A 52,193-nucleotide genomic window follows, 5' to 3' on the forward strand; every position below is an offset into this window, starting at 1 on the left:
CTGCGCGGCCTCGCGCGAGGGATCGGACGGGGGAAGTTCGTGTTCGGCCTTGAGCTTGCCAACGGCCTGCGTGTGCTTGAACCGCTCGGCCAGCGTATAGACCAGGATCGCATCCAGCCGGTCGATACTTTCGCGGTGGTCTTTCAGCAAGGCCGCGGCCCGCGTCACGGGATTGTTCATTGGCCGGTCCTTTCGGTGGTCAGATCGGTCGTTGACGTGTCGAGTTTCGGATGCCGCCAGATCTGTGCGGACTTGCCCAGCACTTCGCCCTCACGCTCGTAGGTCGCGCCGAGACGCTGTGCCAGAGCGCGCGAACGGTCATTGGCGTGGGCGATGTAGCTGATGACGCCGTTCAGCCCCTGATGGCGCGCCGCATGGTCGCGGGCGGCCTGCGCGGCCTCGAAGCCCAGGCCCTTGCCCTCGGCCTGTTCCATCAGGGTCCAGCCCAGCTCGGGTTCGTCCCAGCCCGGCACATAGATCATGCCGGTCCAGCCCACGAAAGTACCGCTGGCCTTTTCGGTCAGGTGCCACAGGCCATAGCCACGCAGCGCCCAATGGCCCAGACGGTTCGCCAGTCCGTTCCAGCAGCCCGCCGCATCCCTGGGGCCGCCCACCATGTGGCTGCGCTCGGTCGCGTAGAAGGCTGTCATGGCCGGCAGGTCGTCCGGATGCGGTGCCCGAAGGATCAGGCGCTCGGTCTCTATGGTCGGGATGGCGAAGGTCGTCATGCGTAGGCCTCCATCCCGCCATCGCCGTCGCCGGGCAGGTGGCGATAGACCAGAACCGGCTCGTCGAACCCGGCCTCGGCCTGCAGGTCGCGCTGGGCGCCCAGGCGCTCGGCCACGCGAGCCGAGGCTGCGTTGTCGGGGTCCACATAGCTGACCAGCGACGGCAGGGCCTGCGGCCCCAGTGCAAAGTCGCGAGCGGCTTCGGCCGCTTCGGTTGCAATGCCACGCCCTTCGGCGGCTTCGGTCAGCAGATAGCCCAGTTCGTGTTCGCGGTCGCCGAATTCCATGCCGATTGACACGAAGCCCAGAACCTGACCGCCCGCGCGGTCTTCGATGGCCCACATTCCCGCCCCACGCAGCAGCCAGCCCGCGACGTATTGCGAGAAATCCAGCCAGGCCGCCTGCCGGTCAAACGGGCCGTCCATGTGTTTGGCGCGGTCCGACATCAGGATGTCGGCATAGGTGTCGAAATCCCCGATCCGCGGCGCGCGCAGCACCAGCCGCGCAGTCTCCAGCCGCGGCAAGTCCGCAGCCAGCCGCGCCGACAGAGCGGCAGCGGGGCCGGTGGCCGGAGCCTCCCAAGGATATGCGACGGGCGCGGTCACTTACTTCTTCTTTCCGAACCCGCTCAGGCCGGGGGGCAGGGCCATGCCGCCGCCCATGCCGGGCATGCCGCCGGGCATCTTGCCGCCCATCGCCTTGGCTGCGGCTTCCAGCGCCTTGGGGTCCATGCCCGCAGCCATGTCCTCGGGGCTGGGCCCGCCTTTGCCGAACATGCCTTTCATGGCCTGTTTCAGCATCTTGCCTTTGCCCATCTTGCCCATCTTCTTCATCATGTCCGACATCTGCCGGTGCATCTTGAGCAGCTTGTTGATGTCGCTGACTTCCATGCCCGAACCGGCCGCGATGCGTTTCTTGCGGCTGGCCTGCAGCAGCGCGGGGTTGGCGCGTTCCTTCTTGGTCATCGACTGGATCATGGCGATCTGCTGGCGCAGGATCCGGTCGTCCAGTCCGGCCTGATCCATCTGCTTGGCCATCTTGCCCATGCCCGGCATCATGCCCATCATGCCCTGCATGCCGCCCATCTGGATCATCTGCTCCAGCTGCATCTTCAGGTCGTTCATGTTGAACTGACCCTTCATCATGCGCTTCATCATGCGCTCGGTCTGCTCGAGCTCCATGGTCTCCTGGGCCTTTTCGACCAGGGCCACGATGTCGCCCATACCCAGGATTCGGCCCGCGATGCGGTCGGGCTCGAAGGTTTCCAGCGCATCCATCTTCTCGCCCAGACCCACGAAGCGGATGGGCTTGCCGGTGACCGCGCGCATCGACAGTGCCGCGCCGCCGCGCCCGTCGCCGTCCATCCGAGTCAGGACCACGCCCGAGATGCCGACCTTGGCGTCGAACTCCTCGGCCACCTCGACGGCGACCTGACCGGTCAGGCCGTCGACCACCAGCAGGGTCTCGCGCGGGTCGACCACGTTGCGGACCTGCTCGACTTCGTCCATCAGCACTTCGTCGATATGCAGACGGCCCGCGGTATCCAGCATGTAGACGTCATAGCCGCCCAGCGTGGCCTGCTGTTTGGCGCGCTTGGCGATGTCCACCGGTTTCTGGCCGGGAACGATCGGTAGGGTGTCCACCCCGATCTGGGTGCCCAGCACCGCCAACTGGTCCATTGCCGCCGGGCGGTAGACGTCCAGCGAGGCCATCAGGACCTTCTTGCCCTCTTTCTCTCTCAGACGTTTCGCCAACTTGCCGGTGGTCGTCGTCTTGCCCGAGCCCTGCAGGCCGACCATCAGGATCGGCGCGGGCGGGTTGTCGATCTTGAGCTTGCCGGGGTCTTCCTCGCCGCGCAGGGTATCGACCAGCGCGTCATGCACGATCTTGACGACCTGCTGGCCCGGCGTGATCGACTTGGTCACCGCCTGGCCGGTCGCCTGTTCCTGCACCTTCTTGACGAACGCACGCGCCACCGGCAGCGACACATCAGCCTCAAGCAGCGCCACGCGTACTTCGCGCAGGGCGGTCTTGACGTCTTCCTCGGACAGGGCGCCCTGTTTGGTCAGCCGGTCAAAGACGCCAGAGAGGCGTTCGGATAGATTTTCAAACATGCCTTCGGCCTCCTTCGCCGGTTGTCGGTTGGCGCCCCATAGATAGGGGCAGACGGGTCAATGCACAAACGCCCCCACGGGCGAAACTCGCTGGTGGGGGGCGATCCCTGAACGACTCAAGGGACCGGAAGAACAGACGCTTCCGGATGTTGCGTTGGCGTTTAGGCCCATTAGCCACCTGAGTCAACCATCCGCGCTTGCCGGGTTGCATCGTCTGGCCCCGTCGGCCATCACTGGCGCGATATTCGGGAGAAGACCATGGACGCCTCATCCGCCTTTCAGGACTCATTGCCGCTCAGTTCGGACGCATTGCTGGCGCAGTTGGACGATTGGGGGCTGCCCTATCGTCTGCACAGCCACGTCCCGCTGCGGACGGTCGAAGAGTCGAAGGCGGTCGAAGATCAGTTCATGGTGCCGGGCGAAAACGCGTTGCGGCTCAAGAACCTGTATCTGCGCGACAAGAAAAAGCGGAACTACCTGGTGACGCTGGAACAGAGCCGCGAGATCGACCTCAAGGCGCTGGGCGCCGAACTGGGTGTAGGCAACCTGTCCTTCGGGTCGGCGGATCGGCTGATGCAGAACCTTGGCATCCGTCCCGGCGCGGTCAGCCCGCTGGCGATGATCAACGGCGTGGGCAACGATGTGCGGTTCTTCATGGACGACGCGGCGCAGCGCGCGGAGGTGATCTACATGCATCCATTGGTCAACGACCGGACGGTGGCCATGGCGCGCGACGACCTGATGGCCTTCTTCGACCGGATCGGGTGCGAGGTCACCTGGCTGCCGTGATCAATCGCCCAGCGCCTCTTTCAAGGCGGCGGCGACATGGGCGGCCGAGGGATTGACGAACAGGTGCCCGTCGGCCTCGAAAACCGGGTCATCAAGATGTTGGGGAAAGGCCAGCGGCAATTCGGTGCAGGCCAGCAGGCTCGCGGTTCCGGGGGCGGCATGTCGGTTGCAGAACGCCAGCAGACGGTCGCGGGCATTGGCCGAGGCACCGCCATAGAATTCGGTGTCGATCATGGCCTGCATTTCCGCGATCTGGTCCTCTGGAAGCCGGTCATTGGCTGTGATGCCTTCAGCCGCCAGCCGTTCCGCATAGTGGCGCGCTTGCATCGTGACCGAGGTTCCCAGCACCAGCGCGCTTTTGGCGCCAGTCGTTTTGGTGGCCACGGCGGTTGCATCAAAGATACTCAGGATCGGCATGGTCACGCCCTGCCGGATCGCATGCAAACGGGCGTGGGGTGTGTTCGAGGCAATGATGCCAAAATCACATCCCGCCTGCTCAAGCGTCAGCAGTGCATCGCGGAAAACGGCATCGAACGCGGACCAGCTTGCTTCGTCGCCGGCGGTTCCACGCAGCGCGCGGGTTTTGGCCTGGGTGACGGATTCGATGGTCATCGGAGGAACAGGCAGCGGTGATCCGTGCCCGCGTTCTGCAAAATGGCGCCCCGCGCCCTCGGCGATGGCGCGGTAATAGTCTATTGTCGACGCCCAGCCGACCCCGCCCAGAATTCCGATCTTCTTCATGACAACCGTCCAATCTGCCGATCCCGCTCGGGGACAGATTGGACGGTTTGACCGGGGATGGCCAGTGGCCGGATCAGGCGGCCAGTTCGGCCACGGCTTTCTGGGCGTTGCTCAGAGTTGCTTCCGGGTCCAGCGCCATGCGATCGGCGGCGACCACATCTACGTCGTGGATGCCGATGAAGCCCAGAACATGGCGGGCGTATCCGGTTGCAAAGTCGATCTCGGACCCCACTGCGGTACCGCCCGAAGCGATGGCGAGGATGGCGCGTTTGCCCTCCAGCAGGCCCTTGGGGCCGTTCTCGGTATACGAGAACGTCAGGCCCGCACGGGCGACCAGGTCGATCCAGGCTTTGAAGGCGGCCGGGACCGAGAAATTGTAGATCGGCAGCCCGATCACCACCGTGTCGGCCTGCTGCAGTTCCTTGACCAACTCGTCCGACAGGGCCAGCAGGTCGCGCTGGGTGGCGTCGCGTTGATCGGCGGGGGTGAAGTTGGCGGTGATCCAGTCCTCGGTCAGCAGTGGCAGGGGGGTGGCCAGGTCGCGGCGGATGATGCGGCTGGCGCCCAGGTGCTGGACGATGCGGGCCGACAGGTCGCGGGTGGCCGAGCCGGTGCGGCGGGCCGAGGCGTCGATATGCAGGATGGTCTTTGTCATGGCGTGGCTCCTTCTCAGGGTTCGAATTCTGTGTCTGAGCCCAATATGAGTATTGCGTGAGCGAACGAAACAGGGATAAATCAACAGACATTGTTGGAAATTGCACAGAATTGGTTTTGTCATGGACAATTGGGACGAGGTCCGCACCGCCTATCAGGTTGCGCGCATGGGCACGGTCAGCGGCGCGGCCGAGGTTCTGGGGGTGCACCATGCCACGGTGATCCGTCATATCGACGCGATCGAGGCCCGGCTGAAGGTCAAGCTGTTCCAGCGCCACGCGCGCGGCTACACCCCGACCGAGGCGGGCGAGGATCTGCTGCGCGTGGCCCAAGCCACCGAGGATCAGTTCAACCAGCTGGTCGGGCGGCTGAAGGGGCGCGGAGACGATGTCTCGGGCGAGCTGGTGGTGACGTCGCTGGCCTCGCTGGCGCCACTGGTGGTGCCTACGCTGACCGCGTTCCAGCAGGACCATCCCGATCTGATCGTGCGCTATCTGACCGGCGACCGCCTGTTCCGCCTGGAATATGGCGAGGCGCATGTGGCCATCCGTGCCGGTGCGGCCCCCGATCAGCCGGACAACGTGGTGCAGCCCTTCATGACGCAAGAAGTGGGGCTTTATGCCAGTCAGGACTATATCGCGCGGCGCGGCCTGCCCGCGGGCGTCGAGAATTTCCCCAACCACGCCTTCGTCGGGGCAGATGACGAAAACAGCCGCGCGCCTTTTTCGCGCTGGCTGCGCGCCAATGTCCCGGCCGAGGCGATCACCTTCCGCTGCTCCAACAACTTCACCGTGGCCGAAGCGGTTCTGGCCGGGGCAGGGATCGGCTTCATGGCCCGGTGGGAAGCCGCCCGCCATCCGCAGTTGCAGGAGGTGATGGAGCCTCTGCCGGAATGGGCCGGCAACCTGTGGCTGGTGACCCATGTGGATCTGCACCGAACCAACAAGGTGCAGACCTTTCTGAAATTCCTCAAGGAGCAGGCCAAGGACTGGCTGCCATGAGCCCGCAGGCGCGTGGCCATCTGGCCATGCTGGTATTCTCGGCGCTGGTGGCGGGCAGTTTCTCGCTGGGTTCGATGATCGCCAACGAGATCGCACCGGCGGCGTTGAACGCCGCGCGGTTCGCGATTGCCGGCGTGGTGATCGGCATCGCGGCGCTGATGACGACCGGCCTGCCGCGCAGCGCGGCGCGCGCGCCGTGGCGCTATCTGGTGCTGGGCGGGCTGTTCTCGGCCTATTTCGTGTTGATGTTCTACGGGCTGAAGACCGCGCCGCCGGTCAGCGCGGCGGCGGTGTTTACCCTGACGCCGATCCTGTCGGCGGTGGCGGGTTGGGTCCTGCTGCGCCAGATCACCACCCCGCACATGGCCCTTGCATTGAGCGTGGGCGCGGTTGGCGCGCTTTGGGTGGTGTTCCGCGCCGATTGGCTGGCCTTTCGCGCCTTTGAGATCGGGCAGGGCGAGATCATCTATTTCTGGGGCTGCGTGGCCCATGCGATCTATACGCCCATGGTGCGCAAGCTGAACCGGGGCGAGCCGCCGGTCGTTTTCACCTTCGGCACGCTGGTGGCCGGGTGCGCAGTGCTGACGGTGTTCGGCTGGTCCGACATCCGCGCAACGGACTGGGCCAACCTGCCGGCGATCGTCTGGATCGGCCTGTTCTACGTCGCCATCTGCGCCAGCGCGGCCACCTTCGTTCTGTTGCAGTACGCCACGCTGCTGCTGCCGTCGGCCAAGGTCATGGCCTATACCTACCTGACGCCCAGCTGGGTGATCATCTGGCAGATCGCGCTGGGCCAGCCGGCGCCGGGCCTTCTGGTTCTAGTGGGGATCGGGCTGACGATCCTGGCCCTTGTGCTGCTGCTGAAAGGGGATGACCTGGGGGTGGCCCGGCAACAAACCGCGCCGGACTGACCTTTGCCAAAGCGCCCGTTCGTGGCAGGGTGGGGCAAACTCCGAAAGGACCGGAACATGCACAGACTGATTGCCTCGGCCACGCTAATGCTGGTTTTTGGATGTACGCAGGACACCGCCGACAATTCAAGCCTTCAAGCCAGCTGCGAGGCATTGGTGGCTGCTGAGGCAAACCGGAGCCCCGCGGATGTCCAGGCTCTGTCGACAACTGCCGAACCGGCGGGAACCGTCACGCAGGTCGCAGTGGCCGGCGCTCAGGCACCCTGGCTGTGCCGCGCCGATCCCAGCGGCGTGGTCACAGGGGTCGAGTACAGCCAGCAAGGCTGATCCTCTTGGGTTGAGCCACATCAAGGGCCGGTTGTGTCAAACCCGCTAAGCTGTCGGCGTGAAAGGAGGGACTGATGTTCAAACACATAATGTTTCCCGTCGATCTGCATCTGCCACCCGAAGTGCGCAAGGCGGCCGAGGTTGCGGCACAAGTCGCCCGGTGGCAGGGGGCGCGGATAACCATCGTCAGCGTGACAAGCAATCAGCCCGGCGACCCCACGCAAACCGAATCCGCGATCAAGGACCATCTGTCCGATCTGGCGGACGAGTTGTCCCAAGCCAGTGGAGCGCAAGTTGATTTCCGCAACATTCATTCGGTGGATGTGGCGGTCGAAGTGGATGGTGACCTGGCCCGCACCGCTGAAGAGATCGGTGCCGACCTGATCGTGGTGGGCACCCATGCGCCGCGGATTACCGACTTTATACTGTCCAGTCATGCCGGATATCTGGCCAAACATGCCAGCATGTCGGTCTTCGTAGTGCGCTAGACCTCGTCCCCCGCGGAAAGCTGGTTTTCCAGGAACCGCTCGAACGCGTCCAGATTCACGGGTTCGAACTGCCCGAACCCTTGCATCCAGACCGAGGCCGCGCGCAACGCGTCGGGTTCCAGCTTGCACCATTTCACCCGGCCGCGCTTTTCCTGGCTGATCAGCCCGGCCCGGGTCAGGATCGTCAAGTGTTTTGAGATCGCCGCCAGTGACATCTCGAACGGCTCGGCCACGTCGGTGACGGCCATGTCATCCTCGAGCAGCATCGCCAGAATGGCGCGCCGCGTGGGGTCGGCCAGGGCCGCAAAGACGGTATCGAGGTCATCGGACATGATCCCGCTGAACCACAGCCGGAAAGTTTGGTCAACCATTTGGTTGAATATGCGGAATCCGGTGCTTCCAGCGGAATGGATTGCCAGTGACCCGATCGGCAGACAACGTGCTCCCTTAATATACATTAGAAAACAAAGGTTTAAGCTGCGTCAATTGGAGCCATCAACAGCGTTGACTCTGCGCGCGAGGCCGCATAGCAACTGCGCCAAGACTGTGCGAGGGAAACGCCCGTGACCGATGACGACCCAAAGCAGCGCCTGACGCAGCTTGAGGCCAAGATCGACGCGGCAAAAAAGGCCAAAGCGCCGAAACCTCGTGCGGACGCTGACATATCCGGGGGCGAACTGGCCTGGCGGATGGTCATCGAGATGGTTTCCGGTCTGGGGATCGGATTTGGCATCGGGTACGGGCTGGACAGCCTGTTCGGGACGATCCCGATCTTCCTGGTGCTGTTCACATTGCTGGGCCTCGTCGCGGGCGTGAAGGTCATGCTCCGCAGCGCGCAAGAAGCTCAAGAGAAACAAGCGGCCTCGACACAGGCCGAGAAGGACGAGAGGGACTGAACGTGGCGACCGAGACCACCGCAGCAGAAGGCAGCAGCCTGGTTTTCCATCCGATGGACCAGTTCATCGTCAAGCCGCTTTTTGGCGGTGAGATGGCTTGGTACACGCCCACCAACGTGACCCTGTGGCTGTTCTTCGCGGTTCTGGCCATCATCGGCCTGCTGGTGCTCAGCACCTCGAAGCGCGCCATCGTTCCGACCCGTATGCAGTCGATCGCCGAGCTGGCCTACGGATTCATTTACAAGATGCTGGAAGACATCTGTGGCAAGGAGGGCGTCAAGTACTTCCCGTATGTCATGACCCTGTTCATGTTCATCGTCACCGCGAACTTCCTCGGCCTGATCCCGACCTCGTTTACCACGACATCGCATTTCGCGGTCACAATTCCGCTGGCGCTGGCCGTGTTCCTGACAGTGACCGTTCTGGGCTTTGTCAAGAACGGCGCCGGCTTCCTGAGCCTGTTCTGGGTGTCCAGCGCACCGCTGGCGCTGCGCCCGATCCTGGCGATCATCGAGCTGATCTCGTACTTCGTGCGCCCGGTCAGTCACTCCATTCGTCTTGCGGGTAACGTCATGGCCGGCCACGCCGTGATCAAGGTTTTCGCCGGCTTCGCCGCGGTCGCCGTGATCTCGCCCGTATCGGTTCTGGCGATCACCGCGATGTACGGCCTCGAGGTCCTGGTGGCCTTCATCCAGGCCTACGTATTCACCATTCTGACCTGTGTTTATCTGAAGGACGCTCTGCATCCGCATCACTGATCAGGGGCGACCCTGGCACAGGAACGATAACCCAAAATCGAAACTTCCAATTCGTAAGGAGATACATCATGGAAGGCGATCTCGCACACATCGGCGCAGGCCTGGCAGCAATCGGTTCCGGCGCGGCCGCAATCGGGGTGGGCAACGTGGCCGGCAACTTCCTGGCCGGCGCTCTGCGCAACCCTTCGGCGGCTGCTTCGCAGACCGCAACCCTGTTCATCGGTATCGCATTCGCAGAAGCCCTGGGGATCTTCGCATTCCTGGTCTCGCTGCTGCTGATGTTCGCCGTTTAATCTGCGGAACCTGATCCTTACGCGCAGGTGGGCCCAAGCCATAGCGGCCCACCTGTTGTAAAGACAACGTTCCGACGGAGGACATCATGGCGACAGAACCCATAGCTGCAGAAGCAGTCGGCAAATGCGTCGATTCCCATGGCTCGGCCATCGGGATGCCGCAGCTCTGCTTCGATTGGTTCCCCAACCAGATCTTCTGGCTGGTCATTACGCTGGTCGTCATCTTTCTGGTCCTGTCCCGCGTGGCCCTGCCGCGCATCGCGGCGATCCTGGCCGAGCGTCAGGGGACCATTACAAATGACCTGGCTGCGGCCGAAGATCTGAAGGCCAAGGCGGTCGAGGCCGAAGAGGCCTATAACAAGGCGCTGGCCGATGCCCGTGCCGAGGCTCAGCGGATCGCAGCCGAAGCGCGTGCCGAAATCCAGGCGGACCTGGATGACGCGATTGCCAAGGCAGACGCGGAAATCGCGGCCAAGGCGGCAGAATCGGAGAAGGCAATTGCCGAAATCCGTGCCGGAGCGCTGGAAAGCATTCAACTGGTTGCCAACGATACGGCGGCCGAACTGGTGACTGCGCTGGGCGGCGAGGCGGACGCCAAAGCCATCAGCAGTGCCATCAGCGCGCAGATGAAAGGATAAGTGACATGCGGAATACACTTGCTCTTATCCTGACCGCAGGCTTCGCCAGCCCGGCGCTGGCCGCAAGCGGTCCGTTCTTCTCGCTGGCGAACACCGATTTCGTCGTGACGCTGGGCTTCATCGTCTTTATCGCGGTCCTGTTCTATTTCAAGGTCCCCTCGATGATTGGCGGGGCGCTGGACAACCGCGCCGAAGGCATTAAGGCCGAGCTGGACGAGGCCCGTGCCCTGCATGAAGAAGCGCGCAGCCTGCTGGCCTCATACGAACGCAAGCAGCGCGAAGTGCAGACTCAGGCCGAAGCCATCGTGGCCGCGGCGAAGGAAGATTCGGTTCTGGCTGCCGAACAGGCAAAGGCGGACTTGGAGAAATCCATCGCGCGTCGTTTGGCTGCCGCACAGGATCAAATCGCATCGGCCGAGGCTTCGGCGGTGAAGGAAGTGCGCGACCAGGCTGTTACTGCGGCCGTTGCGGCTGCCAAGTCCGTGTTGGCCAAGCAGATGACTGCGGCGCAAGCCAACAAGCTGATTGACTCGGCGATCTCCGAGGTCGGTGACAAGCTGCACTGAGCTGTTCGGCACGAGCCAATCGCAATCTCCAAAACCCGAAAGCTGTCCGCTTTCGGGTTTTTTGCTTGTAGCCCGCGTCATTGTCTGTTGATTCAGAGCAGTCAGCTTGTGGCGTTTCGGTGAGGTACGATGACATCCGGACATACCAAGATTGTTGATCCCGCACCTGTGTGCGTGTTCGCGTTCAACCGACCCGAACATACGCGGCGGACGTTGGATGCCCTGGCGCAATCGCCCTTGGCCGCGTCGACATCCTTGACCGTATTCATCGACGGCCCTCGCAATGATGCCGAGAAGCCGATTGTCGACGCTGTTGCGCAGGTCGCCGAAACGCAGCAGGGGTTCGCCAGTATCGAGCTGCGCCGACGTGACCAGAATGCAGGGCTGGCCGTATCGATCGAGGAGGGTGTTTCGCAGATGATGGCCGAGCATGGCCGTGCGATCATTCTCGAAGATGATATCCTCACGTCGCCAGCCTTTCTGCATTATATGAACCTTGCCCTGGAGCGCTACAGGGATACTCCGGATGTCTGGCACATAGCCGGGTACAATGAGGACGTGCCTGCCTTTCGCCGAGCGCAGGGCGCATATCTGTGGCGTTTCATGAGCTGCTGGGGATGGGCAACCTGGGCGGACCGTTGGGCGCATTACAGCCGCGACCCTGACGCGTTGGTGGATGAGTTTTCAGACGCAGACATCGCCCGCTTCAACCTCGACGGGGCACAGGACTATTGGTCGCAGGTTCTGGCGAACCAGACCGGCGAGTTGAAGACATGGGCGGTTTTCTGGTACGCGACCATTTTCCGGAATCGCGGATTGTGCCTGTCCCCATATTTTTCCTATGTCGAGAACATCGGTTTTGATGGATCCGGCAGTCATGGTGTGGTGAACAAATCCTACACGCGCAGCCGCCTGAACTCCAACCTTTCGCCGGGCTTACCTGACCAGATCTCGGAAAATACCGATGCGGTGGAGCAGGTGAAACTGTATTACCTGACCAAACCCGGCAAACTGGAAAAGATCAGGCGCAAGCTCAACAGGTTTGTCGGCAGGCTCATGTCCAAGAGGGAAAGATGATAGAGCGCATAGGAAACTGGCTTCGCGAAAAGCGCTACAAGCGCCACAGGCTGCAAACGGTTCGGGCCAGGCACGGTTTGCGCCTGGTCACACTCGGCTCTGACTATGGTGGCTGGACTTTCCTCGAGGACGAGAGTCTGCAGGGCTGCACGATCGTCAGCGCTGGTCTTGGAGAGGACGCGTCTTTCGACGTCGAGTTTGCGAACCGCTACAGCGCTAGGGTCGTGATCATCGATCCGACACCTCGGGCCGTGGCCCATTTTGGCGCGATGAAAAAGCGTTTCGGCCAAGTGGGTGAAACGGGCTACGTTTCAGGTGGTTCACAGCCCGTTGAAGCCTACGACCTGAGCACCTGCAGTGAAGACAACCTGATAATGGTCGATCGCGCCCTTTGGTGCCGCAACGAGACACTGCGTTTTTTTCTTCCCAAGAACCCCGAGCATGTGTCGCACTCGATCGTGAATTTCCAGAACGATTATCGTCAGGATACCGATCACCTGATGGTTCAGGCCGATACATTGCAGGAAGTACTGGACGATCACGCAATTCCAATCGAGGAAGTCCAGCTGTTGAAGCTCGACATAGAAGGTGCGGAAGTCGAAGTTCTTGAGCAGATTCTGGCAGACGGGCTGCGGCCCCAGCAGATCTGCGTCGAATACGACGAACTCAACCGGCCCGGAAAGAAAGCCTTTCAGCGCGTTGATGCCGCAGACAAGGCACTCAGGGCGGCAGGGTATGTCTGCGTCTATGGAAATGGCACTACCGACTATTTGTACCTGCACGAGAAACAGGGCTGACGTGCCTCTTTCGCGTGCGTTATGTGCCAGAATACGGGCGGAACAAAGCCTCATGATTCCAGGGCACGCGACGAGATTTCAAGCCGGACATATGGAGTTGCGGTGCTCAAGGTAAACCACATCAGTTTCAGCAGCTCGGAGGGAGGAGCTGCGATCGCGGCCAGAAGACTGCATCTTGCATTGCGGGCCAGTGGTGCGAACTCGGCGATGACCGTTGCGGGCGGGCAGCCCGGTCCGGGCATCCAGATCTTTGAACGCAGGCGGACCCTTCGTCGGATCGTCGAGCGGGAATATGCGAGACACCTCAGGCGCAAGCATGAAGCGCAAGCTGCCGGGTTGCTGTCGCTCGCGATGGTGCAATCCGGGCTAGGACGCCATTTGAACGGCCAATCCAGACAGATTTTGAACCTGCATTGGGTAAATTCCGACTTCATGTCAATTCCCGAAATCGGCGGCCTTTCCCATCCTGTGGTCTGGACGATGCACGATATGTGGCCCTTCTGTGGTGCGGAGCACTATACTGAAGGACACGGATGGCAGGACGGATATCAAGCTGCCAAGCCCGGTACTATCGAAGCATTGAAGCTCCGCGTCTGGAAGAAAAAACGGAAGTTCTGGAAGCGGCCGTTCCATATTGTTGCCCCCAGCCAGTGGCTTGCGGACTGCGCGCGGGAAAGCGCGCTGATGCGGAATTGGCCCACTGCGGTGATACCGAACGCAATCGATACTGAAACCTGGCGCCCCGCGTCGCGAGCCGAAGCGCGTGCGCGTCTGGGGCTACCCGCGGATGTTGAGGTTGTCGGTTTTGGGGCAATGGGCGGCGGTGACGACCCGCGTAAAGGATTCAGGTACCTTCAGGAAGCATTGTCGATCCTTCGCGAAACACGGCCCGATGTTAGGGCGCTTGTTTTCGGCGCGGACGCGCATGATGCCGATCTGCCGTTTCCGGTTCACATCGCCGGAAAACTCGCAGACCCCGAAGACTTGCGAATGACCTACGCCTGCGCTGACGTGTTCGCGCTGCCGTCCCGTCAGGACAATCTGCCCAATACGGGGGTCGAAGCGCTGTCATGCGGCATACCCATCGCAGGGTTCCAGATCGGCGGATTGCCCGATCTGGTTCCGAATTCCCAATGTGGGCGTCTGGCCAAGCCGTTCAACGCCCAGGAACTGGCCCAGTGTATTGATGCCGTTTTGGAACATCAAGTTGCCCACCGGGATCAAAGAATCACGCCAATGGGCGCGGCAGCCCGCGAACATGCCGTGCGTTCGTATGCGTTCCCTGTAGTCGCACGGCAATATGCTGCGCTCTACGAGAAGATCAGTCAGGCACAGCCATAGCCCGGCTTTGCGCGTTCGTCAGGATACGCCCGTCTCATGTTCCAGGCGCTGCCGCGCGATCAGTTCGTTGCGCCGGGCCTTCTGCTGGTCTTCCATGCAGCGTTCGACAAAGCTAAGGTGCTGTTCCACCGCCTGCCGGGCGGCTTCGGGGTCGCGGGCCTGAAGCGCTTCGTTGATTGCCCTGTGCTGGTTCAGGATCGCGTCGCGCGTCGTGCGCTGGTGGAACATGATCTGGCGGTTGTAGAACACGCCCTGCCGCAACAGATCGAACATCGACCGCATCATATGCAGCATCACCACGTTGTGGCTGGCCTCGATGATGGCCATGTGGAACTGCGCGTCCAGATGGGCCTCGTCATCGGCCGCGTTGCGGGCATGGGCGGCCTCCATCTTGTCGAAGATCGCCTGGATCACCTTCAGGTCGCTGTCCGAGCCCAGCCGCGCGGCGCGTTCGGCCGCCAGCCCTTCCATGTCGCGCCGGAACGACAGGTAATCGAACACGGCCTCGTCATGGCTGCTAAACAGACGGATCAGTGCCGGCGAAAAGGCCGACCCCAGAACCTCGGCCACATAGATGCCTGACCCGGCCTTGGCGGTCAGCAGGCCCTGCTCCTGCAGTTGCGAGATCGCCTCGCGCAGCGACGGGCGCGACACGCCCAGCCGATCGGCCAACTCGCGCTCGGACGGTAGGCGCTCACCGGGGCGCAGGATCCCGCGCAGGATCAGCAACTCGATCTGTTTGACGACGGCCAGGGACAGTTTCTCGGTCTGGACTTTATGAAAGGGCATCGGATCATCGCTGAAAATTGGTCAAATCATATGACCACACATGCCCGGCCCGCGCAAGAACGGGCCGCGATCACATTGGCTGAAACACTAGGTCAGCATTATTGACTTTAAGCGCAGAGGTCATAGCGTCAGTCCGACCCAGCGGAGGAGGCTCGGCCCATGCACCAGTTATTTGCAACGCGCGCCGCGCGAATGAAGGCATCCGAAATCCGAGAGCTGCTGAAGCTGCTGGATCAACCCGGCATCATTTCCTTTGCCGGCGGCATCCCCGACCCGGCGCTGTTTCCGGCCGAGGCGTTTGCCCACGCATTCCAACAGGCGCTTGGCGCCGACAGCCGGGCGCAGGCGCTGCAGTATTCTGTGTCCGAAGGGTACCTGCCGCTGCGGGAATGGATCGCCGGCCACATGTGCCGGATCGGCATCGACTGCGGCGCCGACGACGTTCTGATCACTTCAGGCTCGCAGCAGGCGCTCGACTATCTGGGCAAGCTGTTTCTGTCACCGGGCGACACGGCGCTGGTCGGATGGCCGACCTATCTGGGTGCCTTGGCGGCCTTCAACGCCTATGAACCACGCTTTGACCAGTTGCGCGCAGGCGGCAACGCGGGCGCGGCGCAATACCGGGCCGCTGCGGGGCCGGGGGCGGTCAAATACGCCTATCTGTCCCCCGACTTTGCCAACCCGACCGGCGAGACCGTCGATCGGCAAGGGCGCGAGGCCCTTCTGGATCTGGCCGAGGAGTTGGACTGCGCCCTGATCGAGGACGGCGCCTATCAGGCCCTGCGCTATGACGGGCAGGCGATACCGCCGATCCTTGCGCTGGAACTGGCGCAAAAGGGCGATCTGCAAGCGTGCAGGACGATCTATTGCGGCAGTTTTTCTAAGACCCTGTCGCCCGGGTTGCGGATGGGTTGGGTCGTGGCGGCGCGGCCCGTCATCGCGCAGCTTGTGCTGATGAAACAGGCTGCCGACCTGCATTCGGCCACCATCAACCAGATGGCCGTGAACCAGGTGGCCCAAAACTGTTTCGACGCCCACATCCCGAAGGTGCGCGCAACCTACCGTGCGCGCCGCGACGCGATGCTGGCGGCGTTGGATCGGCACATGCCCGAAGGTGCGCAATGGACCCGGCCCGAGGGTGGCATGTTCATCTGGCTGACCCTGCCGCCCGGTTCGGATGGCGCGCAACTGCTGGCCCGCGCGCTTGAGACGGTCAAGGTCGCCTTTGTGCCCGGCCAGGCCTTTCACCCCGACGGCAGCGGTGGAAACACGATCCGGCTGAGTTTCTCCAACTCGGACGAGGCTACGATTGCCGAGGGTATTGCTCGGTTGGGCGCGGTCCTGGGCGGCTGAGCGCGGGAAAGTTTTCGTTAACCATTTTGCCGCAAAGCTGCGGCATGATCCGGTTCCTCGCCTTGCTGGTGCTGGCCGGCTGCTCGGCCGGTACCACCCATTTTTGTGACCTGCCAGCGACCCGCGTGGCCGTGAACGGCAGCGTGTTCGACGTGCGCCTGCGCGGTGACCTGGCCGAGGCGGTCCGCGTCAACAGCCAATATGCCCCGCGCCTGGGGCCGATCCGGGATCGGGCCGCATTGGCCATGGCGCAGGTCTCGGGTTGTCCGGTCGCCGACGTGTTGGGCGATGCGGCGGTGACCGTGGGCATCCTCGCTTGCGACCGCAGGGCGTCGGACCGGCTGTTGCTGGCTGCGGTCACGCCGACCAACTATGAATGCATTGACTTCGGAACCTATGACAGCGGGTCGGACAACGGGCACCAGGTGTTCGAGTGTTTGCCTTATTGACTCTGCGCAATTCCGCCCAAATCAGCAAGATATTGTGGATAACTCGGCCCAATATCCCATATCCTGCGCAACTTCGTTGACTCGCGGGCATTCCCTTGTCCAGACTTTCAGGGAACGGGAATCATGGAAATCGGCCTTTGCGCTTTACCAAACTCAAACTCACCGGCTTCAAAAGCTTCGTCGATCCGACCGATCTGATCATCGCGGACGGGTTGACCGGTGTGGTGGGGCCCAACGGCTGCGGCAAGTCCAACCTGCTCGAGGCGCTGCGTTGGGTGATGGGCGAGAACCGCCCCAAATCGATGCGCGGCGGTGCGATGGAGGACGTGATCTTTGCCGGTGCCGCCACCCGTCCGGCGCGCAACTTCGCCGAGGTGGTCCTGACCATGGACAACTCGGAACGTCTGGCCCCGGCCGGGTTCAATGACAGCGATCAGATCGAGATCGTGCGCCGCATCACCCGCGACGTGGGCAGCGCCTACAAGGCCAACGGCAAGGACGTGCGCGCCCGCGACGTGCAGATGCTGTTCGCCGATGCCTCGACCGGCGCGCATTCACCCGCTCTGGTGGGGCAGAACCGGATCGCCGAGCTGATCAACGCCAAACCCCGCGCCCGCCGCCGCATTCTGGAAGAGGCCGCCGGTATCTCGGGCCTGTACCAGCGGCGGCACGAGGCCGAACTGAAGCTCAAGGGCACCGAGGCCAACCTGACCCGCGTGGATGACGTGCTGGAACAGTTGGGCACCCAGTTGGCGCAGCTGGCGCGGCAGGCCCGTCAGGCCGCGCGGTATCGCGAAATCGGCGAGCAATTGCGCCAGGCCGAGGGTATGTTGCTGTATCGCCGCTGGAAAGAGGCCGACATGGCCCGCCAGCAGGCCGAAGAGCGTCTGCGCGACCGCACCACCGAAGCCGCGCGCGCCGAGGCCGAGGCCCGCGCCGCCAGCGCGAAACGCGCCGAGATCGAAGAGACCCTGCCGCCGCTGCGCGAGGAGGAGGCCATTGCCGCCGCCGTGCTGCAGCGCCAGCAGGTGCAGCGCGATCAGCTGTCCGATCAGGAAACCCGCGCGCGCCAGACCATCGAAACCCTGACCGCCCGCATCCAGCAGCTGGGCCGCGACATCGAGCGGGAAACCGGTTTGAACCGCGACGCCGGCGAGATGATCGAACGGCTGGAATGGGAGGCCCGCGAACTGGCCAAGGCCGCCGAGGGCCATGACGACAAGCTGGCCGAAGCCGCCGAAATTGCCCGAGAGGCCGCCGCGGTTCTGCAGGAGCGTGAGGATTTGCTGGCGCAGGAGACCGAGGACACCGCCCGCCTGGTCGCGCGTCACCAATCGGCGCAGCGCCTGGTCGAGGACAGCCGCAAGACGCTGGCACGCTCCGAGGCCGAAGAGGAAAAAGCACGCGCGGCCGTTGCCGAGGCCCGCGCCGCGCTGACCCGCGCCGACGAAGCGTTCGAGGCCGCGCAAGCCGCCGAGGAAGAGGCGCGCGAGGCCGCCGAAGCGGCCGAGGAAGCACTGGCCGCCGCCGACGAACTGCGCGGTGAAACGCAGGCGCGCGAGGCCGAGGCCCGCGCTCAACGCTCCGAGGCCGAGGGCGAGTTAGGCGCGATCCGGGCCGAGACCACCGCGCTGGCCAAGCTGGTCGAGCGCGACACCGCCGAGGGCGGGCAGGTGCTGGACCTGCTGCGGGTCGAGCCAGGCTTTGAAAAGGCGCTGGGTGCCGCGCTGGCGGATGATCTCCGCGCCCCGCTTGTCGAAGGCGATGGGCCGTCGGGTTGGGTGCAGGTGCCGGGCTATGACGCCGATCAGCCTTTGCCGGACGGGGCCGAGCCGCTTGCGCTACACGTCTCGGGTCCGGACCGTCTCAGCCGCCGTATCGCGCAGATCGGCCTGATTGACGCCGATCAGGGCGCGCGGCTGCAACCCTTGCTGAAACCCGGCCAACGGTTGGTGTCGCGCTCTGGCGATCTGTGGCGCTGGGACGGGTTCCGCGCCTGGGCCGAGGATGCCCCCAGCGCCGCGGCGCTGCGGCTCGAGCAGCTCAACAAGCTTGAGGCGCTGAAACAGCAACTGGCGCAGGTCGAAGCACAGGCCGACGGCGCCCGCGCCGCGCACGAGGCCCTGTCGCGGCAACTGGCCGAGGTGACCGAGGCCGACCGTCGCGCCCGCGAGGCCCGCCGCGCCGCCGATCAGCGCATGGCCGAAGCGGCCCGCGCGCTCAGCCGGGCCGAGGCCGACCGCAACCTGGCGCAGGGCAAGCTGGAGAACCTGACGCTTGCGGTCGACCGCCACAAGCAGGATGCGATGGCGGCCCGTGCCCAGCTGCGCGAGGCCGAGGCCGCGCTGGCCGAGCTGGGCGATCTGGACACCGCCCGTGCCCGGGTCGAGGACATCAAGCAGACGGTCGAGGCCGCGCGGATCACCATGCTGACGCACCGCTCGACCCATGACGAGTTGCGCCGCGAGGGCGAGGCCCGCACTCGACGCGCGCAGGAGGTGGCCAAGGACCTGAGCGGCTGGAAACACCGTCTGGAAACCGCCGAGAAGCGCATCGCCGAGTTGGCCGAGCGCAAAGCCAGTTCCGAGGAAGAGCTGACCGAGGCGATGGCCGCGCCCGCCGAGATCGCCGAGGCGCGCGAAGAGCTGAACGAGATGATCGAGGCCGCCGAGGCCCGCCGCGCCGAGGCCGCCGACAAGCTGGCCCAGGCCGAAGCGTTGCAACGCGAGGCCGTGCTGGCCGAACGCGAGGCCGAGCGCAAGGCCTCGGAGGCGCGCGAAGCCCGCGCCGCGGCCGAGGCGCGGTTCGAGGCGGCCAAGGAAAGTGTCGCCGCCGCTGCCGAGCGCATCGCCGAGGATCAGCAACTGACCCCGAACCAGCTGTTGAACCAGCTGGACGTGAACCCCGACGGCATGCCCGCCGCCGATGCCCTTGAGGCTGAGGTGAACCGCCACAAGCGTCAGCGCGACGCGATGGGTGCGGTGAACCTGCGCGCCGAGGAGGACGCCAAGGAGGTTCAGGAGGAGTTCGACACGCTCAACAGCGAGAAATCCGACCTGGAAGAGGCGATCAAGGCACTGCGCAGCGGCATCGCCAGCCTCAACCGCGAGGGCCGCGAGCGTCTGCTGACTGCCTTCGAACAGGTCAACGCGAACTTCGCCATGCTGTTCAAGCATCTGTTCGGCGGTGGCGAGGCCAATCTGGTGATGGTCGAGAGCGACGACCCGCTGGATGCGGGGCTCGAGATCATGTGCCAGCCGCCGGGCAAGAAGCTGTCGACCCTCAGCCTGTTGTCGGGCGGGGAACAGACGCTGACGGCCACCGCGCTGATCTTCGGCGTGTTCCTGGCCAACCCGGCGCCGATCTGCGTTCTGGACGAGGTCGACGCACCGCTGGACGACGCCAACGTGACCCGGTTCTGCGATCTGCTGGACGAGATGTGCCGGCAGACCGACACGCGGTTCCTGATCATCACCCACCACGCGGTGACCATGGCGCGGATGGACCGTCTGTTCGGCGTGACCATGCAGGAACAGGGCGTCAGCCAGCTGGTCTCGGTCGATCTGAAGAAGGCCGAGCAGATGGTCGCCTGACCGCTCACCGCAACGTTATTCCGCGATCGGGCCGGGCCGGGCTAGGCTGGCCGCATGAAACACCTGATGTTGATCGCCGCGGCCTGCGCCGCATCGCCGCTCTGGGCTGCCGAATGGGCTGTACGCCCCGGTGATATCCCCCTGAGCCCCGCTGAACTGAACGCGTTGGCCGGGCGAACGCTGACTTTCTATGACGACGGGCAGTCGAAATACTCGGCCGGTGGGGCCTATTCCTATACCTATTCGGCGGTCAATGGCGGCGGAACGGCCTTCGGAACCTACAGAATCGCCGCTGATGGCAGCATCTGTGTGCAGTACCGCAACGGGTTCGACCGCTGCGATCTGTACGTGCGCAACAATGGCCGGTTGATCCTGATCACCGAAAAAGGTGAACGTTACCCGGTGCGACCCGAGTGATCGGGGCCTCTCCTTCACCCGCCGTGCCCAACCAGGAATCGACCGATGACCCGACCCGCTCCGACCCTGCACATGCTTTGCGGCAAGATCGCCGCGGGAAAATCGACGCTTGCCGCCCAGCTCGCGAGGCAGCCCGGCACGGTTCTGATTTCCGAGGACGCCTGGCTGAAGCCGCTTTTTGCCGATCAGATGGTGACAGGTGCCGACTATCTGCGCTGTTCCACGCGTCTGCGGGCGGCGATGGGTCCGCATGTCACGACTCTGCTTGAGGCGGGCATGTCGGTTGTTCTGGATTTCCCGGCCAACACGGTCGAAACCCGCGCCTGGATGCGCGAAATTCTGGATCAGACCGATACAGCGCATCAGATGCACGTGCTGACCACGCCCGACGCCGTTTGTCTGGCCCGACTGCAAGCACGAAACGCAGCGGGCGACCACGCCTTTGCCGCGACCGAAGAACAGTTCCGCCGGTTTTCCAGGCATTACGCCGAACCGACGCCTGAGGAGGGATTCACGCTGGTGTTCCACGACCCAACGGATTGAGCGGCTAGAGCCGGTTCAGCAAGTCAACCGTCGGCCATGCGTCCGCAGGCAGTCCCAGCCGGGCCTGTTCAGCCTGTACTGCAGCGCGCGTTCCGGCCCCCAAGATGCCGTCGATCTTGCCCACGTCGTGGCCGCGCGCCTGCAGTTTCGCCTGCAGCTGTTTCATCTGGGCACCGGTCAGGCCTGGATCGGGGTTGCCCGCAGAATAGACTTGTGCGCCTTCGAGACGCGTTCCGAAATAGGCAGCGGTCAGGACATAGACAAAGCTTTGGTTCCACTCGAAATAGACATCGAAATTCGGATAGGCCAGAAAGGCTGGCCCCTTGCGCCCCTGCGGCAGGATCAGCGAAGCCGGCAGGTTGGCCAATGTCCCGCTGCGCGCCTGCACGCCCATCGCCTGCCAGTCTGACACCGGGCGCGGTTTGCCCGGCCCGCTCAGCGACCAGTCCATCTGCGCGGGCACGGTGACCTCCTGCAGCCAGGGCTGACCCGGCTGCCAGCCCAGATGCGACAGCATCTTGCCGCCCGACATCAGCGCATCGGGGGCCGAGGTTTTCAGCCGCACATGCCCGTCGCCATCACCGTCCACGCCATTTTCCAGAATGTCACGGGGCAGCATCTGCACCATGCCGATCTCGCCCGCCCATGCGCCGGTGGTGCGGTTCGGGTCGAAATCGCCGTTCCGGAACAGCTCGATCGCGGCGAAGATCTGCGGTCGGAACAGTTCGGGGCGGCGGCAATCATGGGCCAGCGTCACCAGCGCATTGCGGGTGTTGAAATCGCCCTGGAACGCGCCGTAATCCGTCTCGAACGCCCAGAAGGCCAGCAGCACCCCGCGCGACACACCGTATTCGGCCTCGATCCGGTCGAACACGGCGTCGTATTTCTGCGCCATCGCCTGGCCGCGCCTGATCCGGTCCTGCGAGATCAGGCGGCGCGAGAATTCGATGAACGGTTTCTGGAACACGCCCTGTGCCCGGTCGGCCTTCAGCACCTTGGGGTCCTGTTGCACACCGTTGAAGAACGCATCGACCGTGGCCGTATCGAACCCCTGCTGTGCCGCTTCGGCCTTCAGCCCGCGAACGAAGGCGCTGAAGCCGCCGCCGCATTGTGCAAGGGCCGGGGCAGCGAACAGGCAAGCGGCCACAAGGCCCGAGACAAAGCGCATGACAAAAACCATCCTCAGAAAACCGTGTTCAGAACAACCCACACCGTCAGCCCCGCCAACGCAAGCCCCCAAACCTGCCAAAGCATTCCGCATGCGCGGAAAACCTCCGTCGCGCCAATTGTGCGCCGGGCTTCGCCGTTGACCCAGGCCAGATCGCGCATCTGCCCGTCATAGCTGCGCGGCCCGGCTAGTGCCACGTCCAGCGCGCGGGCCATGGCGGCCTCGGGCCAGCCGGCATTGGGCGAGATGTGGCGCCGCGCGTCCGCCACGATGGCCCGCCATTGGCGCCACTGCCCCGACAGGGCCACGATCATCAGGCAAGTCAGCCGCGCCGGGATCAGGTTCAGCAGATCGTCCAGCCGGGCGGCGGCCCAGCCGAAGTCTCGGTACGTGTCGTTGCGGTAGCCGATCATGCTGTCGGCGGTGTTCACCGCCTTGTAGACCAGCAGCCCCGGCAAGCCGCCCAGCAGGAACCAGAAGGCCGGGGCGATCACCCCGTCGCTTAGGTTCTCGGCGGCGCTCTCGATGGCCGAGCGCGCCACCTGTGCCTCGGTCATCTGCGAGGTGTCGCGCGACACGATCATTGCCACCGCCGCGCGCCCCTCGGGCAGGGATTGCCGCAGCGCGACGCCCACGGCGCGGACATGCGCCACCAGAGAATTCTGTGCCAACAGGATCGCGCAGACCACGACCTCGACCACCCAGCCAAGCCACGTCAGCGCCGCACCGACCACCCAGCCGCCCAAGACCAGTAGAAGGGCGACGAGCACGCCCTTGGCCCGTCGATGCGTGCCGTGATTCAGGCGGCGGTCCAACCAGCCGATGGCGTTGCCCATCAGCACCGCCGGGTGCCGCAGGCGCGACCACAGCCAATCGGGCTCGCCCAATGCGGCGTCCAGCAGCATCGCCAGGGCCAGCGTCAGCGCGGTGCTCACAGCGCCGCCTCGAGCCGCGACCAGCCATGCTCGGGCGGCAGGCCCAGCCGCAGGAACCGATCAGAATAGGGGAAGATGCGGCTCCAGATGCGGGCCTGTGCCAGCCGGTCCTGCCAGGCGGCGGCATCGTCCACGTCATACAGGCGGAACAGCGTGGTTCCGCCGACCAAATGCGCGCCCTTGCCGGTCATCAGCGTATCCAGCCGTTCCGTATCACGGGCCAGTCGGGCGCGTGTGGCCTCGGCCCAGGCCGTGTCATTCAAGGCCTGCGTGCCGATGCGCAGGGCCGGGCCGGACACCGCCCATGGGCCGGTCAGATCGTTCAGTCGCGCGATCAGGTCGGGATGCCCGATGGCAAAGCCCAGCCGCAGGCCCGCAAGACCCCAGAACTTGCCAAAGCTTTTCAGGACGATCACGCCGGGGCGCTCGGACAGACGGATCAGAGATGCTTGGGGCGTCACGTCGCAAAAGCTTTCGTCGATCACGGTCAGCGGCGCATCGGCGTCCTCGGCCTGCCAGATCCGGCCGTCGGGATTGTTGGGATGCACGAACACCCGCGCCTGCGTCGGGCCGCCGGGCTGCACCGTCCAGCCCTGCGCGGCAAAGGCGGCGGCATGTTCGTTGTAGGTTGGCATGGTGATCTGGACTGCACCAACGGGGGCCAGCGCCGGGATCCGCGCGATCAGGGCCGAAGCGCCCGGCGCGGGAAGAATCGCCGCGCCGTCCGGCACACCCCAGAACCGGCGGGCCGCATCGCTCAGCCGGGCAAAGGCCCCGTGGTCGGGCAGGGCGGTCCAGTCTTCGGACGTGAGGTCCGCCACCGGGTAGGGGTGCGGGTTGATCCCGGTCGACAGGTCGATCCATTCCGCTCGCGCGCCGCCGTGGCGAGCAATGGCGTCGTCCAACCCACCGCCGTGGTCACGCTTGCCGCGTGGGTTCAAGTCGTCAGTGCGGTCAGTCATGCCGGAATCGTCCAAAACGCCGAATTTACCCCGCTTCAAGCGGATTTACGCCGTTTTTACAAGCAAATCCGGTTCATAGAGGAGGGCTGGAGCGGCCGTTAACCCTTTGTTAACGAAATAACGTGATCACAGCTTATGGGGGTCGGCACCACTCACCTTATCAAGTGCCGAGGTTGTTGCAAATGAAAGTTCTGATTGTTGAGAGTAACCCCGATCTGGGTCGGGTCTGGCAGCGGCACCTGGAACGGCAGGGGGCCGAGGTTACTCTGGTCGAAAGCCAGGAGGCAGCGATCCTTGCACTTTATGGCACGCCCTTCGACATCATAATCCTGGACCTGGTTCTGGATTCAGGCAGCGCGTTGGCGGTCGCAGATTTCGCCAGCTACCGCCGCCCGGATGCACGGGTGATTTTCGTCACCAACACCACGTTCTTTTCCGACGGGTCGATCTTTGCGCACAGCCCCAACGCCTGCGCCTATGTCCAGAGCGGAACGCCGCCCGAGGATCTGGCGGCGATGGTCGAACACTACGCCGCGGGGCGTTGATCGCGTCCGTGCGGCTCCCAATAGTCCAGGACAGGGTTGATCGGGATGGTCCGGTGCGGATTGATGCTGTCGTGACTGTAATGATAGTGCCGCACGATATGGTGCAGGTTCACCGTGCCTGCTACGCCCGGCCATTGATACAGTTCGCGCGTGTAGGCCCATAGGTTGGGATAGTCGATCAGCCGCCTGCGGTTGCATTTGAAATGCAGGTGATAGACCGGGTCGAACCGGATCAGGGTCGTGAACAGGCGCCAGTCGGCCTCGGTCAGGCGATCCCCCATCAGGTATCGGTTCGTGGACAGCCGATCCTCCAGCCAGTCCAGCGTATCGAACAGGGGGTGCACGGCCGCGTCATAGGCCTCCTGCGTGGTGGCAAAGCCGGATTTGTAGACGCCGTTGTTCACGTTTGAATAGACCCGCGCATTGACCTCTTCGATCGCGTCGCGCATCTCGGCGGGCCAGTAGTCGTCGGTGTTGCCGGTGATTTCGTTGAAGGCCGAATTGAACATGCGGATGATTTCCGAGCTTTCGTTCGACACGATGGTCTCTTGTACCTTGTCCCACAGGATGGGCACCGTCACCCGGCCCGAGTAGTTCGGGTCGGCGCGTGTGTAGACCTGATAGGCATAGTCCAGCCCATACAAAGCATCGCCGGTGGCGCCGTGATCGTCGGTCTGGAAAGTCCAACCGTGGTCCAGCATGTCCGGATGAACCACCGAGACGGTGATCAGGTCCTGAAGTTCCTTGATCTGGCGGAAGATCAACGTCCGGTGTGCCCAAGGGCAGGCCAGGCTGACATACAGGTGATATCGCCCGGCTTCGGCCTTGAAACCGTCCTTGCCCGAGGGACCTGCATTGCCATCGGCCGTTATCCAGTTTCGAAACTGGGCAGCCGAACGTTTGAACGCTCCGCCGGTGGATTTCGTGTCATACCAGGTGTCGTGCCAGGTGCCGTCGACCAACAGGCCCATCTTGGATCCTCCGTTTCCGTCTCCGGACAAAGCTTAGTGCGACAGCGCCGCAGTTCACATCGCCGAAGGCGCGCAGCATCTCTGCGCAGTCGCACAGTGCCACCCGGGATGTCTGTGCAACAAATCGCCCACAGATCCGCGTCAACGGTCGGGCTTCACTGGATTTTTACGAAGATACCCCCACAATAGATGGCATAGCTTGGGGGGAATTTTGATGAGTACTTATGTTTCCAAGGAAATTAGCGCCGAATTGGATGCGGCCCGAATCGCATCGCTCAAGAAGTCCAGCCGCCTGCGGGTGGAAATGGGCGACAATACCTACAGAATCCTCAAATTGTGGAAGGATGGTTTCGCAGTCGAGGCCGAGACAACACCGCGTCTGCGTGGACTGGTCGATATTTTTGATGGCGCCAACCACCTGTATCAATGCCTGATCGTCGCTGACGAGGAAGACGGCGGCCAGATGCGATATGAGTTCAAGCGCAGCACCGTCGCGGCGGACAAGGCGCCACTGGATTTCTATCGCGCGCCGGATGCCCCAATCGCCCTTCTCGGCAAAGACGACTAGGGCAGATCGTTCACGCGGCCTTATTGAAGGTCGGAAAAAGCAAGTTTCAAACGGGCGCACGCGTCCTCGACCCGCGCCCGCTGAGTAGCGAGATTGAACCGTTCGAAGGTCTCGCCTCCCGTTCCAAAACCTGGGCCGGATGACGTTGCGATCCGCGCATCATCGCGCAGACGGCGCACGAATTCGGCGTGATCCATGCCGGTGCCCGAGAAATCGACCCAGGCCAGGTAGGTTGCCTGCAAGGGCATCGACCACAGACCGGGGATTTCGGAGATCGCTGCATCGAATATCGCGCGGTTGCCCCTCAGGTGGTCGATCTGGGCATCCACCCATTGCGCACCTTCGGGCGTGTAGGCCGCGGTGATCATCGCCACGCCAAGTGCGCTGGGGTCATAGTCCAACGTGTTCAGCCGGTGACGCATCTGCGCCCGCAGCGTGTCGTCGGGAATGATCATGTTCCCGGTGCGCTGGCCTGCGATATTGAAGGTCTTGGACGCCGCTGTCAGCGTCACCGTCCAGGGCCGTGCATCCGGCGCGGCCACGTCCATTGGCACGAATTTGTGCTCGGGATAGACCAGATCGTGATGGATCTCGTCCGAGATCAGGATCAGCCCGTTGCGTTCGGCAAAGGCCGCCACCGCACGCAGCTCGTCCGATGTCCAAACCCGCCCCGACGGGTTTTGCGGCGAGCACCACAGCAACAGCTTTTCCGACCCGTCCAGCCGCGACTGCGCGTCGTCCAAGTCTATCTCATAGGTATCGCCGGCCCGCACCAGCGGGCATTCTACCACCCGGCGGCCGGTCTTGTTCACCTTGTGCGCAAACTCGTGGTAGACCGGCGTGAAGATCACAACCCCGTCCCCCGGTTCGCTCCACACGTCGAGGCTCAGCGCGATGGCGTTGCCCAGACCTTGCGAGGTCAGGATCCAATCGGTGTCGATCGCCCAGTCGTGACGGTTCTGCATCCACCACTGCACCGCCTGCAGATAGGCCGGGTGCTGCCAGGAATAGCCGAACACCCCGTGATCGGCCGCACGGCGCACCGCCTCAATCACGCAAGGCGCGGTAGCATAGTCGGAATCGGCGGTCCACATCGCCAGCCCGTCCTCGGGCGAGACACCATAGATTTTCTCCATCTTGTCCCATTTCGAGCTGAAGGTGCCCCGGCGGTCGATCAGGTCGTTGAAAGTCATGTCTGCTCCATTCGTTGGCCCGAAAGCTATCGGGAAATTCGCCCGGCGCAAGGGGGGCGTTGCGGCCACGCGCGCGATGACCTAAATCAGCCCCATGAAACGCAACATCCTGATCCATCCCGATCCCCGCCTGAAAAAGGTCTGTGCGCCCTTGGACGACCTGTCGGACGAGCTGCGCGCGCTGGCCGACGACATGCTGGAAACCATGTATGACGCGCCGGGCATCGGGCTGGCCGCGCCCCAGATCGGCGTGCTGGAACGTCTGATCGTACTGGATTGCGTCAAAGAGGAAGGCGCCACCCCTCGCCCGCTGGTGATGTTCAACCCCGAGATCATCTCGGCCTCGGACGAAACCAGCGTCTACGAGGAAGGCTGCCTGTCGATCCCCGATCAGTTCGCCGAGGTCACCCGCCCGGCCGAGGTCGAGGTCGCCTGGATGGACCAGAACGGCAAGGCGCAGCGCGAAACCTTCGACGGACTCTGGGCCACCTGCGTGCAGCACGAGATCGACCACCTGAACGGCAAGCTGTTCATCGACTATCTCAAGCCGCTGAAACGGCAGATGATCACGCGCAAGATGGTCAAGCTCAAGCGTGAGCTGGCCCGCGCATGACCGTCCGTCCCTGCCTGCCGTGGCCCGACAAGCGCCTGCGCACCAAGGCCGAGCCGGTGACCGAGATCACCGACGAAATCCGCGCCATCTGGGACGACATGATCGACACCATGGAGGCGATGCCCGGCGTCGGCCTGGCGGCGCCCCAGATCGGCGTGATGCTGCGGCTGGCGGTCGTGGACGGCTCGGCTGAGCGCGGCCGCGCGGTGCGCCTGGCCAACCCCGAAATCCTGCACAGCTCGATCGAGCTGCGCGACCATGACGAGGCCAGCCCGAACCTGCCGGGCGTGTCGGCCAAGATCAAACGTCCGCGTGCGGTGACGGTCAGATTCCTCAATGAAAAAGGCGAGATCGACCGACGCGATTTCGTCGGCATCGAAGCCACCAGCGTGCAGCACCAGATCGATCATCTGAACGGCAGGATGTATTTTGACCGTCTCAGCAAGGTCAAACGCGACATGCTGCTGCGCAAGGCGAAAAAGGCGGGGTAGGGCGGCATGCGCGTCATCTTCATGGGAACGCCCGAGTTTTCGGTGCCGGTGCTGGAGGCGCTGGTGCAGGCCGGGCACGAGATCGCCGCCGTCTATTGCCAGCCCCCGCGCCCGGCCGGTCGCGGCAAGAAGGATCGGCCAACGCCGGTGCATGCCCGCGCCGAGGCGTTGGGCCTGCCGGTGCGCCATCCCACCTCGCTGAAATCGCCCGAGGAACAGGCCGCCTTTGCCGCGCTGAAGGCCGATGTGGCCGTGGTCGTTGCCTATGGGCTCATCCTGCCGCAGCCGATTCTGGACGCGCCCCGACATGGCTGCCTGAACATCCACGGCAGCCTGCTGCCGCGCTGGCGCGGGGCCGCGCCGATCCACCGGGCGATCATGGCGGGCGATGCCGAGACCGGCGTCTGTATCATGCAGATGGAGGCCGGTCTGGACACCGGCCCCGTCCTGCTGCGTCAGGCCACCCCGATCGGACCCGAGGAAACCACCGCCCAGCTGCATGACCGCCTGTCGGCGATGGGCGCCGATCTGATCGTGCAGGCACTGGACCGCCTGCCCGAGCTGACCCCCGAACCGCAGCCCGAGGTCGGCGTGACCTATGCCGCCAAGATCAACAAGGCCGAGGCCCGCGTGGACTGGTCGCGCCCCGCCTTCGAGGTCGATCGCCAGATCCGGGGCCTGTCGCCCTTTCCCGGTGCCTGGACTCAGATCGAGGGCGAGCGCGTCAAGCTGCTCGCCTCGCGTCTGTCGGACGGGCAGGGCGTGCCGGGCGAGGTGCTGGACGACGCGCTGCGCGTGGCCTGCGGCACCGGCGCGGTCGAACTGCTGCGCTTGCAACGGGCAGGCAAGGCGGCGCAGGATAGGGAAACCTTCCTGCGGGGCTGGCCGATCCCGGCCGGGACCCGCCTCGGCTCGGAGACGTCCTGATGTTCATGGTGATGATGGGCACCGTCGTGATTGCCGGCATCGTCGGCTATCTGTCCGAGGTGACGGGCTTTACCCACAACGGTTATCTGCAATCCATCATTATCTGCGTGGGTGGGGCGTTCCTGTTCTATTTCATCCGCATCATGTTCGGCATCAGCTTTGGACCGCCGGGGCTGGATGCGGTGATCTCGTCAGTGGGGGCCTTGATCATCGTGCCCACGCACTGGAGGAAATGAGATGCCCGTCCTTGCCTTGATCGTCATCGGCGCCGCGGCCGGATTTCTGGCCACCCGCCTGATGCGGATCGAGGCGGACATCCCCACCACCCTGCTGATCGGTATCGCCGGGGCCGTGGTGGGCGGGCTGATCATGCGCGCCTTGCTGACGGTCATGGGCTGGATGCCCGGATTCGTCGGCGCGGTGCTGGGCGCGCTGCTGCTGATCTGGATCTGGAAGACCTATTTCCGGCGTTGATGCGGCAGGCCGCAGGCCACGCTAGACAGTGCCTTGGCAATCAACTAGGCATCGGCAATGAAAAACTATTTCTTGCCACAAGCTTATAACAACGCATGGGCCAACCACCGAATTCTGGAGGCTTGCGCGCAATTGCCCCCCGAGGAACTGGCGAAGCACCGTACTGGTTTCTTCCCGTCCATCATCGAGACTCTCAATCACATTTATACGGTTGATCTTTTCTACGTCACCGCTCTGGAAGGCCGGCCAATGGGATTGGACGCCTTCGACCCGGAAACCCCCTATCCCGACTTGCCCGAGCTTTCGGCGCACCAACGCGCCATCGACCAACGTTTCGTGGATGTTTGCCGCGATGAGAAGGTTTTGGATGAAACTGCACGCGTCAGGATTCCACGTGGGGACGTAGTGCAAGTCGAGCGGTACGACCGCACGATCCTGCACTTGCTGCAGCACCAGATTCACCATCGGGGACAAGTGCATTCGATGCTTTCGGACACGATGATCGCTCCGCCGCAACTGGATGAATTCTTCATGGAGTGGGAGGCTGACAGATCATTGCGGGCCGAAGATTTTACATCTCTGAACCTGACCGAGGAAGAGGTCTGGCGCGGCCTCTAGCTTCGTGGCGGGCGTGCCTTGTAGACCGGCAACTGCCAGCCGAACAGCAGCGATCCGGCCCGCAGTGCCCAGCAGGACAGCGCGCACAGGCCCAGTGCCAGCAGCGTCTCCAGCCCCAGACGAGTGGCCACCACGGCCACAAGCGCCCCGGTGAAGGCGCACGAGACGTAAAGCTCGCCCTGCTTGAGCACCAACGGTACCTCGTTGCAGACCACGTCGCGCATCAGCCCGCCCAGGCAGCCGGTGGTCACACCCATCAACACCACGATCACGCCCGACTGACCCAGCGCCAGCGCCGCGCCCGTTCCCGCGGCCGCGGCGACCGACAGCGCGAAACTGTCCAGCCAGACCAACCAGTTGTAGCGGCTTTCGACCAGATGCGCGGTGAAGAACACGACCACCGCCGCTGCCACCGCGATCAGGATATAGTCAGGTTGGCCCACCCAGAACACGGGGTGCCGGTCCAGCAGCAGATCACGCACCGTGCCACCGCCCACCGCCGTCAGACAGGCGATGAAGGCAAATCCCACAAGATCCAGCTGCGCCCGGCTGGCCACCAGCGCTCCGGTCAGCGCAAAGACCAGAACCGAGGCATAGTCCAGCAGAGCCAGACCGCTCATGTGCGGGCCTTTTTCGGCTTGAACGGGGCCATGCCCGCGCGTGCCAACTCATCTGCGCGTTCGTTTTCGGGGTGGCCGGCATGGCCCTTGACCCATTCCCAGGTCACGTCATGGCGCTGTTGGGCTTCGTCCAGCCGCTGCCACAGGTCCACGTTTTTGACGGGCTTTTTGCTGGCGGTCTTCCAGCCGTTGCGCTTCCACCCGTGGATCCAGCCCGTCACCCCGTTTTTCACATAGGCGCTGTCGGTCACAATGGTGATCTTCGAGGGCCGCTCCAGTGTTTCGAGCGCGCTGATCGCGGCCAGAAGCTCCATCCGGTTGTTGGTGGTCTCGGCTTCTCCGCCGTTCAACTCGCGCTCTTTCAGGACGGTTTCTCCATCCACCGCCCGTAGTAGCACGCCCCAGCCCCCCGGGCCGGGATTGCCGGAACAGGCACCATCGGTATAGGCAAACAGATCAGGCATGGGCCAGCACCAGAATGAAACCGTCATAAGAACCGGCCAACCCCTTTCCCATACCGGTGGTGACACGGTCAATGACGAACCCGGCCTCAACCAACGCGGTCTCGATCTCGGGGCGCGTGAAATAGGTGTAATAGCGGCCCAGTTCGTCGCGATGCTCTCCGGTGCCCAGTTTGAGGCCCAGAAAGAACACGCCGGCCGGCTTCAGGGCCCGGTGGATGGCGGCCAGGTGTCGCGGGAAGTCGGCGCGCGGGGCGTGCAGCAGGGAAAAGCTGGCATAGACCCCATCGTATTCGGCCGTTTCGGTCACGTCGTCGAACGTGCCCGAATGCGCGTCCACGCCATTTGCGCGGGCGTGTTCGACAAAGGCCGGTGTGGCGTCCAGCGCCCGAACCCGCAGCCCCTGGCGCAGAAAGAAACCGCTGTCCGAACCCGGACCCGACCCCAGATCCAGCACCAGCCCGTCGCCGACCGCCTGCGCAAAGGCTGCGCGCGATTCGATCTGTTCGGGTGGCAGCGGCACTTTCAGATAGTCGTCCACACGGGTTGTGTAGGCGTCGATGGTTCGTTTGTCGCTCACAGGAATACTCCGACGGCCAGGCAGGCCAGCACGACGGCGCTCAGCAGCAACCGCAGTTTCATCCACCAGCGCGGGGTCAGACCCCAGGACCAGAACAGCGCGTCCAGCACCAGCAGCCCGGCAAAGCCGATCATCAGGTTGGTACCCGCGTCGACCGGCCCGCCGCCGGTGGTGAAGAACGCCCACAGCGCCGGCAGGACCGACAGCCCATAGCACAGCGCCGCCCGGCTGCCGGCGGTCTTGGTGGCAAAACCCCACAGAACGCCGGACATGAAGCTGAGGATTACCGCGCCATAGAACAGCTGCACATAGGGCCCCACGAACCGCGGGCCCAGCGCGCGGCTGCCCCAATCATTCAGGTCTCCGCTCAGGTAGGTCAGCGCGCCCCAGACAAAGGGGATCAGACCAGCCAGGCCCAGAACCAACGGTGCGCGGGGGATGCCGCTCATGCGGGCACGCGCAGAATGCGGGGCACCTTGAACTCGACATTCTCGGTGGCGGTTTCGACGGTTTCGACGGTCACGTCAAAGCGGTCGCGGAAGGCGTCGATCACCTCGTTCACCAGAACTTCGGGCGCCGAGGCGCCGGCGGTGATGGCGATGCTGGAAATCCCTTCGAGCGCGCGCCAGTCGATGTCGGTGGCGCGCTGCACCAGCTGTGCATAGGTGCAGCCCGCCTTGGACGCCACCTCGACCAGGCGGCGCGAATTCGATGAGTTGGGCGCACCTACCACCAGCAGCGCATCCGACCTGGGTGCGACGGTCTTCACCGCCTCCTGCCGGTTGGTGGTGGCATAGCAGATGTCTTCCTTGTGCGGGCCGACGATGGCCGGGAACCGGTCCTGCAGCGCGGCCACGATGTCGCGCGTGTCGTCCACCGAGAGGGTGGTCTGGGTGACGAAGGCCAGTTTTTTAGGGTCGCGGACCTGTACCCCGGCCACGTCGTCAACCGTTTCCACCAGCAGAACTTCGCCCTCGGGCAGCTGGCCCATGGTACCGACGGTTTCGGGGTGGCCCTTGTGCCCGATCATGATCATCTGCAACCCGGCCTCAGCGTGGCGCTGGGCCTCGATATGGACCTTGGACACCAGCGGGCAGGTGGCGTCGACATAGATCATCTCGCGCGCGGCTGCGGCTGCGGGCACCGACTTGGGAACGCCATGGGCGGAAAAGATCACCGGCCGGTCATCGGGGCATTCGTCCAGCTCTTCTACAAAGACGGCACCCTTGGCGCGCAGCCCGTCCACGACGAACTTGTTGTGCACGATCTCATGCCGGACATAGACCGGGGCGCCCCATTTCTGCAGGGCCATTTCCACGATTTTGATCGCGCGGTCCACGCCAGCGCAGAACCCGCGCGGGGCGGCCAGATACAGGGTCAGGGGGGGCTTGGTCATGCGTCTGTCTCCTTGAAAGGGACAGGTAAGGCTTTTCCACCTGTTGGTCCAGTCAGGACAGCCTTGTCATCATGCTGACATGAAGTCCTGTTAGCCAATACCCGTTTGAGCACGGGTTCTTGATTAAAGAAGCGCGGCCAGGACACGAAGTCCTGACCGCGCGATTGCTCCACATGTGTGAGTGGTGGATGGCGGAGTTCTTATTTTCCTGCGACGGCTACTGTGCGCGGTTCATCGGACACGTCCCGCGGAGGGCGTCCGATCACGTCGCGCAGATCGTCAAGCTCGATGAAATTGTCGGCCTGACGACGCAGCTCGTCCGAAATCATCGGCGGCTGGCTACGGATGGTCGAAACCACCGAAACGCGCACGCCCTGACGTTGCAGGCTGGCAATCAGCGGGCGGAAATCCCCATCACCCGAAAACAGCACAATATGATCCACGCGCGGCGCAAGCTCCATGGCATCGACAGTCAGTTCGATGTCCATGTTCCCCTTGACCTTACGGCGCCCCATGCTGTCGGTGTATTCCTTGGCCGGCTTGGTCACCATGGTGAAGCCATTGTAATGCAGCCAATCGACAAGCGGACGGATCGGTGAGTATTCGTCGTTTTCTAGCAGCGCTGTGTAGTAGAAGGCTCTGAGAAGCTTGCCTCGACGCATGAATTCCTGGCGAAGCAACTTGTAATCGATGTCAAACCCCAGTGCTTTTGCGGCGGCGTACAGATTCGAGCCGTCGATGAACAGCGCAAGCCGTTCGTCCTTGTAAAACATTAATTTGTCCTTCCGGTATCGCTCAACGCGCGGAGGTGTCTGTGAGTGAAAAAAAATAAATTCGCGCATTGATGCCTTTAAAATAGGCTATTTGACCTGTATCGCAAGTATTCTCTGAACGGAATACGGGGATAAAAGTGGTCAAATCCATGTCAAAAGTGGTCGTGGCGTTGGGGGCAAATCTCACCTTGAGAGGAAACGGGCCCAAGGTGACACTCGCGCAGGCTCTCGAGGTCATGGAGGTCAAGGGGCTGGTGATTCGGGCCAAAAGCCGGCTGTTTTCGACCCCCTGCTTCCCTGCGGGCGCCGGCCCGGACTATGTGAATGCAGCCGCTTTGATCGAGACGGAACTGGATCCGCGCGGTGTTCTGGACCTGCTGCACGAGGTCGAGGCCGAGTTCGGCCGCGCCAGGGTTCAGCGTTGGGGTATGCGCACACTTGATCTTGATCTTGTCTGCTGGGACGACCGCGTTCTGCCGGACCTGGACGGATACCGCCGCTGGCTGGATTTGCCGATGGAGCAGCAGGTGCAATCCGCGCCCGAACAACTGATCGTGCCGCACCCGCGCCTGCAGGACCGGGCATTCGTGCTGGTTCCGATGGCTGACGTCGCGCCCGATTGGCGCCATCCGGTGCTGGATTTGACCGTCCGGGAAATGATTGGACAGCTGCCTGCGGACGAGGTTGCCGCCGTAACCCCCCTCTGAGCCGCCAATGCTGGGCATTTCCCGCTTGTCAAGGCAGAGAATCGCGCTTAGATAAACCCCTTCCTGACACGGATTCATTTGTGGAGAGCGCCTCATGGCCCGCGTGACGGTCGAAGACTGCGTAGACAAGGTACCGAACCGGTTCGAACTGGTGATGCTTGCCGCCCATCGTGCGCGCGAGATTTCCACTGGCGGATCGATCACCGTTGACCGCGACAACGACAAGAACCCCGTCGTGGCTCTGCGCGAGATTGCCGAAGAAACCCAGACGGCGGACGAGCTGCGTGAACGTCTGATCGAGGCCAACCAGACACAGATCGAGGTCGACGAGCCCGAAGAAGATCAGATGGCGCTGTTGATGGGTGCAGAGTCGGACAAGCCGGCAGATGACGACATGTCCGAAGAGAAACTCCTGCGTGCCCTGATGGAGGCCCAGGGGCAGGGGTAAGCCCTGCAAGCGAAGGTGCGGACCGGATGATTTCTGTTGAAGACCTGATTGCGCTGGTCCGCAACTACAACCCCAAGACAAATGCCGATCGCATCGCCCGGGCCTATGAGTTCGGAATGCAGATGCATGAAGGGCAGTTCCGGCACTCGGGCGAGCCCTATTTTTCGCATCCCGTCGCAGTTGCCGCCATTCTGACCGAGCAGCGCCTGGACGATGCCACGATCATCACCGCGCTGCTGCACGACACGATCGAGGACACCAAGGCAAGCTATTCCAAGATCGCCGAACTGTTCGGTGACGAGGTGGCGATGCTGGTCGACGGTGTCACCAAGCTGACCAACCTGCAGCTTTCCAGTCGCGAAACCAAGCAGGCCGAGAACTTCCGCAAACTGTTCATGGCCATGTCCAAGGACCTGCGGGTGATCCTGGTCAAGCTGGCCGACCGCCTGCACAATATGCGCACGATCAAGGCAATGCGCCCTGAAAAGCAGGTGCAGAAAGCGCGCGAAACGATGGACATCTACGCGCCGTTGGCCGGCCGGATGGGCATGCAGTGGATGCGCGAAGAGCTTGAGGACCTGGCGTTCCGCGTCCTCAATCCCGAAGGCCGCCAGTCGATCATCCGCCGCTTCATCACGCTGCAGCGCGAAACCGGCGACGTGATTCACCGGATCACCGGCGACATGCGGCACGAGCTTGAGAAAGCGGGGATCGAGGCCGAAGTCTTTGGTCGCGCCAAGAAACCCTACTCGATCTGGCGCAAGATGCAGGAAAAGGATCAGGGGTTCTCGCGCCTGTCCGACATCTATGGCTTCCGCATCATTACCCAGACCGAAGAAGACTGCTATCGCACCCTTGGGGCCATACACCAGCGCTGGCGCGCGGTGCCGGGGCGGTTCAAGGACTATATCAGCCAGCCGAAATCGAACGGCTACCGGTCGATTCATACGACGGTCTCGGGCCGTGACGGCAAGCGGGTCGAGGTGCAGATCCGTACCCGTCAGATGCATGACGTCGCCGAGACAGGTGTGGCCGCGCACTGGTCCTATCGTGACGGTGTGCGGACGGAAAACCCCTTTGCGGTCGATCCGGCCAAGTGGATCGCCAACCTGACCGAGCAGTTCGATACCGAGGAAGACCACGAAGATTTCCTCGAGGCGGTGAAGCTCGAGATGTATTCGGACCAGGTCTTCTGCTTCACCCCCAAGGGCGACGTGGTGAAACTGCCGCGCGGGGCGACCCCGATCGATTTCGCCTACGCCATTCATACGCGCATCGGCCATGCCTGTGTCGGAGCCAAGGTGGACGGTATCCGTGTGCCGCTGTGGACGCGGCTCAAGAATGGCCAATCGGTCGACATCATCACCGCCGACGGCCAGACCCCGCAGGTGACCTGGCTTGAGATTGCCGTGACCGGCAAGGCCCGCACCGCCATCCGCCGCGCCCTGCGCGAGGTTGACCGTGAACGGTTCATCAAACTGGGACGCGAACTGGTCCGCGCGGGGTTCGAACATGTTGGCCGCAAGGCGACCGACAAGGCATTGGAAACCGCCGCCAAACACCTGCGCATCAAGAACAGCGATGAGTTGCTGGCCCGCGTCGGCAGTGCCGAACTGACCGCCCATGATGTAGTGGCCGCGGTCTATCCCGACCTGACCCGCGACGAGGGCGAAGCAATCCCCTTGCGTCGCGCCGTGATCGGGCTTGAGCCGGGGCAGGGGTTTGAACGCGCGCCTTGCTGCCAGCCTTTGCCGGGCGAACGCATCGTGGGCATCACGTCTCGGGGCAAGGGCGTGGTGGTGCATTCCATCGATTGCGATCGCCTTGCCGAATTCGAGGATCAGCCGCAACGGTGGGTGAATCTTCACTGGCATACCGGCACGCATCCGGCCGCTTACGGCGCCACGTTGGAACTGACCATCGGTAATGACGCCGGCGTGCTGGGACGTATTTGCACATTGATCGGCGAGAAAAAGGCCAATATCTCGAACCTGGAATTCGTGGACCGGAAGCCTGATTTCTATCGTCTGCTGATCAGTATCGAGGTGCGGGATCTTGAACAGCTGCATTCGCTGATGCTGATGCTCGAGGCGGAAAGTGACGTGGCTGCAGTCGAACGGTACCGGGACATGACAAGCGCTGCGGTCGCAGCTGGCTGAGAAGGGGTGATCAGGAGTGGTTTTCAAGCGCCGTGATCGCCGCTCGGTACTCCAGGTCCTGTCCGAGTTGGTCTATCCTCGCGGCGGTTGGACCCGCGCCTTCCACTATGTCAAACACCGTGTCCGTCGTCTCCCGGATTCGCCCGAGCGCATTGCCCGTGGCGTCGGGGCCGGGGTGTTCGCGTCCTTCACTCCTTTCTACGGCCTTCATTTTCTGGTTGCCGCGGTCTTGGCCCGGCTGCTGAACGGCAACATCCTTGCCGCGTTGAGCGGCACGTTCTTCGGCAACCCGCTGACCTACGTTCCGATCGGCGTGGTCTGCCTGCAAACTGGGCATTTCCTGCTGGGCACCGAATACGAAGAGGGTGACACCAAGGGACTGATGGGCAAATTTGCCAGCGCGATGGGGGACCTCAAGGATAACTTCCTGGCGATGTTTTCCGATCGGGTCGCTGATTGGCACGGGCTGTCCCAATTTTATGACGACGTGTTCTTTCCCTACATGATTGGCGGCATCATTCCCGGCATCGTGGCCGGCGTGATCTGCACCTATATCAGCCTGCCGGTGATCCGAACCTATCAGATGCGGCGCCGCGCAAAGATCAAGGCGAAGTTCGAAGAAATCAAACGCTTGGCCGAAGCAAGCTCTGCCGTTCCCCGACCAAACCCGATAGGCTCGGGCGACGCGAGAAAAAAGGATTCGAAGGATGTCTGACACCCCTCTGCGCCTGGGCGTGAATATCGACCATGTCGCCACCGTGCGCAACGCCCGTGGCGGCGCCTATCCCGACCCGCTTCGCGCCGCAAAGCTTGCCGAAGAGGCCGGGGCCGACGGCATCACCGCGCACCTGCGCGAAGACAGGCGGCATATCTCGGATGCCGATATCGACGGGCTGATGGAGGTTCTGTCGGTTCCGCTGAACTTTGAAATGGCGGCTACGGATGAGATGCAGAAGATCGCTCTGCGCCACAAGCCGCACGCGGTCTGCATCGTCCCCGAAAAGCGCGAGGAACGTACCACCGAAGGTGGCCTGGAAGTCGCGCGCGAGGAAAACCGTCTGGCGCATTTCATCGCGCCCCTTCGTGACGTCGGTTGCCGGGTGTCGATCTTCATCGCCGCAGACCCCAAGCAGATCGAGGCCGCCCACCGCATCGGCGCCGAAGTGATCGAGCTGCACACTGGTGCCTATTGCGACGCTCATGCCGAGGGTCGGGTGGACGACGCGCAACGCGAACTGGAGGCGCTGCGCAAGATGTCGGCCTTTGCCCATTCGCTGGGCCTCGAAGTGCATGCCGGCCATGGCCTGTCCTATGACACGGTCCAGCCCGTTGCCGCCTTCCCCGAAGTGCGCGAGTTGAACATTGGCCATTTCCTGATCGGCGAGTCCATCTTCCGGGGTCTCACCCCAGCCATTCAGGAAATGCGCCGTCTGATGGATGAGGCGCGCCAATGATCCGCTGCCTTGAAGCCTCCTTCATCTGGATCTCCCGATGCGCTTGAACATTCCCAGGTTTCTTGTCGTCTTCGTGATCACCTCGATCGCGGTCCCGGCCGTTTTGTTTGGCGTTTCGGCGGTGTTCGGAATTGACTTGTCCAGCAGTTTCCTGCCGTTCATCCCCTTTTTGGCCGCCGCGACTTTGGAAGGACACCGACAGGTTCAGACGCACCAGACCATGCCGGGCAGCGGCGACATGTGGAGCGCCGCACTATGGATGGGCATCGTCGGCATGTTGGCTAACCTGGTCATGGCTGGGCTGTTCTTTCTTGTCGTTCCAGGCATGTCCGAGGGATTGGCCGGTATCCCGGTGAACTTTTTGGTGATCGGTTTCACGATCACCTTTGTCGTGGCGTTTCTCATTTCGCGACTATTCCTGTGGGTGGGCGCCCGGTCTGCGTTCAAGGCTCTTGAAAGGGCAAAGAAAGAGACGCACTCATGATACTCGGCATTGGTACGGATCTTGCGAATATCGAGCGCATTCAGGGCACGCTCGATCGGTTCGGTGACCGGTTCCGCAACCGTGTCTTCACCGAGACCGAGCAGCGCAAGGCCGAGCGCCGGCGGGATACGGCCGGAACCTACGCCAAGCGCTGGGCCGCAAAAGAGGCGTGCTCCAAGGCGCTGGGCACGGGGCTGCGTATGGGCATCGCCTGGAAGGACATGGCAGTTACCAATCTGCGCACAGGTCAGCCCGTGATGCATGTGACCGGCTGGGCCGCCGAACGGCTGAAGGAAATGACGCCCGAAGGGCACGAGGCGATCATCCACGTCACCTTGACCGACGATCATCCATGGGCGCAGGCCTTCGTGGTGATCGAGGCGCGCCCGCTTGGTGATCCCGACGCAGCGGCCTTGACACCCCCGCGACCGCGCCGCATGTAACCCCCCGAGCCGAGCAAGGACTGGAGAGCAGTATGGCCGAGCAAGCCAAATCCGGAAACGCCATCTGGGAGACGATCAAGACCATCGTCTATGCCCTGCTGATCGCGGGCGTTTTCCGCACTCTGTTCTTTCAGCCGTTCTGGATTCCATCGGGGTCGATGAAACCCACGCTGCTGATCGGTGATTTCCTGTTCGTCAACAAGATGGCCTATGGCTATTCCTACGCGTCCTGCCCCAGTCTGATCATCCCCAGCGTCGGCCTCGATGTCGATGCCGAGGACATCTGCGGCTGGATGGGGGGCGACAATACCCGACTGCTGGGCGGCGAGCCCGAGCGTGGCGACGTCATCGTGTTCCGCCATCCGGTTTCGGGGCGCGACTACATCAAGCGCCTGATCGGCCTGCCCGGAGACAAGATCCAGATCAAGGATGGCGTGGTCTACATCAACGGTACCGAAGCCAAGCAGACCCCGGATGGCACTTTTACCGAAATCGCCGAGCCGCAAGGGCCTCAGCGCCTTCGGCCGCGCTGTGAAAACGGCCCGGTCGGCGTGGGCGGCACCTGTGAGAAGACCCGGATGATCGAAACGCTGCCGGGCGGCGTGTCACACGAAATCCTGAATATCGGCAACCAGAGTACCGACAACACGGGTGTCTACACCGTGCCGGAAGGGCACTACTTCTTCATGGGCGACAACCGTGACAATTCCAGTGACAGCCGCGTGCCGCAGGTCGCAGGCGGCGTCGGCTACGTTCCTTATGAAAACCTGATCGGTCGAGCCGACCGCATCATGTTCTCGTCCGCCGGGCGTTCGATGCTGTTCTTCTGGACCTGGCGCGGTGACCGGTTCTTCAAGGCGGTCAATTGAAGCTGTCGACCGACATGAAGGCGTTCGAAAAACGCCTTGGACACAGGTTCGCCAATCCCGAACTACTGGTTCGGGCGCTGACGCACGGGTCGGTCTCGTCTTCGACACGTCCGGACAACCAGCGGCTCGAGTTTCTGGGTGACCGTGTGCTGGGGCTTGTGATGGCCACCGCTTTGCTCGAGGCCGATCAGAAGGCCACCGAAGGCCAACTGGCCCCCCGATTCAACGCACTGGTGCGCAAGGAAACCTGTGCCGACGTTGCCCGCCAGATCGATATCGGCGCGGTTCTGAAGCTGGGCCGGTCAGAGATGCTGTCGGGCGGGCGCCGCAAGCAGGCGCTTTTGGGCGACGCCATGGAGGCAGTTATAGCCGCGGTCTATCGCGATGCCGGTTTTGAGGCGGCGCAGCAAGTGATCCTGTCGCTGTGGGGTGATCGGATTCACACGGTCGAAGCGGATGCGCGCGATGCCAAGACATCGCTTCAGGAATGGGCGCAGGCGCGCGGGCAGAAACCGCCCGCCTATGTCGAGATTTCACGCAGCGGTCCGGATCACGCCCCCGTTTTCACCATCGCGGCCCGGCTGCAGGACGGATCCGAGGCCCAAGCAACGGCCGGCTCCAAACGTCAGGCGGAACAGGCGGCTGCGCAGGCTCTGCTGGATCGTGTGACAAGCTGATCTCTTCGATCGCGGTGTTACCTGCTCTTGATCTGTCCGGGAATGTCCGCGAGGGCTGTCCACCTATCACGAACCACGTCTGCAACGGCTAGACCTTGCCGCTCAAACGACCCGCAAGAACCCGGTCAGCCCGGTCTTCTGGTGTTCGATCACATGGCAGTGAAAGGCCCAGTCGCCCGGATTGTCTGCGACCAGCCCGATTTCGACGACCTCGTCTTTCAACAGCAGCATGGTGTCCGTCACCAGCGGCGGCAATTCTCGCAGGTTTGATCGCAACGGCACAAAGACCAGCCCGTGCAGATGGATCGGATGCAGGTTCGGAGATTCATTGCGCAGCCTCAAGACATAGCTTTTGCCCAGTTCCAGCGTCGCCAGTGGCCCGACGTCCGCAGCAGCATCTCCGGGCCAGGGAACCCGGTTGATCGACCAGAAATTGTATCCAAGTGACCCGCAGAACCCATTGTCCGGCAGTTCACCTTCTGGCGTCCAGCCGAAGACGAATTCGTGCACCTGAGCGTTGCCGAGATCGGGCAGGGCGACCGGGTTCTTCGGCAAAGGCTTCAGTTCTCTCAGGTCCCGGTGCGCGGATCGCCCGACCGATCGCAGGCTGGCCATCGTCCTCAAGGGCTGACCGGGCAGTTTGGCCACAAGGTCGACCTGCGCCCCTTCGCCGTCTGGCATCGCAACGGCAAAGTCCACACGCTGACCGGGGCCCACCAGCAAGGGATCATCTGCACTCGGCATCGGCAGTTCGGCGGTGACCGGGTGACCGTCCCACGCGATGATCTGCGCGTTTCCGCCCGTCAGGTGCAATTTGTAGATCCGGGTCGTGTCCGAATTGAGCAGTCGCAGCCGCACGAGGCTGCCGGCGGAGTGGTCATAGATTGGGTGCTGGTACCAGTTCGCGGTCTGCACATTGCCGAAAGTTCCGGCTCTGGCCGCGCCCCGCTGGGTGTAGGCGGGCAGAAATGCCCCCGTCTCGTCCAGGCGAAAGTCCCGCAGGTTGATCACTTGCTCGCTGTCGAACCCGACGTCTTCAGGCTCGGCGATGACCATCACTCCGGTCAGGCCGTGCGCCATCTGCTCCATCGTCATGCAGTGCGGGTGATACCAGTAGGTTCCGGCGTCTGGGGGTGTGAACTCGTAGGTGAAGCTTTCGTTCTGTCCCAGCGGCATCTGGGTCAGATAAGGCACGCCATCCATATCATTGCGGATGCGCATCCCGTGCCAGTGCATCGAGGTATAGTCGGACAGAGTGTTTTTGACCGTCAGTCTCATCGCTTCACCCTGACGTCCAAAAAGGACGGGCGGCGGAGCGTCGGGGCTCAGGCTGACCATTCCTTGCGTAGGCTGGTCCCGAAACATGTAGCTGGCGCTTTGAACCACCAGTTCCTGATCGGAGCTATTGGACGCGATTGCAAGTCCACCCAAGCCGACGGCTCCAATCGCAGCGCCGCCGGATAAAAGAAGCTCCCGTCGTTTCATGCCTGATCCTCAAGATGCGGGTCTGCGGCCTGGCTGGGATCGGCTTGGCCTGTGCGCCTGTCCTGCCACTCCTGTACCGGCCCGGCAATGCGACAAATGCCTCTGGCCCGCTGTGCCTTTCTGCGATAGGGATGCGCACTTGAAAACAGGATCACCACACAATGACGACACGCGCCGGATTCATCGCCCTGATCGGAGAGCCCAACGCAGGCAAATCCACCCTTCTGAACCGCATGGTCGGGGCCAAGGTCTCGATCGTGACGCACAAGGTGCAGACCACGCGCGCCCGGATCCGCGGCGTGGCGATGGAGGGTGATGCGCAACTGGTCTTCGTCGATACGCCGGGCCTGTTCAAACCCCGCCGCCGGCTTGACCGCGCGATGGTCGCGGCGGCCTGGGGTGGCGCGGCCGATGCCGACATCATCGTGTTGATGGTCGAAGCGCATCGCGGCATCACCGAAGGCGTCGAGCGCATCCTGGACGGCTTGTCCGAGATCGCGCAGGGCCGCAAGGTGGCGCTGGCGATCAACAAGATCGACCGTGTCGAAGCCCCCGCGCTGCTGTCACTGACCCGCGACCTGAATGACCGCTTCCCCTTTGCCGAAACCTTCATGATCTCTGCCGAGAAGGGCCACGGCGTCGAGGACTTGCGTGCCTGGCTGGCACAGCATCTGCCCGAAGGCCCCTGGCTTTATCCCGAAGACCAGATCGCCGATCTGCCGCTGCGCATGATCGCGGCCGAGATCACGCGCGAGAAGCTGACCCTGCGCCTGCATCAGGAGCTGCCCTATCAGCTGACGGTCGAGACCGAGAACTGGGAGGAGCGCAAGGATGGTTCGGCCAAGATCGACCAGATCATCTATGTCATGCGCGACGGCCACAAGGGCATCGTGCTGGGCAAGCGCGGCGAGACAATCAAGGCCGTCAGCCAGGCCGCCCGGGCCGAGTTGGAGGAATTCCTCGATCGCAAGGTCCACCTGTTCCTGCAGGTGAAGGTCCGGCCCAACTGGCTGGAAGAGGCCGAGCGCTACTCGGAAATGGGACTGGACTTCAAAGACGGCAACGCATGACCCGCCTGACGGCCGAGTTCTGGATCCACGCCTACCTGGCCCGGCTGCGCCTGCACGAGATCCCCGCCTTTGTCGTAGCCCATGGCGACGACACTGCCGGCGCGGTTCTGGTCAAGCTCAACACGCTCGACGGCAATGCCACCGCCTTTCAGCGCAGCTTCGACCTGCTCAGCGGCGCGCGCAAGTGGATCGAACTGGCCAAAGGTCCCGAGGCCGAGGTGGACGAGGCCATCGCCCGGCAGCGCAGCTTTGACCCCGACCTCTGGGTGATCGAGGTCGAAGACCGGCAAGGCCGGCACCTGTTGAACGAAGAGGGGCTGGACTAGGGCTGCGTTACCACAAAGGCGATAACGCCAGCCAGACGCCCGCGAACATGGCGATCCCGCCCAGGTTCACCCAGATATGCCAGATCGCATAGCGGTAGGGCAGCGTCTTGCGGGCGTAGAACGCGGTTCCGATCACATAGCAACCCGACCCGGCCAGAATGCACCACAACGTCGCCACCGGTACGCCCCGCAGGTCGGGCAGGGCCAGCAGCCCCAGCGCGCCCAACCCCAGGTAGGATGCCGTCGACCAGCGCGATTTCACTGTCTCGTTGGTGATCTTGTTCCAGACCGCTACCGCCGTCAGCGCCCAACACACCACCAGCAGGCCCAGGGTCCAGGTCGTGCCAGCCAGAACGAAGAACGGTGTGAAGGTGCCTGTTATGCTGGGGTAGATCGCCGCGTGATCAATGCGCCGCAGCAGTGTGCGCCGCTCGTGCAGCGGTAGAAAGTGATAAGCCCAGGACGCCAGGTTCGACGCCAGCGCACACAAGACGTAAACCACGACGGCGGCCACCAACGCGGCTTGCAGATGGGTTGCCGCCTTAGCCACAAGCAAGCCGCCCGCAATCAAGATCAACGCCAGACCCACTGCATGCACTGTCATGTCCGCGCGGCGGAAGGCAGGGTTGAAACTGGGAAAGGTCGCGTCGGTCATGTCTGGTCTCGTGGCTGCCTGTTCTGGGTAATATCGCCCCGGGTCCAAGTCCACAATTCCGGCACGTCAGTCGGCGTCCTTCGATTGAATTTGCTTCTTTCCGCGCCGCGCCGTACCGTCGCGGTCCGACGCGATCTCAAGGCAACCCAAGGGCCCCGCATGGACTGGCGCGACCATGGCATTCTTCTGACCGCCCGCGGCCACGGCGAAACCGCGGCCATCATCGAGGTTTTCACCGAAACCCATGGCCGACATGCGGGCGTGGTGCGCGGGGGTGCCAGCCGCAAGATCGCGCCCATCCTGCAACCCGGCGCGCAGTTGGACGTGCTGTGGCGGGCGCGGCTGCAGGAACATATCGGCACCTTCCAGGTCGAGCCGTTGCGCTCGCGCGCGGCGGCGGCGTTTTCGGGGCGGCTGGCGCTGTCGGGGCTGAACGCGGTCGTGGCGCTGCTGTCCTTCTGCCTGCCTGAGCGCGAACCACACCCCGCAATCTATCGACAGACGGAACAGCTGATGGATCTGCTGGGCCAGGACGAGATCTGGCCGCTGGCTTACCTGCGCTGGGAACTGGCCCTGCTTGAAGAGCTGGGTTTTGGGCTGGACCTGACCCGCTGTGCCGTGACCGGCACTACCGAGGGGCTGGCCTATGTCTCGCCTAAGACCGGCCGGGCGGTCAGCGCCGAAGGCGCCGGGGATTGGGCCGACCGCCTGCTGCCTCTGCCGCCGGTGCTGCGCGGGCAGGGGGCCGCCCCGGATGACGAGATCGCCGCCGGGCTGCGCACGACCGGCTATTTTCTGGCGCATCGCGTGGCGCCATCGCTGGGTCACACGCCGCTGCCCGAGGCCCGCGCCCGCTTTGTCGATCAGTTCACTCGGCGGCTTTGAACACCATCTCGTGCCCGTCCTCGTTGCGCAGGATCAGCACGTCGCCCGACACCTCGGACTGCGTCATCGCCAGCAGCGCGGCGAAATAGAATCCTTCGGCCTCAAGCCCGGCGCAGGCGGCGCGGGTGGCGGTCAGGTCGGTGATTTCGAACCACGGATAGGGCGCGTTCAATGTGCCCGAGTAGCTGTTGCAGGGCGCGTTTCCGGCAATCTTGCCGTCTTCGGGAAAGCGCAGCAGGGCGCTGGCCTCATAGGGCTGGCCGTTCACCTCCTGCAGCACCCAGGTGCGGTCGGCTGCGCCATAGGCGGCGACGCTTTCGTCGCGGTCGCATTGCAGCAGGGCAAGGGCGGGCAGGATCAGGCTCAGGCGCAGCATGAGGGCTTTCTATCCCGACTTGGCGTCATTGCGCCAGCAGTTCGGCGCGCACTTCCATCCGGGGGCGCCAGTTGTAGCGTGTGTCCTCGCGCACCGGGGCCCAGAACAGGTGACCCCCGTTGCGCCAGCCGTCCAGAACGATCGCGTCATAGGGCCCGTCGCCCTTGGCACTAATCGCGGCCGAGTGGTGGATGATCCGGAACGGGGTCGGCGGCGAAGTGATCCAGTGCAGGTCCAGCGTGCGGAAATTCTCTTGCCGCAGCCGCTTGAGCATGTCCTCGGCCCAGTCATTGCACAGCCCGCGTTCGCGAAAACCGTTGATGACTTTGGCGTTGTGGATGATCGCCGGATCGGTGACCCGGTATTCGGCCCTCAGCTGCAGCGCATAGTCATGGGCGATCTGCGCCGCGCGGGCGGCTTCCTGCGGATCGACATCGGGGCCGAGGTTCTGAATGGCGCGGGTCAGACCGGCAACATCGCCCGAGGTCGAGCCGGAGGGCGTGCTGCATCCTGCAAACAGGAGGCCAAGAACAAGGATCAGTAGGCGCGCCATGGTCACTCCGCAAAGATCGGTTCGGCATCTGCGTAGCCGCGGCGCAGCACGATGCGGTTCGACCGCTACTTAGCCGAAACCTGTACCAGGACCCAAGGGGGAATTTTCCCGGCCCATGTGTCCGGCGGGTCCGGTTGGGTGAAATGAACAGGGCAGATCTGGTCACTCGGCGCTTTTGGCTTGCCAGAAAAGAAAAGACCCGGCGCTGGGCCGGGTCAAGTTGGGGAAACCGCGACGGGCGGGCGTTCAGGCCAGCAGACGCCGCGCGATGACTTGCGCCTGAATCTCGGCGGCACCTTCAAAGATGTTCAGGATGCGGGCGTCGCACAGCACCCGGCTGATCTTGTATTCCAGTGCAAAGCCGTTGCCGCCGTGAATCTGCAACCCGTTGTCGGCCGCGGCCCAGGCGACACGGGCGCCCAGCAGCTTGGCCATCCCGGCCTCCAGGTCGCAGCGGTGGCCGTTGTCCTTCTCCCAGGCGCTGAAATAGGTCAGTTGGCGCGCGATCATGATCTCGACCGCCATCATCGCCAGCTTGCCGGACACGCGCGGGAAGTTGATCAGGGCCTTGCCGAATTGCTTGCGCTCCTGCGCGTATTGCATGGCGATGTCCAGCGCGCTTTGGGCCACGCCAATGGCGCGGGCGGCGGTCTGGATACGCGCGGATTCGAAGGTTTCCATGAGCTGCTTGAAGCCCTTGCCTTCCTCGCCGCCCAGCAGGTTCTCGCCCTTGACGTGGAAGCCGTCGAAGGCCAGCTCGTATTCCTTCATGCCGCGATAGCCCAGCACCTCGATCTCGCCGCCTGTCATGCCGGGGGTCGGGAAGGGGTCGTCGTCGGTGCCGGGCGTCTTTTCGGCCAGGAACATCGACAATCCGCGATGGTCGGTGGTTTCGGGATCGGTGCGCGCCAGCAGCGTCATCACATGGGTGCGCGCGGCATGGGTGATCCAGGTCTTGTTGCCGGTGATCTTGTAGTCGCCGTTTTCGTCCTTGACCGCGCGGGTGCGCAGGCTGCCCAGATCCGACCCGGTGTTGGGTTCGGTGAATACGGCCGTCGGCAAGATCTCGGCGCTGGCGATCTTGGGCAGCCATTGGGCCTTTTGGTCGTCGGTGCCGCCCGCGATGATCAACTCGGCCGCGATCTCGGACCGGGTGCCAAGGCTGCCGACGCCGATATACCCGCGCGACAGTTCTTCGGAGACGACGCACATCGACGCCTTGGACAGGCCGAACCCGCCATATTCCTCGGGGATGGTCAGGCCAAAGACCCCCATCTCGGCCAGTTCCTCGATGATTTCCATCGGGATCAGCTCGTCCTTGAGGTGCCATTCATGGGCGTTTGGCTCGACCCGATCCAGCGCATAGCGGCGGAACTGCTCGCGGATCATCTCAAGCTCTTCGTCCAGGCCCGAGGCGCCGAACATCGTGGCCCCAGACTGGTCTTGCATCAGCTGAACCAGACGGCTGCGCGCGGCTTGGCTGTTGGCCTGTGCCATCAGAGTCTGCACCTCGGCGCATTGGAAGCCCGACAGCGCATCCCAGCCCAGCCCCAGATCCTGCAGGCGCACGACCTCGCCCTGGTTCATCGGAATGCCGCCGGCGACCTGGTGCAGGTATTCGCCAAAGGCGATCTGGTGCAGCAGCTGCTCCAACTCGCCGAACTTGCCTTGTGCGTCCAGCGCCTCGGCCCATTTCTGCATCTGCTGCAGCGACTGGTTGTAGGTCGCCAGCCAGGCCAGCCCATGCGCGGCGGTCTGGTTCGCCTCGACCAAAGCGCCCGAGACGCGACCCTCGGCCGAGACCATCTCGCGCACCGCATCGCGCGCCCGGTCAAAGACGGACTGAACCGCCGGCAGCGCGGCCCCCGTCAGGGTCAGAAGATCAGGCAGAACCGGCTGAGAAGTCATGTTCGTCATATCTTGTCCGTCATGGGCCATGAATCACGTCCTTTGCTGGGTTGTCTGGTCATATCATGCTGCAACTGCAGCGCAACAAAAATTCACAGAATGCGTCGAAAAGGTCCAAAAATTACGTAACGAATTTTGCGGTGCAGAGAAATTCTGCGGTGATATGTAGGGGAAATGGATCTTTTTTCTTTGATGTCCCTGCCCGAACTCTGCCTTGCGTTCGCGGTCGCCTTTCTGGCCGGAGCGGTGAAAGGCATGGTCGGTTTCGCCATGCCGATGGTCCTGATTTCAGGGCTCAGCATGATGCTGCCGCCCCAGCTTGCGCTGGCCGGGCTGATCCTGCCAACGGTTGTGACGAACGGGATCCAGGCCTTGAGAGAAGGAAGCGCGGCAGCGATGTCTTCGATCCGGCAGTTCCGGGTCTTTCTTTCCGTCGGGCTGGTCTTTCTGTTGGGGAGCGCTCAGCTGATCAGCTTGGTTCCATCGCGGGCTTTCCTTCTGATGATCGGAATTCCCGTCACGTTCTTTGCCACGATCCAACTGCTGGGCGTTAAACTGAGCCTGTCTGAACAATCGCCGAAGATCGAGGCCGCAGTCGGTGCCGTTACCGGGTTCATTGGCGGCATATCAGGCGTTTGGGGACCTCCGACCGTTGCCTATCTGACTGCGCTGAATACACCCAAATCTGAACAATTGCGCATACAGGGTGTGATCTATGGCTTGGGAGCCTTGGCTCTGGTCGTGGCGCATATTGGATCAGGCGTGTTGCGGGCTGAAACCGTGCCGTTCTCGGCTGCGCTGACCCTTCCGGCTTTGGCCGGCATGTGGCTGGGATTGCAGATGCATGATCGGATTGATCAGGCCACGTTCCGCAAGGCGACTTTGTTGGTTCTGATGATCGCAGGTGCGAACTTGCTGCGCAGGGGGGTGTTCGGTTGAACGCTCAACCCTTACGTTCAAAATAGCGGAAGGCAAAAAACAGTCCGAACATCAGGAACAGCAGTCCCGAAAGATCGCCGATCAAAAAGGCAAAATACTCGGCCGTCGCGCTGCCAAAAGCCAGGTTGGTCAGGCCGGACACCAGGATTGACGTGATGACCCCGACCCCCATGATGCAGGCCCAGCAGGGCGCCCGATCAGCGGCGGGAAACAGATCCCATCCTAGCCATTTCAACAAATAGAATACGGCCGGCGCCGTCGTGACCGCAATCAAGATGGCCAGCAGGCGGCTGGTCAGAAAAACGTCCGAGCCACCGAGTGTCGCGAAAACCAGAAAGACACCGGGCAGCATGGCCAGTATCGCACGCCACCCCAAGAGCCACGCCGCAAGGACCCGCACGCCGTGCGGAAGAAACAACAGGCTGGCGCGGCTGGGGTACTCTGGAAAGAACACGTTCTGCATGGGCATCAAAACCCAAAAGGTCAGAAACGATGCGCCGATATAGGCCAACGAAGCGTAAAACGTGTCAGAGGCCCACGATCGCATCACGTCATGCTTCTTTCAGGATTGCTCGGCGGTCAACGCGGGGCGTTGACGACATACCGTCCCCGGTTGGCGTTTCCGCTTTGGGACAAGTAGCCCTTCTGTACCAGCGACTTGAGGGCGCGGAAGAAGGTCGGGCGCGAAACGCTTTGCACCAAAGTGTGCTCGATCAGGCCATAGGTCCGGACTTCGCGCGTGTCTTTCGACAATTCTTCGGCCGCGTAATAAATGTCACGCTCTACCGGAGAAAGCTCTTCGAGCCCCAACGTGCGTTCCATGCTCTGCATCAACTTGCGCAGTTCCGCCAGTTTCGAGATCTCGGTCATTTCCATTCCTGATTTTACCAGTGCCACCAGTTGATATCCGCTTGGTCAAATGACCCATGATAGTCGCCTATCACGCGGCATATCTCATGTTGACACTCATCCCCTTGATAATACACTACCGCCTTGATTAGGCTGCTCATCTTGCGAGTGTGAGTGTCCGCGCGCGAGCTGCCCAAAGGTTTTTTCAGTCTTCGCCCGGTGCATTTTGCGCCGGGCTATTTCCTTGTAATGGGTCCTTGATTTACTGCATGATTTTTAGGCGGGCAACGAATTTGTTCATGCCAATGTCGCATTACAACTGCAGGAAGAACAAATAACTGCAAGGACCCGTTATTGTGCGCGCAGGGGCACGCAACCGGCCCCTGCATGTCGGTTCAGCCGATTGCGACGGCTTTGATGTCTTCGTCGATGAACGGCAAATACTGTTCAAAGTTCTCGGCAAACATGTGCACCAGCTTTTCCGCCTGTTTGTCGAAAGCGGCCTGATCGTCCCAGGTACGGCGCGGATCCAACAGAACTTCGGGCACGCCGGGGACCGTCACCGGAACGTCGAAGCCGAAATTGGCGTCCTTGCGATACTCGGCATCGGCCAACGAGCCGTCAAGAGCCGCAGTCAGCAGGGCACGCGTGGCCTTGATCGGCATCCGGCTGCCCACACCGTATGCGCCGCCGGTCCAGCCGGTATTGACCAGCCAGCAGGTTGCGCCGTGCTGGGCGATCTTGTCGCGCAGCAGCTTGCCGTATTCCTCGGGGCGGCGCGGCATGAACGGGGCGCCGAAGCAGGTCGAGAAGGTGGGCTGCGGCTCGGTCACGCCGCGCTCGGTTCCGGCAACCTTCGAGGTGAAGCCCGACAGGAAGTGGTACATCGCCTGCGCCGGGGTCAGCCGGGCGATCGGCGGCAGGACGCCAAAGGCATCACAGGTCAGCATGATGATGTTTTTCGGGTGCCCGCCCAGCGCCGTCTTGGAGGCGTTCGAAATGTATTCCAGCGGGTAGGCGCACCGCATGTTGGCGGTCAGGCTGTCATCGTTGAAATCCAGTTTCAGGGTTTCGGGATCAAAGACCATGTTCTCGATCACCGTGCCGAACTTCGACGTGGTCGCGTAGATCTCGGGTTCCGCTTCGGCGCTCAAATTGATGGTCTTGGCATAGCATCCGCCTTCGAAGTTGAAGGTCCCGCGATCCGACCAGCCGTGCTCGTCGTCGCCGATCAGAACACGTGCCGGATCAGCCGAAAGCGTGGTCTTGCCGGTTCCGGACAGGCCGAAGAACACGGCGGTGTCGACCGGGTTGCCCACCGCATGGTTTGCCGAGCAGTGCATCGGCA

66 protein-coding genes (2 of these 66 running past the window's edge) are annotated in these 52,193 nt (G+C 63.0%); 39 read left to right on the top strand and 27 right to left on the bottom strand.

Annotated features, from left to right (window positions below):
• The 4 genes in view from ACR0IR_RS17445 to ffh are tightly spaced (each overlapping or abutting the next) and all read right to left on the bottom strand, a layout consistent with a single transcriptional unit that may run on beyond the window.
• Positions 1 to 180, bottom strand: partial view of a chorismate mutase gene (locus ACR0IR_RS17445; protein ID WP_170342735.1) — the 5' portion only. 117 nt of this gene lie to the left of the window's left edge; 180 of the gene's 297 nt are visible here — the first part of the coding sequence; its start codon is at positions 178 to 180; its stop codon lies beyond the left edge, outside the window.
• Positions 177 to 728, bottom strand: a complete 552-nt coding sequence (locus ACR0IR_RS17450; protein WP_170343384.1) for a GNAT family N-acetyltransferase — start codon at positions 726 to 728, stop codon at positions 177 to 179. Before ACR0IR_RS17450 ends, ACR0IR_RS17445 begins: the two co-directional genes overlap by 4 nt.
• A complete protein-coding gene (locus tag ACR0IR_RS17455; RefSeq protein ID WP_170343385.1) occupies positions 725 to 1,333 on the bottom strand; it encodes a GNAT family N-acetyltransferase in 609 nt (202 codons plus the stop codon). The genes ACR0IR_RS17450 and ACR0IR_RS17455 overlap by 4 nt, the downstream gene beginning before the upstream one ends.
• Positions 1,334 to 2,842, bottom strand: a complete 1,509-nt coding sequence (gene ffh / locus ACR0IR_RS17460; RefSeq protein WP_170343386.1) for a signal recognition particle protein — start codon at positions 2,840 to 2,842, stop codon at positions 1,334 to 1,336.
• A gap of 258 nt (positions 2,843 to 3,100) precedes the next feature.
• Between ffh and ACR0IR_RS17465 the strand changes: the two genes are divergently transcribed.
• Positions 3,101 to 3,631 carry a prolyl-tRNA synthetase associated domain-containing protein gene (locus ACR0IR_RS17465; RefSeq protein ID WP_170366223.1) on the top strand — a complete coding sequence of 177 codons (531 nt, stop codon included), beginning with the start codon at positions 3,101 to 3,103 and terminating at the stop codon, positions 3,629 to 3,631.
• On the opposite strand, the gene ACR0IR_RS17470 is transcribed toward ACR0IR_RS17465, so the two are convergent.
• Both ACR0IR_RS17470 and ACR0IR_RS17475 read right to left on the bottom strand, forming a co-directional pair.
• Positions 3,632 to 4,372: an aspartate/glutamate racemase family protein gene (locus tag ACR0IR_RS17470; protein ID WP_170366225.1), complete on the bottom strand. Its 741-nt coding sequence runs from the start codon at positions 4,370 to 4,372 to the stop codon at positions 3,632 to 3,634.
• 73 nt (positions 4,373 to 4,445) lie between these two features.
• The gene (locus ACR0IR_RS17475; RefSeq protein ID WP_170366227.1) at positions 4,446 to 5,027 is read right to left on the bottom strand and encodes an FMN-dependent NADH-azoreductase; all 582 of its coding nucleotides are present in this window, start codon (positions 5,025 to 5,027) and stop codon (positions 4,446 to 4,448) included.
• A 121-nt stretch (positions 5,028 to 5,148) separates the two neighbouring features.
• Between ACR0IR_RS17475 and ACR0IR_RS17480 the strand changes: the two genes are divergently transcribed.
• From ACR0IR_RS17480 to ACR0IR_RS17495, 4 genes are all read left to right on the top strand, one after another.
• Positions 5,149 to 6,027 carry a LysR family transcriptional regulator gene (locus ACR0IR_RS17480; protein ID WP_170342724.1) on the top strand — a complete coding sequence of 293 codons (879 nt, stop codon included), beginning with the start codon at positions 5,149 to 5,151 and terminating at the stop codon, positions 6,025 to 6,027.
• Complete coding sequence (locus ACR0IR_RS17485; protein WP_170343391.1) at positions 6,024 to 6,938, top strand: DMT family transporter; 915 nt, start codon at positions 6,024 to 6,026, stop codon at positions 6,936 to 6,938. The genes ACR0IR_RS17480 and ACR0IR_RS17485 overlap by 4 nt, the downstream gene beginning before the upstream one ends.
• 57 nt (positions 6,939 to 6,995) lie before the next feature.
• Entirely contained in the window at positions 6,996 to 7,265 is a 270-nt protein-coding gene (locus tag ACR0IR_RS17490; RefSeq protein ID WP_170366230.1) for a hypothetical protein, read from the top strand.
• 74 nt (positions 7,266 to 7,339) lie between these two features.
• A complete protein-coding gene (locus tag ACR0IR_RS17495; protein ID WP_170361483.1) occupies positions 7,340 to 7,753 on the top strand; it encodes a universal stress protein in 414 nt (137 codons plus the stop codon).
• Here ACR0IR_RS17495 and ACR0IR_RS17500 read toward each other — a convergent pair.
• The gene (locus tag ACR0IR_RS17500; protein ID WP_170361571.1) at positions 7,750 to 8,085 is read right to left on the bottom strand and encodes an ArsR/SmtB family transcription factor; all 336 of its coding nucleotides are present in this window, start codon (positions 8,083 to 8,085) and stop codon (positions 7,750 to 7,752) included. The genes ACR0IR_RS17495 and ACR0IR_RS17500 overlap by 4 nt on opposite strands.
• Positions 8,086 to 8,316: 231 nt before the next feature.
• Between ACR0IR_RS17500 and ACR0IR_RS17505 the strand changes: the two genes are divergently transcribed.
• From ACR0IR_RS17505 to ACR0IR_RS17540, 8 genes are all read left to right on the top strand, one after another.
• Entirely contained in the window at positions 8,317 to 8,649 is a 333-nt protein-coding gene (locus tag ACR0IR_RS17505) for an AtpZ/AtpI family protein (protein ID WP_093965213.1), read from the top strand.
• A gap of 2 nt (positions 8,650 to 8,651) precedes the next feature.
• Complete coding sequence (locus tag ACR0IR_RS17510; protein ID WP_093965215.1) at positions 8,652 to 9,407, top strand: F0F1 ATP synthase subunit A; 756 nt, start codon at positions 8,652 to 8,654, stop codon at positions 9,405 to 9,407.
• Positions 9,408 to 9,475: 68 nt separating this feature from the next.
• Positions 9,476 to 9,700, top strand: coding sequence for a F0F1 ATP synthase subunit C (locus tag ACR0IR_RS17515; RefSeq protein WP_005981269.1), 225 nt, complete (start codon positions 9,476 to 9,478; stop codon positions 9,698 to 9,700).
• An 86-nt stretch (positions 9,701 to 9,786) separates the two neighbouring features.
• Positions 9,787 to 10,338 carry a F0F1 ATP synthase subunit B' gene (locus ACR0IR_RS17520; RefSeq protein ID WP_170366231.1) on the top strand — a complete coding sequence of 184 codons (552 nt, stop codon included), beginning with the start codon at positions 9,787 to 9,789 and terminating at the stop codon, positions 10,336 to 10,338.
• A 5-nt stretch (positions 10,339 to 10,343) separates the two neighbouring features.
• Complete coding sequence (locus ACR0IR_RS17525) at positions 10,344 to 10,904, top strand: F0F1 ATP synthase subunit B (protein ID WP_093965218.1); 561 nt, start codon at positions 10,344 to 10,346, stop codon at positions 10,902 to 10,904.
• 129 nt (positions 10,905 to 11,033) lie between these two features.
• Positions 11,034 to 11,981, top strand: coding sequence for a glycosyltransferase family protein (locus tag ACR0IR_RS17530; protein WP_170366233.1), 948 nt, complete (start codon positions 11,034 to 11,036; stop codon positions 11,979 to 11,981).
• Positions 11,978 to 12,778, top strand: a complete 801-nt coding sequence (locus ACR0IR_RS17535) for an FkbM family methyltransferase (RefSeq protein WP_170366235.1) — start codon at positions 11,978 to 11,980, stop codon at positions 12,776 to 12,778. Before ACR0IR_RS17530 ends, ACR0IR_RS17535 begins: the two co-directional genes overlap by 4 nt.
• A gap of 102 nt (positions 12,779 to 12,880) precedes the next feature.
• Positions 12,881 to 14,119: a glycosyltransferase gene (locus ACR0IR_RS17540; RefSeq protein ID WP_217357159.1), complete on the top strand. Its 1,239-nt coding sequence runs from the start codon at positions 12,881 to 12,883 to the stop codon at positions 14,117 to 14,119.
• An 18-nt stretch (positions 14,120 to 14,137) separates the two neighbouring features.
• Here ACR0IR_RS17540 and ACR0IR_RS17545 read toward each other — a convergent pair whose 3' ends face one another.
• Positions 14,138 to 14,908, bottom strand: a complete 771-nt coding sequence (locus ACR0IR_RS17545) for an FCD domain-containing protein (RefSeq protein ID WP_170366239.1) — start codon at positions 14,906 to 14,908, stop codon at positions 14,138 to 14,140.
• 159 nt (positions 14,909 to 15,067) lie between these two features.
• Between ACR0IR_RS17545 and ACR0IR_RS17550 the strand changes: the two genes are divergently transcribed.
• From ACR0IR_RS17550 to ACR0IR_RS17570, 5 genes are all read left to right on the top strand, one after another.
• Complete coding sequence (locus tag ACR0IR_RS17550; protein ID WP_480779152.1) at positions 15,068 to 16,261, top strand: aminotransferase-like domain-containing protein; 1,194 nt, start codon at positions 15,068 to 15,070, stop codon at positions 16,259 to 16,261.
• Positions 16,262 to 16,305: 44 nt separating this feature from the next.
• Positions 16,306 to 16,710: a hypothetical protein gene (locus ACR0IR_RS17555; protein ID WP_170366243.1), complete on the top strand. Its 405-nt coding sequence runs from the start codon at positions 16,306 to 16,308 to the stop codon at positions 16,708 to 16,710.
• Positions 16,711 to 16,847: 137 nt separating this feature from the next.
• Positions 16,848 to 20,303, top strand: a complete 3,456-nt coding sequence (locus ACR0IR_RS17560; protein ID WP_170366245.1) for a chromosome segregation SMC family protein — start codon at positions 16,848 to 16,850, stop codon at positions 20,301 to 20,303.
• 54 nt (positions 20,304 to 20,357) lie between these two features.
• On the top strand, positions 20,358 to 20,720 hold the full coding sequence (locus ACR0IR_RS17565; RefSeq protein WP_170366247.1) for a hypothetical protein: 363 nt from the start codon (positions 20,358 to 20,360) through the stop codon (positions 20,718 to 20,720).
• A gap of 45 nt (positions 20,721 to 20,765) precedes the next feature.
• Positions 20,766 to 21,263, top strand: coding sequence for a P-loop nucleotide/nucleoside kinase family protein (locus ACR0IR_RS17570; protein ID WP_170366249.1), 498 nt, complete (start codon positions 20,766 to 20,768; stop codon positions 21,261 to 21,263).
• Between the two features lie 4 nt (positions 21,264 to 21,267).
• Here ACR0IR_RS17570 and ACR0IR_RS17575 read toward each other — a convergent pair whose 3' ends face one another.
• The 3 genes from ACR0IR_RS17575 to cobD are packed head-to-tail and all read right to left on the bottom strand — an operon-like array spanning position 21,268 to position 24,328.
• Positions 21,268 to 22,431: a lytic murein transglycosylase gene (locus ACR0IR_RS17575; RefSeq protein ID WP_170366251.1), complete on the bottom strand. Its 1,164-nt coding sequence runs from the start codon at positions 22,429 to 22,431 to the stop codon at positions 21,268 to 21,270.
• A 14-nt stretch (positions 22,432 to 22,445) separates the two neighbouring features.
• Positions 22,446 to 23,366: an adenosylcobinamide-phosphate synthase CbiB gene (gene cbiB / locus ACR0IR_RS17580; protein ID WP_170366252.1), complete on the bottom strand. Its 921-nt coding sequence runs from the start codon at positions 23,364 to 23,366 to the stop codon at positions 22,446 to 22,448.
• On the bottom strand, positions 23,363 to 24,328 hold the full coding sequence (gene cobD / locus ACR0IR_RS17585; protein ID WP_170366254.1) for a threonine-phosphate decarboxylase CobD: 966 nt from the start codon (positions 24,326 to 24,328) through the stop codon (positions 23,363 to 23,365). Before cobD ends, cbiB begins: the two co-directional genes overlap by 4 nt.
• A 182-nt stretch (positions 24,329 to 24,510) precedes the next feature.
• Here cobD and ACR0IR_RS17590 point away from each other — a divergent pair, with 182 nt between their 5' ends.
• Positions 24,511 to 24,873: a response regulator transcription factor gene (locus ACR0IR_RS17590; protein WP_093965237.1), complete on the top strand. Its 363-nt coding sequence runs from the start codon at positions 24,511 to 24,513 to the stop codon at positions 24,871 to 24,873.
• On the opposite strand, the gene ACR0IR_RS17595 is transcribed toward ACR0IR_RS17590, so the two are convergent.
• A complete protein-coding gene (locus ACR0IR_RS17595) occupies positions 24,855 to 25,844 on the bottom strand; it encodes a glutathione S-transferase family protein (RefSeq protein WP_170366256.1) in 990 nt (329 codons plus the stop codon). The two genes, ACR0IR_RS17590 and ACR0IR_RS17595, sit on opposite strands and share 19 nt — an antisense overlap.
• 214 nt (positions 25,845 to 26,058) lie before the next feature.
• Between ACR0IR_RS17595 and ACR0IR_RS17600 the strand changes: the two genes are divergently transcribed.
• Positions 26,059 to 26,412, top strand: a complete 354-nt coding sequence (locus tag ACR0IR_RS17600) for a hypothetical protein (RefSeq protein ID WP_093965240.1) — start codon at positions 26,059 to 26,061, stop codon at positions 26,410 to 26,412.
• Positions 26,413 to 26,432: 20 nt separating this feature from the next.
• Here ACR0IR_RS17600 and ACR0IR_RS17605 read toward each other — a convergent pair whose 3' ends face one another.
• Positions 26,433 to 27,605 carry a MalY/PatB family protein gene (locus ACR0IR_RS17605; RefSeq protein WP_170366258.1) on the bottom strand — a complete coding sequence of 391 codons (1,173 nt, stop codon included), beginning with the start codon at positions 27,603 to 27,605 and terminating at the stop codon, positions 26,433 to 26,435.
• A gap of 94 nt (positions 27,606 to 27,699) precedes the next feature.
• Here ACR0IR_RS17605 and def (ACR0IR_RS17610) point away from each other — a divergent pair, with 94 nt between their 5' ends.
• Genes def (ACR0IR_RS17610) through ACR0IR_RS17635 form a run of 6 tightly spaced genes read left to right on the top strand, consistent with a single transcriptional unit; the run spans position 27,700 to position 30,728 of the window.
• Positions 27,700 to 28,218 carry a peptide deformylase gene (gene def / locus ACR0IR_RS17610; RefSeq protein ID WP_170366260.1) on the top strand — a complete coding sequence of 173 codons (519 nt, stop codon included), beginning with the start codon at positions 27,700 to 27,702 and terminating at the stop codon, positions 28,216 to 28,218.
• Positions 28,215 to 28,709 (top strand): peptide deformylase, encoded by a 495-nt coding sequence (def, locus tag ACR0IR_RS17615; RefSeq protein WP_170366262.1) that lies wholly within the window; start codon positions 28,215 to 28,217, stop codon positions 28,707 to 28,709. The genes def (ACR0IR_RS17610) and def (ACR0IR_RS17615) overlap by 4 nt, the downstream gene beginning before the upstream one ends.
• Before the next feature lie 6 nt (positions 28,710 to 28,715).
• Positions 28,716 to 29,636, top strand: coding sequence for a methionyl-tRNA formyltransferase (gene fmt / locus ACR0IR_RS17620; protein WP_170366264.1), 921 nt, complete (start codon positions 28,716 to 28,718; stop codon positions 29,634 to 29,636).
• Positions 29,636 to 29,872, top strand: coding sequence for a hypothetical protein (locus tag ACR0IR_RS17625; protein WP_005981317.1), 237 nt, complete (start codon positions 29,636 to 29,638; stop codon positions 29,870 to 29,872). The genes fmt and ACR0IR_RS17625 overlap by 1 nt, the downstream gene beginning before the upstream one ends.
• A 1-nt stretch (position 29,873) precedes the next feature.
• On the top strand, positions 29,874 to 30,110 hold the full coding sequence (locus tag ACR0IR_RS17630; RefSeq protein ID WP_149776373.1) for a GlsB/YeaQ/YmgE family stress response membrane protein: 237 nt from the start codon (positions 29,874 to 29,876) through the stop codon (positions 30,108 to 30,110).
• Positions 30,111 to 30,167: 57 nt separating this feature from the next.
• A complete protein-coding gene (locus ACR0IR_RS17635; RefSeq protein ID WP_170342685.1) occupies positions 30,168 to 30,728 on the top strand; it encodes a DinB family protein in 561 nt (186 codons plus the stop codon).
• Here ACR0IR_RS17635 and ACR0IR_RS17640 read toward each other — a convergent pair.
• The 6 genes from ACR0IR_RS17640 to ACR0IR_RS17665 form a co-directional block, all read right to left on the bottom strand.
• Positions 30,725 to 31,348, bottom strand: a complete 624-nt coding sequence (locus ACR0IR_RS17640; protein ID WP_170366266.1) for a trimeric intracellular cation channel family protein — start codon at positions 31,346 to 31,348, stop codon at positions 30,725 to 30,727. The two genes, ACR0IR_RS17635 and ACR0IR_RS17640, sit on opposite strands and share 4 nt — an antisense overlap.
• Positions 31,345 to 31,812 (bottom strand): ribonuclease HI, encoded by a 468-nt coding sequence (gene rnhA / locus ACR0IR_RS17645; RefSeq protein WP_170366268.1) that lies wholly within the window; start codon positions 31,810 to 31,812, stop codon positions 31,345 to 31,347. The genes ACR0IR_RS17640 and rnhA overlap by 4 nt, the downstream gene beginning before the upstream one ends.
• The gene (locus tag ACR0IR_RS17650; RefSeq protein ID WP_170366270.1) at positions 31,805 to 32,389 is read right to left on the bottom strand and encodes a class I SAM-dependent methyltransferase; all 585 of its coding nucleotides are present in this window, start codon (positions 32,387 to 32,389) and stop codon (positions 31,805 to 31,807) included. The genes rnhA and ACR0IR_RS17650 overlap by 8 nt, the downstream gene beginning before the upstream one ends.
• Positions 32,386 to 32,838: a DUF3429 domain-containing protein gene (locus ACR0IR_RS17655; RefSeq protein WP_170366272.1), complete on the bottom strand. Its 453-nt coding sequence runs from the start codon at positions 32,836 to 32,838 to the stop codon at positions 32,386 to 32,388. Before ACR0IR_RS17655 ends, ACR0IR_RS17650 begins: the two co-directional genes overlap by 4 nt.
• On the bottom strand, positions 32,835 to 33,785 hold the full coding sequence (ispH, locus tag ACR0IR_RS17660; protein WP_170366274.1) for a 4-hydroxy-3-methylbut-2-enyl diphosphate reductase: 951 nt from the start codon (positions 33,783 to 33,785) through the stop codon (positions 32,835 to 32,837). Before ispH ends, ACR0IR_RS17655 begins: the two co-directional genes overlap by 4 nt.
• A gap of 200 nt (positions 33,786 to 33,985) precedes the next feature.
• A complete protein-coding gene (locus tag ACR0IR_RS17665; protein WP_093965260.1) occupies positions 33,986 to 34,558 on the bottom strand; it encodes a LabA-like NYN domain-containing protein in 573 nt (190 codons plus the stop codon).
• A 137-nt stretch (positions 34,559 to 34,695) separates the two neighbouring features.
• Here ACR0IR_RS17665 and folK point away from each other — a divergent pair, with 137 nt between their 5' ends.
• The 9 genes from folK (at position 34,696) to rnc (ending at position 41,799) form a co-directional block, all read left to right on the top strand.
• Positions 34,696 to 35,265 (top strand): 2-amino-4-hydroxy-6-hydroxymethyldihydropteridine diphosphokinase, encoded by a 570-nt coding sequence (gene folK / locus ACR0IR_RS17670; protein ID WP_437342622.1) that lies wholly within the window; start codon positions 34,696 to 34,698, stop codon positions 35,263 to 35,265.
• 94 nt (positions 35,266 to 35,359) lie between these two features.
• Complete coding sequence (rpoZ, locus tag ACR0IR_RS17675; protein ID WP_170343419.1) at positions 35,360 to 35,713, top strand: DNA-directed RNA polymerase subunit omega; 354 nt, start codon at positions 35,360 to 35,362, stop codon at positions 35,711 to 35,713.
• Positions 35,714 to 35,739: 26 nt separating this feature from the next.
• The gene (locus ACR0IR_RS17680) at positions 35,740 to 37,872 is read left to right on the top strand and encodes a RelA/SpoT family protein (RefSeq protein WP_170343420.1); all 2,133 of its coding nucleotides are present in this window, start codon (positions 35,740 to 35,742) and stop codon (positions 37,870 to 37,872) included.
• Between the two features lie 16 nt (positions 37,873 to 37,888).
• Positions 37,889 to 38,587 carry a DUF2062 domain-containing protein gene (locus tag ACR0IR_RS17685; RefSeq protein WP_170366279.1) on the top strand — a complete coding sequence of 233 codons (699 nt, stop codon included), beginning with the start codon at positions 37,889 to 37,891 and terminating at the stop codon, positions 38,585 to 38,587.
• A complete protein-coding gene (locus tag ACR0IR_RS17690) occupies positions 38,580 to 39,326 on the top strand; it encodes a pyridoxine 5'-phosphate synthase (protein WP_093965268.1) in 747 nt (248 codons plus the stop codon). The genes ACR0IR_RS17685 and ACR0IR_RS17690 overlap by 8 nt, the downstream gene beginning before the upstream one ends.
• A gap of 37 nt (positions 39,327 to 39,363) precedes the next feature.
• Entirely contained in the window at positions 39,364 to 39,810 is a 447-nt protein-coding gene (locus ACR0IR_RS17695) for an ABZJ_00895 family protein (RefSeq protein ID WP_170366280.1), read from the top strand.
• Positions 39,807 to 40,253: a holo-ACP synthase gene (acpS, locus tag ACR0IR_RS17700; protein WP_093965271.1), complete on the top strand. Its 447-nt coding sequence runs from the start codon at positions 39,807 to 39,809 to the stop codon at positions 40,251 to 40,253. The genes ACR0IR_RS17695 and acpS overlap by 4 nt, the downstream gene beginning before the upstream one ends.
• A gap of 32 nt (positions 40,254 to 40,285) precedes the next feature.
• Positions 40,286 to 41,122, top strand: coding sequence for a signal peptidase I (lepB, locus tag ACR0IR_RS17705; RefSeq protein ID WP_170342658.1), 837 nt, complete (start codon positions 40,286 to 40,288; stop codon positions 41,120 to 41,122).
• Complete coding sequence (gene rnc / locus ACR0IR_RS17710; RefSeq protein WP_170366282.1) at positions 41,119 to 41,799, top strand: ribonuclease III; 681 nt, start codon at positions 41,119 to 41,121, stop codon at positions 41,797 to 41,799. Before lepB ends, rnc begins: the two co-directional genes overlap by 4 nt.
• A 102-nt stretch (positions 41,800 to 41,901) precedes the next feature.
• Here the strand turns inward: rnc and ACR0IR_RS17715 are convergent, their stop codons facing one another.
• The gene (locus tag ACR0IR_RS17715) at positions 41,902 to 43,284 is read right to left on the bottom strand and encodes a multicopper oxidase family protein (RefSeq protein WP_170366284.1); all 1,383 of its coding nucleotides are present in this window, start codon (positions 43,282 to 43,284) and stop codon (positions 41,902 to 41,904) included.
• Positions 43,285 to 43,445: 161 nt separating this feature from the next.
• Between ACR0IR_RS17715 and era the strand changes: the two genes are divergently transcribed.
• Together era and ACR0IR_RS17725 are read left to right on the top strand one after the other, a co-directional pair.
• The gene (era, locus tag ACR0IR_RS17720; protein ID WP_170343427.1) at positions 43,446 to 44,354 is read left to right on the top strand and encodes a GTPase Era; all 909 of its coding nucleotides are present in this window, start codon (positions 43,446 to 43,448) and stop codon (positions 44,352 to 44,354) included.
• Positions 44,351 to 44,680 (top strand): DUF1491 family protein, encoded by a 330-nt coding sequence (locus tag ACR0IR_RS17725; RefSeq protein ID WP_170366286.1) that lies wholly within the window; start codon positions 44,351 to 44,353, stop codon positions 44,678 to 44,680. The genes era and ACR0IR_RS17725 overlap by 4 nt, the downstream gene beginning before the upstream one ends.
• A 7-nt stretch (positions 44,681 to 44,687) precedes the next feature.
• On the opposite strand, the gene trhA is transcribed toward ACR0IR_RS17725, so the two are convergent.
• Complete coding sequence (trhA, locus tag ACR0IR_RS17730; protein WP_170366288.1) at positions 44,688 to 45,335, bottom strand: PAQR family membrane homeostasis protein TrhA; 648 nt, start codon at positions 45,333 to 45,335, stop codon at positions 44,688 to 44,690.
• 159 nt (positions 45,336 to 45,494) lie between these two features.
• Between trhA and recO the strand changes: the two genes are divergently transcribed.
• On the top strand, positions 45,495 to 46,220 hold the full coding sequence (gene recO, locus ACR0IR_RS17735) for a DNA repair protein RecO (protein ID WP_170366289.1): 726 nt from the start codon (positions 45,495 to 45,497) through the stop codon (positions 46,218 to 46,220).
• Here recO and ACR0IR_RS17740 read toward each other — a convergent pair.
• The 3 genes from ACR0IR_RS17740 to ACR0IR_RS17750 form a co-directional block, all read right to left on the bottom strand.
• Complete coding sequence (locus ACR0IR_RS17740) at positions 46,204 to 46,596, bottom strand: META domain-containing protein (protein ID WP_170342644.1); 393 nt, start codon at positions 46,594 to 46,596, stop codon at positions 46,204 to 46,206. The genes recO and ACR0IR_RS17740 overlap by 17 nt on opposite strands.
• Positions 46,597 to 46,621: 25 nt before the next feature.
• Entirely contained in the window at positions 46,622 to 47,149 is a 528-nt protein-coding gene (locus ACR0IR_RS17745; protein ID WP_170366291.1) for a hypothetical protein, read from the bottom strand.
• Positions 47,150 to 47,395: 246 nt separating this feature from the next.
• Positions 47,396 to 49,087, bottom strand: coding sequence for an acyl-CoA dehydrogenase family protein (locus ACR0IR_RS17750; RefSeq protein ID WP_170366292.1), 1,692 nt, complete (start codon positions 49,085 to 49,087; stop codon positions 47,396 to 47,398).
• 144 nt (positions 49,088 to 49,231) lie between these two features.
• Between ACR0IR_RS17750 and ACR0IR_RS17755 the strand changes: the two genes are divergently transcribed.
• The gene (locus ACR0IR_RS17755) at positions 49,232 to 49,996 is read left to right on the top strand and encodes a sulfite exporter TauE/SafE family protein (RefSeq protein ID WP_170343434.1); all 765 of its coding nucleotides are present in this window, start codon (positions 49,232 to 49,234) and stop codon (positions 49,994 to 49,996) included.
• 4 nt (positions 49,997 to 50,000) lie between these two features.
• Here the strand turns inward: ACR0IR_RS17755 and ACR0IR_RS17760 are convergent, their stop codons facing one another.
• The 3 genes from ACR0IR_RS17760 to ACR0IR_RS17770 all read right to left on the bottom strand — a co-directional run.
• Positions 50,001 to 50,543 (bottom strand): hypothetical protein, encoded by a 543-nt coding sequence (locus ACR0IR_RS17760; protein WP_254430024.1) that lies wholly within the window; start codon positions 50,541 to 50,543, stop codon positions 50,001 to 50,003.
• A gap of 32 nt (positions 50,544 to 50,575) precedes the next feature.
• The gene (locus tag ACR0IR_RS17765; protein ID WP_093965332.1) at positions 50,576 to 50,866 is read right to left on the bottom strand and encodes a hypothetical protein; all 291 of its coding nucleotides are present in this window, start codon (positions 50,864 to 50,866) and stop codon (positions 50,576 to 50,578) included.
• Between the two features lie 374 nt (positions 50,867 to 51,240).
• Positions 51,241 to 52,193, bottom strand: the 3' portion of a protein-coding gene (locus ACR0IR_RS17770) for a phosphoenolpyruvate carboxykinase (protein ID WP_170366294.1). Its footprint extends 646 nt past the window's final position; only the last 953 of its 1,599 coding nucleotides appear in the window; its start codon lies off the right edge, out of view — the gene reads right to left on this strand; its stop codon occupies positions 51,241 to 51,243.

It is taken from the genome of Ruegeria sp. CF2, assembly GCF_056537385.1.

What these genes read in the sequence shown, in the direction of transcription:
- ACR0IR_RS17470 (WP_170366225.1), bottom strand. Translation starts at nt 4,372, where the DNA reads ATGAAGAAGATCGGAATTCTGGGCGGGGTCGGCTGGGCGTCGACAATA.
- ACR0IR_RS17655 (WP_170366272.1), bottom strand. Translation starts at nt 32,838, where the DNA reads ATGAGCGGCATCCCCCGCGCACCGTTGGTTCTGGGCCTGGCTGGTCTG.
- acpS (WP_093965271.1), top strand. Translation starts at nt 39,807, where the DNA reads ATGATACTCGGCATTGGTACGGATCTTGCGAATATCGAGCGCATTCAG.
- trhA (WP_170366288.1), bottom strand. Translation starts at nt 45,335, where the DNA reads ATGACCGACGCGACCTTTCCCAGTTTCAACCCTGCCTTCCGCCGCGCG.
- ACR0IR_RS17575 (WP_170366251.1), bottom strand. Translation starts at nt 22,431, where the DNA reads ATGCGCTTTGTCTCGGGCCTTGTGGCCGCTTGCCTGTTCGCTGCCCCG.
- rpoZ (WP_170343419.1), top strand. Translation starts at nt 35,360, where the DNA reads ATGGCCCGCGTGACGGTCGAAGACTGCGTAGACAAGGTACCGAACCGG.
- ACR0IR_RS17515 (WP_005981269.1), top strand. Translation starts at nt 9,476, where the DNA reads ATGGAAGGCGATCTCGCACACATCGGCGCAGGCCTGGCAGCAATCGGT.
- ACR0IR_RS17550 (WP_480779152.1), top strand. Translation starts at nt 15,068, where the DNA reads ATGCACCAGTTATTTGCAACGCGCGCCGCGCGAATGAAGGCATCCGAA.
- def (WP_170366260.1), top strand. Translation starts at nt 27,700, where the DNA reads ATGAAACGCAACATCCTGATCCATCCCGATCCCCGCCTGAAAAAGGTC.
- ffh (WP_170343386.1), bottom strand. Translation starts at nt 2,842, where the DNA reads ATGTTTGAAAATCTATCCGAACGCCTCTCTGGCGTCTTTGACCGGCTG.
- ACR0IR_RS17590 (WP_093965237.1), top strand. Translation starts at nt 24,511, where the DNA reads ATGAAAGTTCTGATTGTTGAGAGTAACCCCGATCTGGGTCGGGTCTGG.
- ACR0IR_RS17755 (WP_170343434.1), top strand. Translation starts at nt 49,232, where the DNA reads ATGGATCTTTTTTCTTTGATGTCCCTGCCCGAACTCTGCCTTGCGTTC.
- ACR0IR_RS17520 (WP_170366231.1), top strand. Translation starts at nt 9,787, where the DNA reads ATGGCGACAGAACCCATAGCTGCAGAAGCAGTCGGCAAATGCGTCGAT.
- ACR0IR_RS17635 (WP_170342685.1), top strand. Translation starts at nt 30,168, where the DNA reads ATGAAAAACTATTTCTTGCCACAAGCTTATAACAACGCATGGGCCAAC.
- ACR0IR_RS17695 (WP_170366280.1), top strand. Translation starts at nt 39,364, where the DNA reads ATGCGCTTGAACATTCCCAGGTTTCTTGTCGTCTTCGTGATCACCTCG.
- ACR0IR_RS17555 (WP_170366243.1), top strand. Translation starts at nt 16,306, where the DNA reads ATGATCCGGTTCCTCGCCTTGCTGGTGCTGGCCGGCTGCTCGGCCGGT.
- ACR0IR_RS17500 (WP_170361571.1), bottom strand. Translation starts at nt 8,085, where the DNA reads ATGTCCGATGACCTCGATACCGTCTTTGCGGCCCTGGCCGACCCCACG.
- cobD (WP_170366254.1), bottom strand. Translation starts at nt 24,328, where the DNA reads ATGACTGACCGCACTGACGACTTGAACCCACGCGGCAAGCGTGACCAC.
- ACR0IR_RS17625 (WP_005981317.1), top strand. Translation starts at nt 29,636, where the DNA reads ATGTTCATGGTGATGATGGGCACCGTCGTGATTGCCGGCATCGTCGGC.
- ACR0IR_RS17570 (WP_170366249.1), top strand. Translation starts at nt 20,766, where the DNA reads ATGACCCGACCCGCTCCGACCCTGCACATGCTTTGCGGCAAGATCGCC.
- ACR0IR_RS17740 (WP_170342644.1), bottom strand. Translation starts at nt 46,596, where the DNA reads ATGCTGCGCCTGAGCCTGATCCTGCCCGCCCTTGCCCTGCTGCAATGC.
- ACR0IR_RS17525 (WP_093965218.1), top strand. Translation starts at nt 10,344, where the DNA reads ATGCGGAATACACTTGCTCTTATCCTGACCGCAGGCTTCGCCAGCCCG.
- ACR0IR_RS17480 (WP_170342724.1), top strand. Translation starts at nt 5,149, where the DNA reads ATGGACAATTGGGACGAGGTCCGCACCGCCTATCAGGTTGCGCGCATG.
- ACR0IR_RS17750 (WP_170366292.1), bottom strand. Translation starts at nt 49,087, where the DNA reads ATGGCCCATGACGGACAAGATATGACGAACATGACTTCTCAGCCGGTT.
- ACR0IR_RS17715 (WP_170366284.1), bottom strand. Translation starts at nt 43,284, where the DNA reads ATGAAACGACGGGAGCTTCTTTTATCCGGCGGCGCTGCGATTGGAGCC.
- def (WP_170366262.1), top strand. Translation starts at nt 28,215, where the DNA reads ATGACCGTCCGTCCCTGCCTGCCGTGGCCCGACAAGCGCCTGCGCACC.
- ACR0IR_RS17640 (WP_170366266.1), bottom strand. Translation starts at nt 31,348, where the DNA reads ATGAGCGGTCTGGCTCTGCTGGACTATGCCTCGGTTCTGGTCTTTGCG.
- ACR0IR_RS17545 (WP_170366239.1), bottom strand. Translation starts at nt 14,908, where the DNA reads ATGCCCTTTCATAAAGTCCAGACCGAGAAACTGTCCCTGGCCGTCGTC.
- ACR0IR_RS17765 (WP_093965332.1), bottom strand. Translation starts at nt 50,866, where the DNA reads ATGACCGAGATCTCGAAACTGGCGGAACTGCGCAAGTTGATGCAGAGC.
- ACR0IR_RS17465 (WP_170366223.1), top strand. Translation starts at nt 3,101, where the DNA reads ATGGACGCCTCATCCGCCTTTCAGGACTCATTGCCGCTCAGTTCGGAC.
- ACR0IR_RS17475 (WP_170366227.1), bottom strand. Translation starts at nt 5,027, where the DNA reads ATGACAAAGACCATCCTGCATATCGACGCCTCGGCCCGCCGCACCGGC.
- ACR0IR_RS17680 (WP_170343420.1), top strand. Translation starts at nt 35,740, where the DNA reads ATGATTTCTGTTGAAGACCTGATTGCGCTGGTCCGCAACTACAACCCC.
- recO (WP_170366289.1), top strand. Translation starts at nt 45,495, where the DNA reads ATGGACTGGCGCGACCATGGCATTCTTCTGACCGCCCGCGGCCACGGC.
- ACR0IR_RS17595 (WP_170366256.1), bottom strand. Translation starts at nt 25,844, where the DNA reads ATGGGCCTGTTGGTCGACGGCACCTGGCACGACACCTGGTATGACACG.
- ACR0IR_RS17490 (WP_170366230.1), top strand. Translation starts at nt 6,996, where the DNA reads ATGCACAGACTGATTGCCTCGGCCACGCTAATGCTGGTTTTTGGATGT.
- ACR0IR_RS17725 (WP_170366286.1), top strand. Translation starts at nt 44,351, where the DNA reads ATGACCCGCCTGACGGCCGAGTTCTGGATCCACGCCTACCTGGCCCGG.
- ACR0IR_RS17495 (WP_170361483.1), top strand. Translation starts at nt 7,340, where the DNA reads ATGTTCAAACACATAATGTTTCCCGTCGATCTGCATCTGCCACCCGAA.
- ACR0IR_RS17600 (WP_093965240.1), top strand. Translation starts at nt 26,059, where the DNA reads ATGAGTACTTATGTTTCCAAGGAAATTAGCGCCGAATTGGATGCGGCC.
- ACR0IR_RS17605 (WP_170366258.1), bottom strand. Translation starts at nt 27,605, where the DNA reads ATGACTTTCAACGACCTGATCGACCGCCGGGGCACCTTCAGCTCGAAA.
- lepB (WP_170342658.1), top strand. Translation starts at nt 40,286, where the DNA reads ATGGCCGAGCAAGCCAAATCCGGAAACGCCATCTGGGAGACGATCAAG.
- ACR0IR_RS17630 (WP_149776373.1), top strand. Translation starts at nt 29,874, where the DNA reads ATGCCCGTCCTTGCCTTGATCGTCATCGGCGCCGCGGCCGGATTTCTG.
- ACR0IR_RS17530 (WP_170366233.1), top strand. Translation starts at nt 11,034, where the DNA reads ATGACATCCGGACATACCAAGATTGTTGATCCCGCACCTGTGTGCGTG.
- era (WP_170343427.1), top strand. Translation starts at nt 43,446, where the DNA reads ATGACGACACGCGCCGGATTCATCGCCCTGATCGGAGAGCCCAACGCA.
- rnhA (WP_170366268.1), bottom strand. Translation starts at nt 31,812, where the DNA reads ATGCCTGATCTGTTTGCCTATACCGATGGTGCCTGTTCCGGCAATCCC.
- ACR0IR_RS17485 (WP_170343391.1), top strand. Translation starts at nt 6,024, where the DNA reads ATGAGCCCGCAGGCGCGTGGCCATCTGGCCATGCTGGTATTCTCGGCG.
- ACR0IR_RS17450 (WP_170343384.1), bottom strand. Translation starts at nt 728, where the DNA reads ATGACGACCTTCGCCATCCCGACCATAGAGACCGAGCGCCTGATCCTT.
- ACR0IR_RS17665 (WP_093965260.1), bottom strand. Translation starts at nt 34,558, where the DNA reads ATGTTTTACAAGGACGAACGGCTTGCGCTGTTCATCGACGGCTCGAAT.
- fmt (WP_170366264.1), top strand. Translation starts at nt 28,716, where the DNA reads ATGCGCGTCATCTTCATGGGAACGCCCGAGTTTTCGGTGCCGGTGCTG.
- ACR0IR_RS17745 (WP_170366291.1), bottom strand. Translation starts at nt 47,149, where the DNA reads ATGGCGCGCCTACTGATCCTTGTTCTTGGCCTCCTGTTTGCAGGATGC.
- ACR0IR_RS17760 (WP_254430024.1), bottom strand. Translation starts at nt 50,543, where the DNA reads ATGCGATCGTGGGCCTCTGACACGTTTTACGCTTCGTTGGCCTATATC.
- ACR0IR_RS17565 (WP_170366247.1), top strand. Translation starts at nt 20,358, where the DNA reads ATGAAACACCTGATGTTGATCGCCGCGGCCTGCGCCGCATCGCCGCTC.
- ACR0IR_RS17535 (WP_170366235.1), top strand. Translation starts at nt 11,978, where the DNA reads ATGATAGAGCGCATAGGAAACTGGCTTCGCGAAAAGCGCTACAAGCGC.
- ACR0IR_RS17690 (WP_093965268.1), top strand. Translation starts at nt 38,580, where the DNA reads ATGTCTGACACCCCTCTGCGCCTGGGCGTGAATATCGACCATGTCGCC.
- ispH (WP_170366274.1), bottom strand. Translation starts at nt 33,785, where the DNA reads ATGACCAAGCCCCCCCTGACCCTGTATCTGGCCGCCCCGCGCGGGTTC.